The following is a 57,671-nucleotide window of genomic DNA, read 5'->3' as shown; positions in this document are numbered from 1 at the left end:
AACAACACCCGTGAGCGACAACGTGAATTTGAAACAGCACCTCAATACCCCGAGCGAAGAAGGTCAGACCCTTCGCGGGAGTGTCGAGAAGGCGCTGCACAATTATTTCGCCCACCTTGAGGGCGCTGCCGTCACGGATGTGTACAACCTGGTGCTCTCCGAAGTCGAGGCCCCCCTGCTCGAATGCGTGATGAACTACGTCAAGGGCAACCAGACCAAGGCCAGTGAGCTGCTCGGACTGAACCGGGGCACCCTGCGCAAGAAACTCAAGCAGTACGATTTGCTGTAAGCATTCAATCAAACCAGAAAGGCGCCCACGTAAAACCGGTCGCCTTTTTTGCTGACTCCTTTGCTTTTGATGGAAATTGAGATGACCGACCAGACTACCCGCCTGCCGATCCGCCGCGCCTTGATCAGCGTTTCCGACAAGACCGGGATCCTTGAATTCGCCAAAGAGCTCGAAGCCCTGGGCGTAGAGATCCTCTCCACCGGCGGGACGTTCAAGCTGCTGCGCGACAATGGTGTTGCCGCAGTGGAAGTCGCGGATTACACCGGTTTCGCAGAAATGATGGACGGCCGGGTGAAAACCCTGCACCCGAAAATCCACGGCGGGATCCTTGGTCGTCGCGGTATCGACGACGCCATCATGAGCGAGCACGGCATCAAGCCGATCGATCTGGTAGCGGTCAACCTGTACCCGTTCGAAGCCACCATCAACAAGCCAGGCTGCGACCTGCCGACTGCCATCGAGAACATCGACATCGGCGGCCCGACCATGGTCCGTTCGGCGGCAAAAAACCACAAAGACGTGGCCATCGTGGTGAATGCCAGCGATTACGCCAACGTTCTGGAAAGCCTCAAGGCCGGCGGCCTGACCTACGCTCAGCGTTTCGACCTGATGCTCAAGGCCTTCGAACACACCGCCGCCTACGACGGCATGATCGCCAACTACATGGGCACCGTGAACCAGGCGGCTGAAACCCTCTCGACCTCCGGCCGCAGCGAATTCCCGCGCACCTTCAACAGCCAGTTCATCAAGGCTCAGGAAATGCGCTACGGCGAGAACCCGCACCAGAGCGCGGCGTTCTACGTTGAAGCCAAGCCTGCCGAAGTCGGCATCGCCACCGCGACCCAACTGCAAGGCAAAGAGCTGTCGTACAACAACGTGGCCGACACCGACGCCGCGCTGGAATGCGTGAAGAGCTTCGTCAAGCCGGCCTGCGTGATCGTCAAGCACGCCAACCCGTGCGGCGTGGCCGTGAGCCCGGACGCCGAAGGCGGCATCCGTCAAGCCTACGAACTGGCCTACGCCACCGACACCGAGTCGGCGTTCGGCGGCATCATCGCGTTCAACCGCGAGCTGGATGCTGAAACCGCCAAGGCCATCGTCGAGCGTCAGTTCGTCGAAGTGATCATCGCCCCATCCGTCAGCGCAGAAGCCCGCGCCATCGTGGCCGCCAAAGCCAACGTACGCCTGCTGGCCTGCGGCGAGTGGTCGGCTGACCGCGTTCCAGCCTGGGACTACAAACGCGTCAACGGCGGTTTGCTGGTACAGAGCCGCGACATCGGCATGATCGGCAGCGAAGACCTGAAAGTGGTGACCAAGCGCGCGCCAACCGAGCAGGAAATCAACGACCTGATCTTCGCCTGGAAAGTCGCCAAGTACGTCAAGTCCAACGCCATCGTCTACGCCAAGAACCGTCAGACCATCGGTGTCGGCGCCGGCCAGATGAGCCGCGTGAACTCCGCGCGTATCGCCGCGATCAAGGCTGAACATGCCGGCTTGCAAGTGCAGGGCGCGGTCATGGCGTCGGATGCGTTCTTCCCGTTCCGCGACGGCATCGACAACGCAGCCAAGGTCGGTATCACTGCGGTGATCCAGCCAGGTGGCTCGATGCGTGATAACGAAGTGATTGCGGCAGCTGATGAAGCCGGCATCGCCATGGTCTTCACCGGCATGCGCCACTTCCGTCACTAATAAGACAACGGCCGCACTGAACCCGGTATCTGCTGCGTTGGAACCGACCTCGATGATGCTCATTGCCAAAAGGCAACTCCGCTCATCGAGGTCGACTCCGCCTTGCATCTACCGGCCTCGTTGCGACCTCCTACGGCGTGAAGCGCTTTAGGTTCCAAAACAGAATTAGCGTCATCCGAGGTTTTTGAAATGAATGTTTTGATCATTGGCAGCGGTGGCCGTGAACACGCCCTGGCCTGGAAAGTAGCTCAGGATCCGCGCGTGCAGAAAGTGTTCGTTGCCCCGGGCAACGCAGGCACCGCCATTGAAGCCAAGTGCGAGAACGTCGCCATCGACGTGCTCGCCCTCGAGCAGCTTGCAGATTTCGCGGAGAAAAACGTTTCCCTCACCATCGTCGGCCCGGAAGTGCCGCTGGTTGCAGGCGTTGTCGACCTGTTCCGCTCCCGTGGCCTGGATTGCTTCGGCCCGACCGCAGGTGCCGCGCAACTGGAAGGTTCGAAAGCCTTTACCAAGGATTTCCTGGCGCGTCACAAGATCCCGACCGCCGACTACCAGAACTTCACCGAGATCGAGCCGGCCCTGGCTTATCTGCGTGAAAAAGGCGCACCGATCGTGATCAAGGCCGATGGCCTGGCCGCCGGCAAAGGCGTGATCGTGGCCATGACATTGGCTGAAGCTGAAGACGCGGTGCGCGACATGCTCGCTGGCAACGCGTTTGGCGATGCCGGCTCCCGCGTGGTCATCGAGGAGTTCCTGGACGGCGAAGAAGCCAGCTTCATCGTCATGGTCGACGGCAAGAACGTGCTGCCGATGGCCACCAGCCAGGACCACAAACGCGTCGGCGACGGCGACACCGGTCCGAACACCGGCGGCATGGGCGCCTACTCCCCGGCACCGGTCGTCACCGCCGAAGTCCATCAGCGGGTCATGGACCTGGTGATCTGGCCAACCGTGCGCGGCATGGCCGAGGAAGGCAATGTTTACACCGGTTTCCTCTATGCCGGCTTGATGATCGACAAGGCTGGTAACCCAAAAGTTATCGAGTTCAACTGCCGTTTCGGCGATCCTGAGACCCAACCGGTGATGCTGCGTTTGCAGTCGAGCCTGGTGTTGCTGGTCGAAGCGGCCCTGGCGCAAGCGCTGGACAAGGTCGAAGCACAGTGGGATCCACGTCCGAGCGTCGGTATCGTATTGGCCGCTGGCGGTTACCCGGGTGACTACGCCAAAGGCGTTGCCATCAACGGTCTGGATGCAGCCGCGGCACTGGAAGGCAAAGTCTTCCACGCTGGCACTGCACTCAAGGACGGTCAGGTGGTGACGGCCGGTGGTCGGGTACTGTGCGCAACCGCCATGGGCACCAGCGTCGACACAGCCCAGCAGCAGGCTTACAAACTGGCGGCTAAAATCGACTGGGAAGGCTGCTTCTATCGTAAGGACATTGGCTACCGTGCCATTGCCCGCGAGCGTGGCGAAAATCAGGAATAAGCCATCCATTCGGCCAGGCAAGGGCTTGCAGCCCTTGCCGGACTATTCCGGCGCCGCGCATAGTTATATTCTGGCATCAACCTACGAAGGGATTTCGCCGTGCGCTGGCTCAGGATTGCCATAGGCTTCACCGTCACTCTGCTGACCTTGCTCTGCATGCTCCCGGCCCAGGCCTCGCAAGGCAGTGGCTGGGCGGTATTGCTCGACGAACAGGGCGATCTGCAGCTGAGCGACATCCGCTCCGGCCGCTACACCAATCAATTCAGCCCCGTTGAACTCGACCGCCTCACCGCAGCCGGGCCTGACGGTGCGCTGTGGCTGCGTTTCAGGCTGGCACCCGGCAAACACGAACAGTTGCTGAGGGTGTTCGCTCCCGACCTGTCGCACCTCAATCTGTATGTGCTCGATGGCGACCAGCTGATCGATCAATTGAATACCGGCACCGGGCAGCCTCAGGCTGAGCGCCCCCTGCCCGGCAACGACTTCATGTTGCCGCTGCCGCAAAGCGACAAAACCCTCGACGTCTATATGCGACTGGTCTCCGAACACCAGTTTCGGCCTTACATCACCCTGCAATCGGCGGTCATGAGCGCAGCCACTCAGAACCAGACGTTGATCTACGGTCTGCTCTTTGGCTGTCTCGGGATGCTGATCCTGCATAACCTGACCCGCTACACCTACACCCGCTCGCGCAGCAGCCTCTGGCTGGCAGCGTGCGAAGGGTTGTTGCTGCTCAGCCTGGTGCTGCTGCTGAACCTGGCCCGACCATGGTTGCCGAACTGGTCCGTCGTACAAACACCCGGTGCCTATCTTGCCTTGCTGCTGACCGCACCTTGCGGCCTGATGTTCGCCTACCGTTTTTTCGCCCCGCTCGGCCCGCACCCGCTGAACAAGCTGCTGCTGGGGGACATCCTGTTCATCGTGGCCTGCGGCCTGCTGCTGTTGTTCGTCAACACCCTGCCGCTGAACCTGATCACGTACGCACTGGTTGCCCTGGCCGGCCTGAGCATGTTGTTCGTCAGCGCCCATCACTGGCAAAAAGGTTATCGCCCGGCTCGCCTGTTCGTGGCGGCCATGGTGGTATTCAACCTTGGCACGTTGATTATCCTGCCGGCGCTGCAGGGGCTGACCCTTGTCGCCCCGCAAGGCCTGATCATCACCCTGCTGGTGTTTATCTGTATCAGTGGCCTGTTGATGAGTGTGGCCCTGGGCGAGCGACAGCGTAGCATCACCGAAGACCGTTTCAGCGTCAGTCGCGACCTGGCTGCCAGCAATGCCGAAATAAACGCCAAAGCTGAATTCCTGGCGAAAATCAGCCACGAAATCCGCACCCCGATGAATGGTGTGCTGGGCATGACCGAACTGCTGCTGGGCACACCGCTGTCGGTCAAGCAGCGCGACTATGTGCAAACCATCCATAGCGCCGGCAACGAACTGCTGACACTGATCAACGAAATTCTCGACATCTCCAAGCTCGAGTCCGGACAGATCGAGCTGGACGATGTGCAGTTCGACCTCAATGCCCTGATCGAAGACTGCCTGAGCATCTTCCGCGCCAAGGCCGAACAACAGAACATCGAGCTGATCAGCTTTATCCAGCCACAGGTACCGCGCGTCATCAGCGGCGATCCGACGCGCCTGCGCCAGACCCTGCTGAGCCTGCTGGAAAACGCCCTGAAGAAAACCGACGAAGGCGAGATTCTGATCGTTGTCGCCCTGGATGAACGCAGCGCCAAACCGCGGCTGCGCATCGCCGTGCAGGACAGCGGCCAGCCGATGGAGGCTGAAGAGCGCGACGCACTGATGCACGCCGAGCTGCACAGCAAGCATTTCCTCTCGGCCACCAGCCTGGGGGGCAATCTGGGGCTGGTGATTGCCCGTCAGCTGATCCGTTTGATGCAGGGCGAATTCGGCATCAAGAGCGGCGCCAACCAAGGCAGCACATTGTGGCTGACCCTGCCACTGGACCCGGACCGTCTCGAGCATCCGACCTCGGACCTGGACAGTCCGTTGCAAGGCGCACGCGTACTGGTCGTGGACGACAACGACACCTGTCGCAAGGTGCTGGTGCAGCAGTGCAGCGCCTGGGGCCTGAACGTCAGCGCCGTACCGTCCGGCAAGGAGGCCCTGGCGCTGCTGCGCACCAAGGCCCACCTGCGCGATTATTTCGACGTGGTCCTGCTGGACCAGAACATGCCCGGTATGACCGGCATGCAACTGGCCGCCAAGATCAAGGAAGACCCGAGCCTGAACCACGACATTCTGCTGATCATGCTCACCGGCATCAGCAACGCGCCGAGCAAGATCATCGCGCGCAACTCCGGGATCAAGCGCATCCTCGCCAAGCCAGTGGCCGGCTACACCCTCAAGACCACCCTGGCGGACGAACTGAACCAGCGCAACAACGGCCCGGCGACCTCGCAGCACCTGCCCACCGGCCCTACCCTTCCGGTCAAGGTGCCCAGCGACTTCCGCATCCTGGTGGCCGAAGACAACAGCATCTCGACCAAGGTCATCCGCGGCATGCTGGGCAAGCTCAACCTGCAACCGGATACCGCCAGCAATGGCGAAGAAGCCTTGGTGGCAATGAAGGCCCAGCGTTACGACCTGGTGCTGATGGACTGCGAAATGCCAATCCTTGACGGCTTCTCCGCCACCCAGCAATTGCGTGCCTGGGAAGTCGGCAACCAGCGGATTCGCACCCCCGTGGTGGCGTTGACCGCGCACATCCTTGCCGAGCACAAAGAGCGCGCGCGTCAGGCCGGCATGGACGGGCACATGGCCAAACCGGTCGAGCTGTCGCAGTTGCGCGACCTGATCGAGCATTGGGTTGCCCAGCGCGATCATCAGAATCGTACGGCTTCGACGTTCTGAGCAATCTCCCGTCGCGCGCCGACAACTTTCTAAACCGGCTGATAGACTCCGCTCCAACAATCTCCTGCCGCGAGCCGACATTATGCTCCACGTGTTATTCAGCGTTTATCTGAAGATGCTGGTGCTCTACAGCCCGTTCTTCGTGTTGTCCTGTTTTATCAGTCTGAGCCGCGGTTATTCGCGCAAGGAACAACGTCGCCTGGCCTGGAAAGTGGCAATTGCCACACTGGTTTCCAGCGTCTTGCTGTACCTGTTCGGGAGGGTGATATTTGACGTGTTCGGCATTACCGTGGATGCATTTCGCATCGGCGCCGGCAGCGTGCTATTCATCTCGGCGCTGGGCATGGCCCAGGGTAAGTCGGTGGTGCAAACCGACAACGTGCAGCAAGACGTGACCATCGTCCCGCTGACCATCCCCCTGACCGTCGGCCCGGGCACCATCGGTGCGCTGTTGGTAATGGGTGTCAGCCAACCGCACTGGGACGACAAACTCACCGCGATCCTCAGCATTGCCCTGGCCAGTTTCACGGTGGGGGTGGTGCTTTACTTGTCGAACCGTATCGAGCGGATTCTTGGCGATCAGGGCCTGCAAATCGTCAGTCGCTTGATGGGACTTTTTGTCTGTGCGCTGGCAGCACAGATCATCTTTACCGGCGTAAAAGGCTATCTGGTGCCCTGATAAGCGAACAACTCCGTCATCCCGTGAACGTGGTGATCGCCACACCGCCCCCATCATGTCAAAGGCCGCGAACGGAATCGTTCGCGGCCTTTTTTCATGAACCCGGCGCCAGTCGCTGCTTATCCTGCGACTGCCGGCTCCGCCAACAACTCCTGCAGCGTTGCACTGCCGTTTTTTTCTTTCCTGTCGCGCAACCGCGCCACGAACATCGATACCGGATGGGATTGCAGCTTTTCAAACGCTAGGAACACATCACCGCGCAATGCCGGGTCGACGGAACACACATCACGGAAGATCAAACTGTGCTCACTGTCCGGGTCAACGATGACCAGATGCTCCTGAACAATCTCGAACAGCAATCTTTGCGGATCATCGAAGGCCCAGATCAATTTGCCTGGAATGGCCGGCACTTCACCCAGTGCGTGCCGGCAGTCGACGATGACTGAGTCGAGCCTCAGCCAGACAGCCTTCGTCAGGTGATAAGTCACGGCACCCTGCCCCAATCGCAGAATCAACGTATTGACGTCATCGGGAATCAGCGGCAGGAGATCACCCAGGGTCTTTTCTCCTTCGACAACCAGCACTTCGGCGTTGCGCTGGACATAATCGAACGGCCCGATGCTTCGCCTGTCCGGATACACACGCACCCGTCCTTCCCGGGCCTCATGCAGCAACACATTGACCTGGCCTTGAGTGCCCAGCAGCGAATAATCTGCGGGCAGATCCTTACCGGTAATCCGGATCAACCGGGCGCTTTGGACGGCATACCACTGCAAGCTGCCGGGTTCGGACTCCACAGATACAAATTCGGCATGTTCCGCCGTTTCCAGTAACGCCTGGAGACTTTCGATCAAGTGTTCGCCATGGGCGTTCACCCAGTCGTGGCTGACGCCAGTGATGATCTCCACCTCTTGATGGCGGAGTTCGAGCAGTACGCCGTCAACGGTTGTCCCACGCAAGCCGGCGCCCTCGATGGTCACGTCGGCAAAACGCCAATCCGCCCACTCTGGTTGATGAGCCGGCAACCTGTCGCCCAGTAACAATCGCGAGCCCGTGCCGAATGCCTGATCAAGTTGCTGCGGATCGATGAACGTCTGATTCCAGATTTCACCGCTGGACAGATCGAACAGCCAGACCGCCTGATTGTCCGGGGTAACGCCAAGCAGGCGAATTTCCTTGTCGAGTCCCGGATCGCACAGCACCAGGCGGTTACTCACATACCAGGCACCCACGTTGCCGTTATCGGCGAAATTGCGCAGGCCGACAATGGCAATATTTTTGCCTGGGTAACGCTCGGCAATCGGCTCCAGCGCCTGCCACCACTGGGCGCGGCCGTTGAGCCACTGCTCGCTCAGGCCGCCCAGCTGCACCTCGCCTTGCGCGGTCAGGTTGAAAAACAGCCCCTCCTCATCGAGTGCCACATAGCCGCTCTCGACGGCCACGACCTGCTTGAGACCGGCGGGCTGCACCCATTGGTGGCCCCACTGTCCTTTGCCCTCCGTCACGGTCCGTTGCAGTCGGCAAAGGGTCTGGGCGAGCCGGTCGTAAATGAAGAATATGTCGCTGTCGTCGGCCATCGGCAACAGCATCAGATCGTTCAGGTGCTTGATCGAATCGGCCCAGCCACGCGTGTGTTGAGGTCGGGGCAGCGGATGAATGAGCAACTGATCGCGACTGCGAACCCACGCCATGTCTCGCCGATCCGGGTCAAACTTCCAACAGATCGAAACGTAAGGCGCCGGCTGCCAGTCGACCGTTGTGAAGCCGTCCCGCTCAGGAACAGGATTGAAAGACACATACTTGCCGAACACCGATGACCAGTCGGCCAGCGTTTCGCTGGCAAACACCAACGCCTGCAGTTCCCGCGCCATATCGTGAGTCACGGAACTCAACAGCAATCGACCTTCATGAATCAGGTAACGGTACTGCCTGGCGGCCTGATTGCCCGTGACGTACTCCTGCACGACATGAATCACACCATGAGCATCCGCTTCGATACTGCGAATGGAGCCTTTGCTGTCCTCTAGCAGTAAGCGATAGCGATTCTTGAGCAAGCCTGTGGCGGCATCGACTTGCCAGATCTGGTGGCCCTCCGGTTGGTAGAAATAAGCAGAACCCTCGACCACCATCGACAGCTGCGCCTCGTCGGCCTCAAGGACGGTCTCGTTGCGGATATACAGGAAACGATCTTCAGCGCAGTCATACCAGGCATTGGTGTAACGGGGCTCGTCCGGCGCCTCGTACGGAATCAGGTAACGATGGATCTGCGTGTACGGCAATACCAGTCGATGCTCCTGCGCGAGGCCTTTGTAGTGCGCCAGCAATGCCTGTTCATCGAGTCCTTCAGGCGCTGTCTGCTGGAGAATGTCCAATTGGCGTTTGCCAGGGTCAACGCTGAACAACTGTTTATCCGCCACCTGGATCAGCACCTCATGACGACCTTTGCCGGCAATTTTCACATGGACAGTACCGATATACAGTTCGCCGTAAGGCTCGACGCGGATATCACTTTCACTCGCCCAGCTTGCCTGCAACACCCAGTGGCATTGCTTCAGGCTGGGAGAGACAAGACGGATACTTGCACCGGGATTGAGCATCAATGAACAGCTCCCCCCAGCGCCTGTCAGCTCATACGACAACTTGCCGTGCCAGACATCCGGCAAAACGGGGACCACCAGTGAACGATCCACCCCATCCAGTTGCACCTCGATGACCGTTTCGCGATACACCGGATTCAGGCGATGAAGGATGTAATGCGACGGAAAGGAATAGAACGTAAACAGAAATAGCCGCTGACCATCCGCTTGCTTTTTTTCAAGGCGCCGGGCCGTGTCAAAACCGGGGTCGTGAAATGCGGAGGCGAACGGCAGCGCCTTGTACTCATAGCCGTAAAAGGTTTGCGGTGTGCATGGCAGCACAATGGCTTGCCCTGTGGGCGGTGCAAATTCTTTTTGACCGGGCAGGTTCAATTCCTGGCGGATATTGATCGCCCGCGTGTAATCAACATCGAAACCCGGCACTCCAAAGTGGTCGTGCAGTGGAAACAGCTTCGGGCTGTCGAGCAGCAACTTGCCAGCACCCAGATCTATGCGCTGGACGATCAGCGAAGGCCGCACGACCCAGGCGCCAACGGTGTGATCGAACCGGTAGCCATGCGAGCGATACCCCCGATCCATGTCGTCGAAGAACTTGCCGACCTCCTCGGCGTCTCGCAAGATGCTGGCAAACCCTTGGGCCAGTGCAGCAACACCAATGGCCAAGCCACCAAGAATCACCCCGGCGCCACCGAGCACCGCAGCGGCGGTCGATGCGCCGGCCAGTCCTGCACCGATACCGCCTGCCGTGAGCGCCAGGCTGGCGGTATCGAATGTCAATTGAGTACCGAACTGGGCCTTCTCGACTTCGTTTTGCGCCGTCGACAACTGATAAATATCAAAGCCGACATTGGCCAGCCCCAATACAGCGCCGACGCCTTCACCGGCTGCATGCCCCAAAGCTTCGCCGACGACCGGAGCGCAAGTACGAGCGATGATTTTCTCTTCTCTCAACGCGGTGCGAACCAACTGCACCAGGCCAACCACATCCACGACGGTGCCATGCACCAACTGGGCATAGTTGACGTAAGCGTGCAGGCGCACGGCGGTGGTCAATGTCCGGCCCTCCCCTTCCCGGCCACGCAACGCGTTCATCAACGCCTGAATGGCGAACCCTGCGTTGAGGGTGTGAACACTGCCGATCTCGGTCGGATCCACGACACCGCCCGTCCCGGCCGGTTTACGCGCCAGGGTCGAAAACTGTTCCGACAGCCAATTCTTGATCCGCAACAGACGGTGATCGCCGCTGATCACCTGAACCTCGTGTTCCGGGTCTGACGGATTGATCAGACTCACCCGATATTTACCCTCGGGCGTAATTTCCAGCGTTTCGAACAACGGCACCAGCGGCGTTACCGACGCATGCAACTCCTGCAAACCGACGCTGGCGTGTGCGATCTGCTGTCCCCACCAGTGGCTATCGAGCTCCAGCAAACTGCTGCCCAGATGCCAATTGTTGACCAGCGATTGCCCACGGGCACTGTTCAGGCGCTGGCGAATCGGACGCAGCGGTGCTCCCGGCAACGGTTCGGACTTCAGTAGCTGCTCCACGGCAAATCCGGCAGACAGCTTCAAGTCAGACACCTTTCCCCCATGCAGGTCAATCAGGTCAAACTCCGGCCGGGCTTGCGAACCATAGGCCGCGTAATGCCGTGCCATGCCTTGCTTCAGAAAAAAGTATTCCAGCGCCCGCTTGAACATGGCCGGTTGTTCGAATTCGAACAACGCGAAGTTGGGGTCGTAAAAATGATAAGTGGTGTGATCGCCCTCTACGGTCTTGGCCACCAGCATCGAATGATTGTCGGAGTTAAGCATCAGTGCGCGGCTGCCTTCATGTTGCTCGAGAGCGGCAGTGACCTGATCCAGGTCCGCGCGGTCAAGCGGTGCCCCTACATCGTTCAATTGCACATCCCGCAGCTCTTCCAGCGCTTGAAGGAAGGTTGCCGAATCAGCTTGCTCGGGATCGATGGCGGACAGATAGAAACGTTCACGCAACTGCCGAGAGGCCACGTCGTCCTGCAGCAGTGCCGCGCTCATCACCAGGGCCAACGGGTAGCACCGGCCGCCAACCGCCTCGCCACCGCTGCGCAGTAGCAGATCCTGGGGAACCAGTTTGATGCTGCTGGCTTCGATCTCGTCGAGTATCTGCCCCACCTTCTCGACGATCTGCATGCGATGTTCAAGGGTCGCCACCTGCTGGATTTGCGCCACATGGCGCCCCCACTGGCCCGCCGTCCGCGCCTGTGTCAATGCAGCCTTTTTCAGTTCAAGTGCGCTGCCGGCCGCCCTCGGCGCCGGTTCTGAATCACTGTTCAGACTGGCGATGAATCCCGGTGCCTCGCGCTTGTACAGTTGCCGCTCAATGACGGCGTAACGGCCTGAAGCGCCCTGCCCGACCATGCTGTTGGCCAGATTGTCCAGCTCACCGGTGAACTCCACAAAGCGTTGGTTATGCAGTGAGTCCATCCCCAACAACACCCCCAGCGACAGCCTCTGCAAGGGGGTCGTCTCGACGAAGTGACGGGTGCCATTGGCGATGTCGCTCAGCACTTCATCGACACCCGGGTTGTGGCTTTTCCCATCGTTCAGGAAAGCAGGGGCTTGCGATTCGAGGGGCTGATTACGAATGGCCTGGCGATCATCAAAACTCAGCGGCAGTGGATCTTCGAAGCGGATAGCGCCAGTGTGCCCCCGACTCATCGCCGCCATGAACGGCTCGCCCAGCCCTTCGACCAAACGCTCCAGCACGTGGGTCAGCAGCACCGGCCGCTCTTCGATCACCGGCCAGCCCTGCTCGAACTCAATCGTCGGGCCTTTGAGCAATTGCGCGATATCGCCGCTGTAACGGGTCTTGTATTGGCCTTCCTGCCAGCGTTTCTGCTCATTACTGACCCATTTATCAGGGTCGGTTTCATTGTCCTTCCAGGAATGGTCCAGTTCTTCTTCGGTCGCGCGGTTGACCGACGTGTAGCGCGCAATGGCGGCCTCCTTGCGCACGGCCTCAGCCACCGAGGGGGTAAAGTGGGCTCTTGCGTAATCGGCCATGCCATCACGCACGGCTCCAGGGCCGGTCAGGTAGATAGTCCCTTCGCTCTGAAGCCGAATGCCGTCGCGAAAGTAGGTCGCAATGGCATCGATCAGAAACCCTGCAAATATTTCCTCTTCCATCGACAGCTCAATCAGCGGCCCATACGTTCCTTCCACCACTTCCTGCACCAGCGGTGCCATGGCATCAACATCGCTCAAAGCAACGCCTCGTCGGGCGGCCAACCGGTTCGAAGCCTCAATCACCTCATAGTTGAACCGGAAACGCTCGAGCACGGTTTGCAGAATCGTCGAGCGGGGATGCGCCATCAGAAATGCATTCGTTATCGAACTGCCTTCCGACGCCGCTCGCAGCATAAAGGGTCGGGCCAACCGATCTGCCGGTGGCTGAAATACCTCACTCAGGCCCGGCCGGCTTTTTACAAAAGCCTCCAGTGCCGGCAAATGCTCAGGGGGAATCGTCTCGATGTAACTGGAGGATGCGCGACGCCCAGGCATCCATTCAGGATTGTCATTGAGCAATAACTGCAAAATCCCCAAATGCGCATCGGAACCCAAACCGTGGATATCGACTTCGCCCAGCGTTCTCGATAACGGCGGCAGGTTATCCACATCGGCATAGATGCCACCTTCGCCAAACAGAACTTCAACACGCACCACATCGGACGCCGCCGCCAGATTGCCGCGTAATCGCATTTCCTGTTCGTAGATGCCCTGTAATTGCAACGGCACCTCGGCCGCATCAAGATCGCGCAATTGGAAACCGTTCATGTCCTGCACACTGCGGTGATTGCTTTCCTTCAACGCTTGCAGTTGCGCCGCATCCTGGCCGTAGGCCCGAGTCAGCAGATCCATCCGTGCCTCATCGGCTGATTCACCGTTAGCCACTGCCGCATTGATGTGTGCGTACATCTGTTGCTTCAGAACAATGGCGCGCTCCTCGTACAGGGTTGCCAGTTCATCTTCGGAGATACTTTTGTCTGCGACCTGCGTCAGGGCATGCGCCTTGGCGGCGTCAACAATCAGTTTGTTGGTTTGATATGCCAGCAGCGCATCACTGTCATACCAGAGATTGAGGGTGTAGCCATGCTCGGCCAACACCTGTTTCCATAGGTTGAGGTAATCGCGCTGAATGGCGCCGAGACCGCCACCGAGCCAGACAAAATGAAACACCTTGGGAACTTCCGTCGCCACTGTGTTCATCTGCTCCACACTGAACCGAAGACGCGACTCATACCGTTCGACTTCGTCATGTATCTGCGATAGTTGCATCGCGGTGTCGTCAGCATTGCCCGGCGTCTGCGAATCAAGATTGCGTTTGACTCGCTTGTTGCCCAGCAACAGTGTCAGCGTGTGTTTAAATAACCCTAACGGTTCGAGCAGTCTTGGCGACTCCAGCAGCCCCACACAGGCAAAGTAATAACGCAATAGTTCCTCGTAGTGTGGACTGTCTTTATGCGACGACAATCCGCGCTCAAGATCCGCCAGTTTGAAAAGACTGACAAAATCAACATAACCATCCTTGTTTCGGCGCTCAATATCGTGCATGCGTATCCCGTTTACTGTTTCGGTTTAATTATCAACGAATAGGTCAGCCAATAAGCACAGACACTCAAACAACAGGGCATCTAAAGTCTTGGCCTGGAAGTTGAAAACTACGCCTTGAAACAGGCAAGCTCAAACAGGAAGAAATTCAATTAATTTCAATAAAGCAGAAACAAAAAAACTTAACAACACACTCTAACGACACCAAAAGTTACTTAACACATCACCAGCAAACATCAAACTACTGCCATCTCAAATAAACCTGTCACACACTCAACGATGCAAAATATTTAATATTTCCGAATAAATAAAACAAGACATTAGTGACAGAAAAAAGACCACAGGCAACCGCGCCAAATCCCATGACAGCCGCTGAAAAGGACGACACGTTCGAACGTGGAAAAAACCAACCCGACCACTGGGATTCCAGTGCTGGGAAGTGACGGAAAAGACTGCGGCCCCGAAGGGCCGCTGGATATCAGGACGCCGGTTTTTCACCGTACCAGCGTGGCGTATACACCCAATCGCCGCCCTCCGCGCGAGGGAATGCGCAGGTAGTGGAAGAGCCGACGAGCACCATGGTGCGCATGTCCACTTGATCCGGGGTCAACGCCCCCAGAGTGGTCGTGCGCAAGGTCTGTCCCGGTCGGCCGATATCCCGCCCCAGCACCACCGGCGTTTCAGGTTTGCGATGCTGCGCGACGATCTCCAGCGCACGCCCCAACTGCCATGGCCGTGAACGTGAGATCGGGTTATAGAACGCCAGGGCCAGGTCCGCTTCGGCGGCCAGGTCCAGACGCTTTTCGATGATCGACCACGGCTTGAGATTGTCCGACAGGGACATCACGCAGAAGTCATGCCCCAGCGGCGCACCGGCCTGGGCAGCGGTGGCGAGCGACGCGGAGACGCCCGGCAGGATCTCCAGCTCGACAGTGTGCCAGGCCGGGTCACTCGACTCGTGCAAGGCTTCAAGCACCGCCGCCGCCATCGCGAACACGCCCGGGTCGCCTGAGGACACCACGATCACCGAACGGCCCCGGGCCGCCAGTTCGAAGGCGTGACGGGCACGCTGCATTTCTTCGCGGTTGTCGGTGCAATGCAGCACCTGATCCGCGCGGAAGGGACCGGCCATGCGCACGTAGGTTTCGTAGCCGAGCACATCGGTGGCCCGGGCCAATTCGGCCTTGACGGCGGGCACCATCAGTTCGGCGGCGCCCGGGCCGAGGCCGATCACGGCCAGACGCCCGCGTGGGCGGCCGACTTGCGTGAGGTCCAGCGGCTGTTCGGTCACGGCCACAGCCACATTGTTTGTCGTTGCGATGATCGTCGCCTCGGGCACCGCGCTACGGGCCAACGCGCCGATATCGCTCGCCGGCGCGACAAAACGCAGCGGCACACCCAGCGCAACGGCCGCTTCATGCAACACCGGGCTGGCCATTTCAGTGTCAGGCGCCACCAGACAGGCCAGCGCCTGCACCGCGACGTTCGCCTGCTGTAACGCCGCGCAAACAGTGCTCGGTAAATCCGCCGCGGCGGCACCAATCGCCACCGCAACACTGCGCGGATAAATCACCAGCTCATTGGCACTCGCCTCACGGGCGTTGCTGCCGACATGGATCGAACGCTGCGCCAGCGGATCTTCCACCAACTGCGCCTGCTCCAGCCACGGCGCCGCGCCTTCGATGCGCACGCTGTGCCCGGCGAGCAAATCAGAGACAAAACGCTTGCCCAGTTCCAGATCGCCAAGGGCGTAACCGCTTGGCGGATTGAGCAGGCAGGTGCCAAAGCGCAGTTCGCCGCTGGTGGTGATCGCCGCGGCGACCTGCAAACCGGCAGCGATCTTGCGCGCCATGACGTTCACTCCACCGAGGCCACCGAGCAAGGGCACCACCGCGCTGCCGTCTTCGGCCACGGCCAGCACCGGCGGTTCGGCGCCCTTTTCCAGCAACAGCGCAGCCAGGGTGCGAATAACGATCCCCGCCGCGCACAGGGCAATGATCGGCGTGTCCTGCTGATACAGCTCGCGCAGGGTCGCGCCGAATTCGGGATAAGTGCGGTCGGCGCCCTCGACCCGTCCGGCCAGGCCGTGGATCAACGCAGCCGGATACACCTGTTGAATACGGCGGGCAGTGGCCAGACTGCCTTGACCGAGAATGACGATTGCGGGCGTGGAATGAGTCATCAGCCTTGCCACCGCTCGCCGGGAACGATGATCAGCGAGAAATACGGCGAGGACATCGGCTCGACCTGATCCAGCGGCACGATTTTCTGGTTGGCCATGGTCGCGCGCTCCACATACAGAGCACGCTCTGCCAGACCGAGTTCTTCGAGCACCTGACGGACCTTGGGAAAGTTACGCCCCAGTTTCATGATCACTGCCGCATCGGCATCGGCCAGGCGACGCTTGAGGTCTTCGTGGGGCAGCACGCCGGACAACACCGACAGGCTCTGATTGCGATACACCAGCGGCGCGCCCAGTACCGAGGCACCGCCGAGCATCGAGCAGACACCCGGCACGACTTCGGCTTCGTAACGCTCGGCCAGTCGATCGTGCAGGTACATGTAGGAGCCGTAGAAGAACGGATCGCCTTCGCAGATCACCGCCACATCACGGCCGGCGTCCAGATGCGCGGCGAGTTGTTCAGCGGCCGTATCGTAGAAATCGCTGATCACTTGTTCGTACGACAACGGCGCCGGCAGCGCTTCGGTGGTCACCGGATAAACCAGCGGCAGCAGGGTTTGCGGATCTTGCAGATGCGCTTCGATGATGCCGAACGCATTGCCCTTCTTGCCCTTGGCAACGAAGTACGCCACTACCGGCGATTCGCGCAGCAGGCGCAAGGCTTTGACGGTAATCAGTTCCGGATCACCGGGGCCGACGCCCAGGCCAATCAAACGTCCAGGTTGCTGCATCATTCGATCTCCGTGGCGAGGGCATTGACGGCGGCGGCGGCCATGGCGCTACCGCCCAGCCGGCCTTGCATGATGACGAAAGGCACGCCACGGCTGTCCGCCGCGAGCATCGCCTTGGATTCGGCGGCGCCGACGAAGCCCACCGGGAAGCCGAGGATCAGCGCCGGCTTCGGCGCGCCGGCATCGAGCATTTCCAACAGATAAAACAGTGCGGTCGGTGCGTTGCCGATCACCACCACGCTGCCTTCCAGATGCGGGCGCCACAGCTCCAGCGCGGCGGCGGAACGGGTATTGCCCAACTCACGGGCAAGCTCCGGCACGCTGTCGTCGCGCAGGGTGCAAATCACCGGGTTGTTGGCCGGCAAACGCGCGCGGGTCACGCCCTCGCTGACCATCCGCGCGTCGCACAGAATCGGCGCACCGGCCGCCAGCGCGTCGCGCCCGGCCTTGCCGGCGCCTTCGGAAAACTGCAGACCGTCGATGGCCTCGACCATGCCGCAGGCGTGGATCACCCGCACGGCGAGTTTCTCCAGATCGGCCGGAATACGCGCAAGGTTGGCCTCGGCGCGAATGATCGCGAAGGAGTTGCGATAGATCTCCTGACCGTCGCGGATGTAATCAAGCATCAAGGGGGCTCCGTGAGCGGGCGTCGAGCAAGGCTGCGACCGCTTCAATAGTGAGGTTGTGTGCGTGCAGGGCGCCGAAACCCGGATGCCCTGCATCGCGAAAATAGAGGTCGTAGTGACCGGGGGCGACAGCCAGCAGCGTGACCGGTGCCACATGGGCCGCGGCGCAGGAACGCTGGCAGCCGGACAAATGCACTGCTTGATCGTGACGTTGCAACAGCGCGGCCAACTGCATGGCGTCGCTCTTGGTATCGGCCAGGCCCTTGCCACAGCCAGCGGAACCGGTGCAGGCGATCAACCGTGACACAGGCTGATCAGCGTCACATAGCAGGCCCAGTTGCTCCAGACGCCTAATCACTTCAGGCGCCCGCTCTTTTCGAACGTTGGGCAGCAACAGACTTTGCCATGGAGTGAAACGCAGACTCGCGTCGCCGAATTCGCACGCCAGTTGCGCCACGCCCCTGAGCATGACGGGATCGAGCCGCCCCAAAGGGGGGACGGCGCCGATATAGACGTGTTCGGCTTCACGTTGCGGATGAGCGCCGATGTGCAGAGTGTCCGGGTTCAGTGAACGCTGCCAATCGGCAATCGACTTCAAGGGCACACGCTCGGCCAGGCGAGCGAGAAACTCTGCGAGTGGATACTCGGCCAGCAAATGACGCATTCGTGTTTGATCCGGACGCGCCAGGTCGAGAAACAACTCCAGCACCGCTACCACCAGTGCGTGCCCCTGCTCGAGTGACACCGCGCCTGCGGGCCTGTCCGTAGGGCAACCCGCCAGACCGAACGCCAGCAGCAGCTCGCCGTTTCGCTCAGCAGCAGACAACCACAGATCATGCGGGTGCTCGAGCATCGCCAACGCCTCGCCGCCATCGAGTTGCACGGCAAACTTGGCGCTGAGTTCGTGGAAACGTTCGTGGCTTTGCAGCGTCGTGAGGATCTGCTCCGCCAGCGCATGCGTGTCGAAGAGCATGCGCCGGTCAACCCCGGCAGACGGGCTGAGCATCAGATTGCGCACATCGTCGCCCGCCGCGGTACGCGGCCCCAACCCTGCGGCGAGCAGGCTGTCGATCAAAGCCGTCTGCTCACTGCCAATCCCGCGAATCTGCAGGTTGGCCCGGTTGGTCGCCTCGATCACGCCCCCGGCAAACCGTTCGGCCGCGCTGGCCACCGCTTCAGCCTGGGCCGCGCTGATCGAGCCGCCGTTCAATTTGATCCGGCAGATGCCGCCATCCAGCGCCGGGACGATACGCAGCAACCCCGGGCAGGCCGAGGGGCGTAAGGCGGTAGACATCGGGCGTTCGTTCAAAGGGGCGACCGGCTGTGTGGGAAAGGCGCTTCGCGGGCGAAGGCGCGGTATTATGCCTGCTTTGTCCGACGGCATGAAAAGCCTGCCCGTCGGAACACCCCGTTTGAGGCATTTTTTGAGGACTGCAGATGTCGCCCTGGCTGACAGTAGTAGGTATCGGTGAAGACGGCTTCAAGGGGCTGGGCAAGAACGCCCGTCGCGCCCTGCTGGGCGCTTCGCGGATATTCGGCGGCCAACGGCAACTGGATTTGTTGCCCGTGTGCATTCGCGGCGAGCGCCAGCTCTGGCCTAGTCCGTTCTCCCTTGAACCCCTATTGGCGCTGCGGGGCGAGCCGGTTTGCGTGCTGGCCAGCGGCGACCCGATGTTCTTTGGCGTCGGTGCCAGCCTGGCGCGGCAACTACCCGGCGCAGAAATGCTGATCCTGCCCGCCCCATCCTCCGTGTCACTGGCGGCCGCTCGCCTGGGCTGGCCGTTGCAGGATGTGGTGACGCTGTCGGTGGTCGCCCGTCCCGTCGCCGCGCTCAACGCTCATTTGTTCAGTGGTGTGCGTTTGCTGGTGCTGAGCAACGACGGCCAGAGTCCAGCGGCTATTGCGGCGCTGCTGCGTGAGCGCGGTTTCGGGCCGAGTCGCCTGACCGTGCTGGAACATCTGGGCGGCGAAGCCGAACGGCGCATCGAGGGCGCTGCCAACGACTGGAGCGACCCGGCGATCGCCGATCTGAACCTGATCGCCATCGAATGCATCGCTGAACCCAACACACCGCGCCTGTCGCGCCTGGCCGGCCTGCCGGATTCGGCCTTCCAGCACGACGGCCAACTGACTAAACGCGACGTGCGCGCCATCACCCTTGCGCGCCTAGCCCCGATCCCCGGCGAACTGCTGTGGGACGTCGGCGCCGGCAGCGGCTCGATCGGCATCGAATGGATGCGCGCTCACCCGAGTTGCCGGGCGCTGGCCATCGAAGCGGATGAGGGACGGCAAGCGTTGATTGAACACAACCGCGATGCCCTGGGCGTTCCCGGCCTGCAATTGATTCGCGGCAGTGCGCCGCAAGCCCTGAGCGGACTCGAACGCCCGGACGCGATTTTCATCGGCGGTGGCGTCACTCGTGAGGGCGTGCTCGATACTTGCTGGGCGCAACTCAAACCCGGCGGCCGGTTGATCGCCAACGCTGTGACACTGCAAAGCGAAGTGACCTTGATGGCCTGGCGTGAACGGCATGGCGGTGAGCTGACCCGCATTCACGTCGCCCAGGCGCAACCGTTGGGCGAGTTCGATACCTGGCGTCAGGCGCTGCCGATTACCTTGCTGGACGTGACGAAACCCCTCGATGCGTGACGAAACCGCCGAACAACCCGCCCCGCTGCGCAGCGGCCTGACCACCGGCAGCTGCGCCACCGCCACCAGCCTCGCGGCCGCCCGCCTGCTGCTCGGCGGCGTGGAAGCGGACGCCGTCGAGATCATTCTGCCCAAAGGCAAACGGGTGCAAATGCGCCTGGAGTTCTGTCGGCTAACGGACGACGGCGCCGAAGCCGGAACGATCAAGGACGCCGGCGACGACCCCGACGTGACCCATGGCGCCCTGCTGTTTTCCCAGGTGCGCCTGCACAGCGAACCGGGTATCCGCTTCAGCGCCGGCCGTGGCGTCGGCACCGTCACCCGGCCCGGGCTGGTGCTGAACGTCGGCGAACCGGCGATCAACCCGGTGCCGCGCAAGATGATCACTGATCACCTGACGTTGCTGGCCGAGGAACTGAATTACCAGGGCGGCTTCGAGGTTACGGTAAACGTCGAGGACGGCGAAGCCCTGGCGCTGAAGACCATGAACCCGCGGCTGGGCATTCTCGGCGGCTTGTCGATCCTCGGCACCAGCGGCATCGTCCGGCCATTCTCCTGCGCCGCCTACATTGCCTCGATCCACCAGGGCATCGACGTCGCCAAAACCAACGGTTACCTGCACATCGCCGCGTGCACTGGCAACGCCAGCGAAGACACCATGCGCCGGGTCTACGACTTGCCGGAAATCGCCCTGATCGAAATGGGCGACTTCGTCGGCGCGGTGCTCAAGCACTTGCGTAAAGTACCTGTGGAAAAACTCAGCCTGTGCGGCGGCTTCGGCAAGATCAGTAAACTGGCGGCCGGGCACATGGATTTGCACAGTCGGCATTCAAGTATCGACCTGCCGCAACTGGCCGAATGGGCCGCGGCGGTCGGTGCCGATGCGGCGTTGCAACAGGCGATCCGCGATGCCAATACCAGTCAACAAGCCTTGGCCATGGCCAGCGCCGCCGGAATCGCCCTCGGCGACGCGGTGTGCCAGCACGCCCTCGACTTTGCCCGCAGCGTGGTGCCGGCACAGGTTCAGGTCGAAGTGTTCGCCATCGATCGCCAGGGCGGGATTGTCGGCCATGCGGGAGTTTTTCAATGAAACGTGTGTTGTTGCTCGGCGGCGTCACTGAGGCCCTGGCCATCGCCCGAACCCTGGGGCCGGAGCACATCTACAGCCTGGCCGGTGTCGGTCGGGTGCCGACCGATCTGAACTGCCAGGTCCGCGTTGGCGGCTATGGTGGCGCTGAAGGTCTGGCGCAGTTCATTCGTGACGAAGGCATTGACCTGCTGCTGGATGCGACCCACCCCTACGCGGCCCGCATCAGCCACAACGCCGCCACCGCCGCGAAGTTGAGCGGCATTGCCTGCTGGGCCTTGCGCCGTCCGGCCTGGCAGCCACAAGCCGCAGATGACTGGCGCGAAGTCAGCGACTGGGGCGAGCTGATCGAAGCGCTGAAACCCTTTCGCCGACCGCTGTTCACCCTCGGTCGCGAGCCATTGCAGCACCTGCACGAAATCCCGCCGGAGCAATTCTGGACGTTGCGTGCACTGGACGTTTATCCGGGCAACGCGCGCTGCGAAGTGATCGGCGCCCGTGGGCCGTTTCTGATCGAGGATGAACGCGCGCTGTTCGAGCGGCGGCAGATCGATGTGCTGATCAGCAAGAACAGTGGCAGCACCGCCACCGAGCCGAAGCTGGAAGTGGCGCGGGAACGTGGAGTGCCGGTGCTGGTGTTGAAGCGGCCGGTGTTGCCGGGGGTTGAGCGGGAGTTTGGGGCGGTGACTGAGGTTTTAACGGCCCTCACACAAAACTGGTAGCAGCTGGCGAAGCCTGCGTTCGGCTGCGCAGCAGTCGTAAAATCAAACACCACGGTCTGCCAGGTTGACTGCGGCGCATGGATCACGACCGCTACGCAGCCGAACGCAGCCTTCGGCAGCTGCTACAGAAAATGCGCAATCCCCTACATATCCATCGGACCTAACGCACAACATCATCCAAATCGACTGACTTGTGGGCTCACAACCCAACCCCCATATTTCAAGCCCCACCCATGTAACGGGAGATGGCGGATGACTGAAAAATTCACTCGCTTCGATATCGCTGAGTTTCTCCTGACGTCTGCCGATATGTGGCACTACATCAAGGCCTGCGAAGAGGAAGACCCGGGCGATGGAAGCTTCAATCGTGTAGCGCTCAGAGATGTCAAACACACAATCCGGGCAAGAATCCAAAGTGACCCTCAATTCGCTCAGGCATTAAGAGTCGAAGTCGCTACACTCTTTCAAAACGGCGAGGCTGAGCTTGCACGCCGGCTGCTCGATATGCTGACTGACTCGCTGCGACACCACACCGCACGCGGTCTTTTTACTTATCGCCCCTGATCAGGCTAAATAGCCGCGCCTGATCGCCCACTCAAACGGATCTGCCCCATGTCCCGACAACGGCTCGCATTTGCCTGGATCGCCTGCTTTGCAGTGCTGTTCAACATGCTCGCCATGCCGATGTCCGGAGCGATGGCGCAAACGGCGAAATCTCCTGCCGAGCAGTTGTTGTGGGGCAGTTTCTGCTCTTCCAGCGGCACGAAGCTGGTGGCGATTTCCCTGGGTGACATCGAGCAGAAAGCCCCGCAGAACGACGATCATTCCAACATGCAGCATTGCTGGTGTTGCTCGGGCTCCGCGCCGTTGGTGGCGTTGCCGGGGCATGCGCCGCAGTTGTATTACGCGCGATTCGAGGCCAATCGAAGCGTGCCGCCGGCCACGCTCGACACACCGACACCGCGCCAGCAATGGCCGAGTCTTAACCCCCGCGCGTCCCCTCTGGTGTGATTCCTTCTCGCAATTGACCTGCGTTTTGAATCGTTCTGGAGAACTGCCATGTTGAACAAACTCATCGTCCTGGCTGCGTTGCTGCTGCCTGCCTGTTTTGCCAATGCCCACGAATACAAGGTTGGCGAACTTGAGATCGCCCATCCGTGGTCGCAGGAGTTGCCGCCCAACGCGCCCACCGTCGCGGCGTATTTCGTGATTCACAACAGCGGCAAAACCGCTGATCGGCTGCTCAGCGTCGGCTCGCCGATATCCGGCAAGGCCGAATTGCACGAACATGTGATGCAAAACGATCTGATGAAAATGCAGCAAGTGCCCGACGTCGAAATCCCGGCTGGCGGCGAAATCACCTTCGCCCCGATGGCGTACCACGTGATGCTGCTGGAGCTCAGAGACCGCAGCCTGTTGAGCGACGGCAAGCACTTTCCGCTGACCCTGCACTTTGAGAAGTCCGGTGATGTAACGGTCGAGGTCTCGGTGCAGAAAAAGGCACCGGACAGCATGCAAGCGCACATGCACGCCCAGTAATCGCCCCCGTTGAAAACGTCTATGCGCCCGCATAGCGCCAGGCCATCCGTGCGCCGCCGTCAGCCAATGAGCCTGACCCGCGGCAGCTGGATCAGCCTGTTCGCCATGCTGATGATCTTTATCGGCCCGCTGATTTCTCAGTCGATGCCGATGGATTCGCGCGCGGCTGCTTCGAGCATGGCGATAGGCATGTCCATGAACATGTCGATGGACATGGGCTCGGACATGTCGGCGATGGAGCACGCCGACCACGACGCACAACCGGTTGCCGAACACTGCCGGCCGACAGCCGAGCATCACGCGCTGTGGGAAAAATGCGGCTATTGCAGCCTGCTGTTCAATTGCCCGGCACTCACCGGTGGCACTTCATTCACCGCGTTCGACACCCCGTCCGCCACCACCTTCACCACACCCGCCACCCGCCTGGGCCACGCCCGGCAAACCTTCTTCCCTGGCGCCCGCACCCGCGCCCCGCCCATCGTCGCGTAAACACCCCCACCTCTGATCTCACACGGTTTAGAAGACAGCCGCAGGCTGCCGGCCGTGTCGTTTACGACTGTTCGATGGAAATTTTCATGTCCAGGTTTTCTGCTGACACACGTTTGGGCGCTGCCCAGGCTTTTTTTGCCCTGAATCCATCCCGCGTTCGCTTCAGGCACGCCACCGCCGTCCTTTGCGGCTTGTTGCTGACACCGCTGGTGCTGGCCGATGAACACGCCGGCCACACCGAAGAACTGAGCCCGACGGTGATCACCGCCATCGCGCCGAGCTCGCCGCTGACCGTCGTCACCAACCCCAAGGACCCGCGCCAACCGGTGCCGGCCAGCGACGGTGGTGATTATCTGAAGACCATCCCCGGCTTCGCCCTGGTGCGCAACGGCGGCACCAACGGCGACCCGGTGCTGCGCGGCATGTTCGGTTCGCGCCTGAATATCCTCACCAACGGCAGCATGATGCTCGGCGCCTGCCCCGGCCGGATGGACGCGCCGACCTCGTACATCTCACCGGAAACCTACGACAAACTCACCGTGATCAAAGGCCCGCAAACCGTGCTCTGGGGCCCCGGCGCATCGGCCGGCACCATCCTGTTCGACCGGGAGCCGGAAAGCTTCGGCGAACTCGGCACCCGGGTGAATGCCAGCGTATTGGCCGGCTCCAACGGCCGCTTCGACAAAGTGGTGGACGCCGCCGCTGGCGGGCCGCTGGGTTACGTGCGCGTGATCGGCAACACCGCGCACTCCGATGACTACAAGGACGGCAACAACGACACCGTGCCCTCGCGCTACGACAAGTGGAACGGCGATGTTGCTGTCGGCTGGACGCCGAACGCCGACACCCTGCTGGAATTGACTGCCGGCAAGGGCGACGGCGAAGCCCGTTACGCCGGGCGCGGCATGGACGGTTCGCAGTTCTTGCGCGAAAGCCTGGGCCTGCGCTTCGAGCAGTCGAACATCGGTGAGGTGCTGGATAAGGTCGAGGCGCAGGTCTACTACAACTACGCCGACCACGTGATGGACAACTACACCCTGCGCACGCCGTCCGGCACCGGGATGATGGCCGGCCCGATGGCTTCCAACGTCGACCGCCGGACTCTCGGCGCGCGGATCAAAGCCACCTGGCGCTGGGCCGATGTGCAATTGATCAGTGGCCTGGATGCGCAGACCAACGAGCACCGCCAACGCAGCGCCATGGGCGTCGACGCCTACAAGGATGTGCCCCGCAACAAGGACGCCGACTTCCACAACTACGGCGTGTTCAGCGAACTGACCTGGTACGCCGCCGACCGTGATCGGCTGATCACTGGCGCACGACTGGACCGTGCTTCGGCCAAGGATTATCGGCAGACCATCGGCTCCGGGATGATGGCCCGCCCCAACCCGACCGCCGACGACACCCGCGCCGACACCCTGCCCAGCGGTTTCGTGCGTTACGAGCATGATCTGGCCGACAGCCCGACCACGCTGTATGCGGGACTCGGCCATGCCCAGCGTTTCCCGGATTACTGGGAGCTGTTTTCACCCAAGTCCGGCCCTGCCGGTTCGGTGAATGCGTTCGACGCGATCAAGCCGGAGAAAACCACCCAGCTCGACTTCGGCCTGCAATACAAGACCGCCGACCTCGAAGCCTGGGCCTCGGGATATGTCGGGCAGGTGCGTGACTACATCCTGTTCAACTACACACCGGGGATGATGGGCATGACCTCGCAAGCCGAGAACATCGACGCGCGAATCATGGGCGGCGAACTCGGTGCGGCCTACAAACTGACGACCAACTGGAAAGCCGATGCGACCCTGGCCTACGCCTGGGGCAAGAACAGCAGGGACGGCAGCGCCCTGCCGCAGATGCCACCGCTGGATGCGCGCTTCGGCCTGACCTACAGCGAAGATAACTGGAGCGCCGGCGCCTTGTGGCGGGTGGTCGCGGCGCAAAACCGCATCGACCGGAACAAGGGCAACGTGGTCGGCAAAGACTTCGACAAAAGCTCGGGGTTCGGCGTGTTCTCGCTCAACGGCGCGTACCGGATCAACAAGAACTGGAAGGTCAGCAGCGGCGTCGACAACTTGTTCGGCAAGGCCTACGCCGAACACCTGAACCTGGCCGGTAACGCCGGTTTCGGCTTCCCGGCCAATGATCCGCAAGCCATCAACGAACCGGGGCGCACGCTCTGGACCAAGGTCGACATGAGCTTCTAAGAGCATCGCGGGCAAGCCCGCCCCCACAGCTTCAACACCGCCGTGGGAGCGGGTTTGCCCGCGAATGACTGCGCAGCAGTCACCAGACAATGACAAAAGATCCAAGCCTAGCGGAGCACTCGAAGTGAAACAGCCCAAACCGAATTTCTACAACCTGGCCTGGCGTTGGCATTTCTACGCCGGCCTGTTCGTCGCGCCGTTCATGGTGATGCTGGCCCTGACCGGCATCGTCTACCTGTTCAAACCGCAACTCGATCCATTGATGTACGGCAGCCTGATGAACATCCCGGCCGGTCATCACACCGTGGCCGCCGACGACCTGCTCAAACGGGTGAAAGAGGCGTATCCACAGGCCCGGATCAAACAATACCTGCCGCCGGTCAACGCTGAACGCAGCGCGCAATTCGTGGTGATCAATGAAGGTCATGAACTGAACGTGTTCATCGATCCGTACCACGGCGACATCCTCGGCGAGCAAGACGCGAAGAACAATCTGCAGGCGCTCGCACGCTCGATTCACGGCGAGTTGATGATCGGCACCGTTGGTGATCGGCTGGTGGAACTGGCCGCCGGATGGGGTGTGGTGTTGGTGGTCTCCGGGGTGTTTTTGTGGTGGCCACGCGGTCAGTACGCCGGCGTGCTGTGGCCGCGCCTCAGCCGTCGCGGACGTGTGCTGTGGCGTGACTTGCACGCAGTGACTGGCTTCTGGGGGGCGGCGTTTTTGCTGGTGATGCTGCTCAGCGGCATGACCTGGACCGGCTTCTGGGGTAAGCAATACGCCGACCTCTGGAACCGCTTTCCGGTCGCCATGTGGAATGACGTGCCCAAGTCCGACGTCGAGGCCCGCAGCCTCAACAGCGCCACACGCCAGACCGTGCCGTGGGCCATGGAGAACACGCCGATGCCAATGTCCGGCGACCACGCCGAACACATGGCTCACGCCAGCACGCAAGCCGGCCCGGCGGCGCCGACCATCAGCCTGCAAGACGTGCAAAACATTGCCGTGCAGCGCAAGGTCGAGCCCGGCTACAGCATCACCTTCCCGACCACCGCCACCGGTGTGTTCACCATCGCGGTGTTCGCCGATGACCCGCGCAACGATGCCACCCTGCACGTCGACCAGTACACCGGCGACGTCCTCGCCGACGTGCGCTGGCAGCATTACAGCAACGTCGCCCGCGCCACGGAAGTCGGCGTGATGCTGCACGAAGGCAAGATGTTCGGCCCGTTCAATCAGATCATCGTGCTGCTGATCTGCCTGATGATTTTGCTCAGCGCCGTCAGCGGCGTGGTGATCTGGTGGAAGCGTCGGCCACAGGGCAAGTTCGGTGTGCCACCGTTGCGTCACGACCTGCCGAAATGGAAAACCGCAATGGTCATCATGCTCGCCCTGGCGGTGATGTTTCCGTTGGTGGGGGCTTCGCTGGTTGTCGTGTGTCTATTGGATTGGGGGCTGCTGTCACGCCTGGGCCGGCAAATTGAATCCACCTCACCTTCATCATGAAACAGGCGAGATACGCGTACGCGTAAAGCCAATACAATGCGGGCCAGCATTGAATCCTTGGCAAACTGCCAAGTTTTTGTGGCGAGGGAGCTTGCTCCCTCGCCACAGGTTGTGTGCTGGCTTGAACGATCATCAGGAATGAAATGACTTCGCTGAACCTCACCAACCTCGCCTGGGCACCCCTGGGCCACGGCCACTGCCATCACCAGTTCCAGCTGCGTGACGCCTCCTTGCACGTGGCTGCCGGTGAGTTCGTCGGGTTGATCGGCCCCAACGGCAGCGGTAAAACCAGCCTGCTGCGGTGCGCTTATCGCTTCAGCAAACCGGAACATGGCGAGATAAAACTCGACCATCACAACGTCTGGAAGCAGTCCTCACGCTGGTGTGCGCAACGCATCGCCGTGGTGTTGCAGGAATTTCCCGACGCCTTCGGCCTGACCGTCGATGAAGTGGTCGCCATGGGCCGCACGCCGCACAAAGGACTGTTCGACGGCGACACCGTGCACGACCGCAACCTCGCGGCCCACGCCCTGGAATCAGTCGGCCTCAAGGGCTTCGAAGACCACGCCTTCGCCACCCTGTCCGGCGGCGAAAAGCAGCGCGTGATCCTCGCCCGCGCCCTGGCCCAGCAACCGCAATTGCTGATCCTCGATGAGCCGACCAACCACCTCGACCCGCGCTATCAACTGGAACTGCTGCAACTGGTCAAACGCCTGCAGATCGGCACATTGGCGAGCATCCACGACCTCAATCTGGCGGCAGCCTTCTGCGATCGGCTGTACGTGATCCATCACGGTCGCATCGTGGCCAGTGGCACCCCCAAAGAAGTCCTGACCACACACCTTTTGCACAACGTGTTCGGCGTCGACGCCCTGATCGATGACCATCCCTTGCACGGCTACCCACGAATCACCTGGATAACCCAACCATGACTTTGCGTTCCCTGCTTTGCGTCGCGTTGTTGCTGGGCAGTGCCCATGCCTTCGCCGAGGCCACGAAATACCCGCTGACTGTCCAGAGTTGCAACCGCGCAGTGACCTTCAAGCAAGCGCCGAAACACGCGGTCAGCCATGACATCAACATGACTCAGATGATGCTCGCCCTCGGTCTCAAACCCAGGATGGCCGGCTACAGCGGCGTGACCGGATGGAAATCGGTGACGCCCCAGATGCAGACCATCCTCGATGGCTTGCCGGAGCTGGCAGCCAAGTATCCGTCGGTGGAAACCCTGCTCAACGCCAACGTCGATTTCTTCTTCGCCGGTTGGGACTACGGCATGCGCGTCGGTGGTGACCTCACGCCGCAAACCCTGCAACCGCTGGGGATCAACGTCTACGAACTCACCGAGTCCTGCGCGTTCGTGATGAAGCGCCCACCCGCGAGCCTGGAAGACACCTACAACGACCTGCGCAACCTCGGCAAAATCTTCGACGTGCAGGATCGCGCCAATGCCGTGATCGCCCGGATGCAGGCGCAAGTCGCCGAGGTGCGCCAGGATCTGCCAACGGACAAGCCTCGGGTATTTCTCTACGACAGCGGTGAAGACCGGGCCATGACCTCCGGGCGCCTGGGCATGCCGCAGGCGCTGATCGACGCGGCCGGCGGGCGCAACATTCTCGATGACGTCGAGGCGAGCTGGACCCGGGTCAACTGGGAGAACGTGGTCGAGCGTAATCCGCAGGTGATCGTGATCGTCGATTACGGCGAAGTCACCGCTGAACAGAAGGAGCAGTTTTTGCTGAACAACCAGGCCCTGCAATCGGTGGACGCGATCAAGAACCAGCGCTTCATCGTCATTCCGTACGTGCAAGCCACGCCGGGGATCGACAACGTGCTGGCGGTCGAAACCCTGGCCAAGGGTTTCCACGGCGAATGATCGACCGTCGCTATGCCTTGTTGCTGATCGGCCTCGGCGTGCTGTTGCTGATGTCGTGTGTGGTGTCGCTGGGTTTTGGCCCGGCGCGGGTGCCGGTGGACGTGGTGTGGCGGATTCTGCTGCACAAGGCGTTCGGTGTTGGCGAGCAGAACTGGACGGCCGGCCAGGAACACATCGTCTGGCTGATCCGCGTGCCGCGCATGTTGCTCGGCGCGCTGGTGGGCGCCGGCCTGGCGCTGATCGGTGCGGTGCTGCAAGCGGTGACGCGCAATCCATTGGCCGATCCGCACTTGTTGGGCGTGACCTCCGGCGCGACCCTCGGCGCGGTGATCGTGGTGTTGCATGTCGGTGAAATCGTCGGCCTGCTGACCTTGCCCATCGCGGCGTTTATCGGCGCGCTGTTGAGCATGCTGGTCGTGCTGATGATCGCCAACCGTCATGGGCGGCTGGACAGTGATCGGTTGCTGCTGTGCGGTGTCGCGGTGTCATTCGTAATGATGGCGATTGCCAACCTGCTGCTGTTTCTGGGCGACCATCGCGCCAGTTCGGCGGTGATGTTCTGGATGCTCGGCGGCCTCGGGCTGGCGCGTTGGGAATTGCTTGCCGTGCCCGCCGCGAGTGTGTTGCTCGGGTTGGTGTTGTTGCTGGGCATGGCCCGGCCGTTGAATGCGTTGATGGCCGGTGAACAGACCGCCGTGACCCTGGGCCTCAATGCCCGCACTGTGCGGCTGCGGGTGTTTTTGATTGCCTCGCTGATGACGGGAGTGCTGGTGTCGATCAGCGGCTCGATTGGTTTTGTCGGGCTGATGGTGCCGCACATTGCACGACGGTTGGTGGGGGCCGAGCATCGTCGGTTGTTGCCGGTGTGCGTGTTGTTGGGCAGCCTGTTCCTGGTCTGGGTCGACGTGGCCGCACGAACCTTGATCGCCCCGGAAGACTTGCCCATCGGCGTCGCCACCGCCGCGATTGGCGGGCTGTTCTTCATCGGCCTGATGCGCCGGCGCTGACTCACCGCTCCCACAGGGTGATCATTCCCACGCTCCGCGTGGGAATGCCGCCAGGGACGCTCCGCGTTCCGCTTTTGAATGTTTAACGGATGTATCAGAACGCAGACCTTTCCCACGCATCTTTCAGGTTGTCCGTCGGAAGCGGGCTCTCTAGTCTTTGGCTGTCGCTGACAACTCAGCGATCGGGTGTGAGAAGCCCGGCAACTTATGGTCATCCAGTGTCTGTACACGCATAATCGCCGCCAGCTTATTAGCTGCCTGCAAATGCGTTATGGCGGCTGTGTGCGGGCGGACTTCGGTCCGGCCGGGTGTCCATAACCGGTCTTCTCACCTCGCACATAGCTGCCACCTCTTCCCGTGTGAGAAGCGGCAAGTGGAGGCTCCAACGCTGGAGAAATTTTTCAATGGACAAATTAATTCCTGACCCACCCTTCAATACCACCAACGCCGAAGCCTCGCGCAACGAAGAATTACTCAAGGATCGCGAAGCCATCAAACGCGCCCTCGACTACTACCTCGATCCCCCGGCCCCCTACACCGAAAAACCCCGCCGTCCCAGCACCATGTTCTTGGTCGCCCCGAATATGGACACCGAAAGCCTCCTGGCCCACGCCTACGAATCGTTAGCCACGGCGAGTGTCCTGGCCAGCGATTTCGCTAACTCCCTGACCGGCCCACAGCGCTACACGGTGCTGGCGATTCAACAGAGCATCATGCTGGCGGAGCTGGCGGTTAACCGGGCGCTGGATAACGTCGACCCGGCATAGCCCCCCCACTCTTTGGGAACGAGCCTTTGTGGCGAGGGGGCTTGCCCCCGTTCGGCTGCGAAGCAGTCGTAAAACCATTGCACGCGGTGCACCCGATACACCGCAGTTGCAGGTTTTGGGGCCGCTTCGCGACCCAACGGGGGCAAGCCCCCTCGCCACAGGTTTTGTATTCACAGCGCCTTTACCTTAACTGACCGGCATTGGGGCAATTCTTCGCCCCAATGTGGCGCATCTTCTCGCACCAACGCGCCAGCCCCGTCCCTTCATGGTGCGTCACGCAAACCCCGCAACCACTCTAATACGACATTTCCTTGCCCGTCCCCGACCGGGCACAGCCCTTGCAAAACAGCCTTCAGTCGTCCGCATCTGCCAACCATAAAAAACTTTAACGTTCATGGAGATCGCACAATGAAGCGTCGCAGTTTGATCAAGGCTTTCACACTCACGGCAAGCATTGCCGCGATGGGCATGACCTGGACTGTCCAGGCCGCCGAGACCATCAAGGTCGGTATTCTGCATTCGTTGTCCGGGACCATGGCGATCTCCGAAACCTCGCTCAAAGACATGGCGTTGATGACCATCGACGAAATCAACGCCAAGGGCGGCGTGAACGGCAAGATGCTGGAGCCTGTGGTCGTGGACCCGGCATCGAACTGGCCGCTGTTCGCCGAAAAGGGCCGGCAGTTGCTGACCCAGGACAAGGTGGCGGTGGTGTTCGGTTGCTGGACCTCGGTGTCGCGTAAATCGGTGCTGCCGGTGTTCGAAGAGCTCAACGGCCTGCTGTTCTACCCGGTGCAATACGAAGGCGAAGAGATGTCGCCGAACGTGTTCTACACCGGCGCGGCGCCCAACCAACAGGCGATCCCGGCAGTGGAATACCTGATGAGCGAAGAAGGCGGCAGCGCCAAGCGCTACTTCCTGCTCGGCACCGACTACGTCTACCCGCGCACCACCAACAAGATCCTGCGCTCGTTCCTGCACTCCAAAGGTGTGGCCGACAAGGACATCGAAGAGGTCTACACCCCGTTCGGCCACAGCGATTACCAGACCATCGTGGCCAGCATCAAAAAATTCTCTGCCGGTGGCAAGACGGCGGTCATCTCCACCGTCAACGGCGACTCCAACGTGCCGTTCTATAAAGAGCTGGCCAACCAGGGCCTGAAAGCCACCGACGTACCGGTCGTGGCGTTCTCCGTGGGTGAAGAGGAATTGCGCGGCATCGACACCAAACCGCTGGTGGGCAACCTCGCGGCGTGGAACTACTTTGAGTCGGTGGAAAACCCGGTGAACAAGAAGTTCGTCGATGACTGGAAAGCCTACGCCAAGAAACACAACCTGCCGGGCGCCGACAAAGCGGTGACCAACGACCCGATGGAAGCCACTTACGTCGGCATCCACATGTGGGCGCAAGCCGCCGAGAAGGCCAAATCCACCGACGTCGACAAAGTCCGCGAAGCCCTGGCCGGCCAGACCTTTGCCGCACCGTCCGGCTACACCCTGACCATGGACAAGACCAACCACCACCTGCACAAGCCAGTGATGATCGGCGAGATTCAGGCCGACGGTCAGTTCAACGTGGTGTGGCAGACCGAAGGGCCGATCCGCGCCCAACCGTGGAGCCCGTTCATTCCGGGCAACGACAAGAAGCCGGAGTATGCGGTGAAGAGCAACTGAGCCACTGGGGCCTGAGCATGGAGCTCGGGCCCGACACAACTCCTGTGTGAGCGGGCTTTGTGGTGAGGGGGCTTGCCCCCGTTGGGCTGCGAAGCGGCCCCAAAAAACGGGACTACTGCGTAGTCCAGCGGGAGCAAGCTCCCTCGCCACAAAGTTTGCTCCCACACTTAGTCCGCGCAAGGACACTGACATGCCCACTGCCTTTTACCGCTTGATCCTCGCCATCGCGCTGTTACTGCCGATGGCCGTCCACGCCGGCGACGCCGAAGACTTCGTCGCGGCCAATCCCGTGCAGCAAGCCAAGCTTCTGGAAACCTGGGCCGCGCAGCCCGATCCGGCCCGTATCGAACTGATCAACGCCCTGCAACAAGGCGAGCTGACCATCGATGGCCAACCGAAAACCCTGCGCCTGAACAATCGCCTGCGGGGTCTGATCGACACCGCTTTGGCCAGCCACCAATTGCTCGCCGCCGACGCCAAAATCCGTCTGGCCGCCGCGCAGCAATTGCAGAAAAGCGCCAAACCGGCGCAGCTGAAATTCCTCGACCAACAGTTGACCCGCGAACAAGACGAAACCGTTCACGCCGCCCTGAGCCTGGCCTTGGCCAATCTGCAACTGGTCGACAGTGACCCTGCCGTGCGCCTCGCCGCCGTGCGTTTGCTCGGCGAAACCGGCGACCCGCTGGCCCGCACCCGCCTCGAAGGCTTGCTCGAACCCGGCGTCGAAGCCGACGCCAGTGTGCACACCGCCGCCGAAACCAGCCTGGCCCAGGTCAAACGCAAATTGCTGATCGGTGAGATGCTCGGCCAGGCCTTCAGTGGCATGTCCCTGGGTTCGATTCTGCTGCTCGCGGCATTGGGCTTGGCGATCACCTTCGGCCTGCTCGGGGTGATCAACATGGCCCACGGCGAGATGTTGATGCTCGGCGCGTACTCGACGTACGTGGTGCAGCTGATGTTCCAGCGCTTCGCCCCACAAGCCGTCGAGTTCTATCCGCTGATTGCGCTGCCGGTGGCGTTTTTCGTTACCGCCGCCATCGGCATGGCGCTGGAGCGCACGGTGATTCGCCACCTCTACGGTCGCCCGCTGGAAACCCTGCTCGCGACGTGGGGCATCAGCCTGATGCTGATCCAGTTGGTGCGGTTGGTGTTCGGTGCGCAGAACGTCGAAGTGGCCAACCCGGCGTGGTTGTCGGGCGGGATCCAGGTACTGCCCAACCTAGTGCTGCCATACAACCGCATCGTGATCATCGCGTTTGCCTTGTTTGTGGTGGTGCTGACCTGGCTGCTGTTGAACAAGACGCGCCTTGGCTTGAACGTGCGCGCCGTCACCCAGAACCGCAACATGGCGGCGTGCTGCGGGGTGCCGACCGGGCGCGTGGACATGCTCGCCTTCGGCTTAGGCTCGGGCATCGCCGGCCTCGGTGGCGTGGCGCTCAGCCAGATCGGCAACGTCGGCCCTGACCTCGGCCAGAGCTACATCATCGATTCGTTCCTGGTGGTGGTGCTCGGCGGTGTCGGCCAATTGGCCGGCAGCGTGCTGGCCGCGTTCGGCCTGGGCATCGCCAACAAGATTCTCGAACCGCAGATCGGTGCGGTGCTGGGCAAAATCCTGATCCTCGCGTTGATCATTCTGTTCATCCAGAAACGTCCGCAAGGCCTCTTCGCACTGAAAGGACGGGTGATCGACTGATGAACCAGCCTCTGCTCGTTACCGCGACAAAAAAAGCCGGCCCCAAAGTCACCATCACTGTTGGCGCGGTGATTCTCGTTTTGCTACTGGCGTTGCCATTGCTGTCGTTGTTATCGCCCGACAGCGCGCTGCACGTCTCGGCCTACACGCTGACACTGGTGGGCAAGATTCTTTGCTACGCCATCGTCGCCCTCGCCCTCGATCTGGTCTGGGGTTACGCCGGCCTCCTGTCCCTCGGTCACGGTCTGTTCTTCGCCCTCGGCGGTTATGCGATGGGCATGTACCTGATGCGCCAAGCCTCGGGTGACGGCTTGCCGGCGTTCATGACGTTCCTGTCCTGGACCGAATTGCCGTGGTACTGGACCGGCACCAGCAGCTTCCTCTGGGCCATGTGCCTGGTGGTATTGGCGCCGGGTTTGCTGGCATTGGTATTCGGTTTCTTCGCCTTCCGCTCGCGGATCAAGGGCGTGTATTTCTCGATCATGACCCAGGCCCTGACCTTCGCCGGGATGCTGCTGTTTTTCCGCAACGAAACCGGGTTTGGCGGCAACAACGGCTTCACCAACTTCCGCAGCATTCTCGGGTTTGGCATCACGGAACCGGGGACTCGCGCGGTGTTGTTTTTCGCCACGGTACTGTTGCTGGTGGCGAGCCTGTTCATCGGCTGGCGGCTGGCGCAAAGCAAGTTCGGCCGGGTGCTGACCGCGTTGCGCGATGCCGAGAACCGCCTGATGTTCTGCGGCTACGACCCGCGCGGCTTCAAGCTGTTTGTCTGGGTGTTGAGTGCGGTGTTGTGTGGCCTGGCGGGGGCGTTGTATGTGCCGCAAGTCGGGATCATCAACCCGAGCGAAATGTCGCCGACCAACTCGATCGAAGCGGCGGTCTGGGTTGCCTTGGGGGGGCGCGGCACGCTGATCGGCCCGCTGCTGGGTGCCGGTGTGGTCAACGGGATGAAGAGCTGGTTCACCGTGGCGTTTCCGGAATACTGGCTGTTCTTCCTCGGCGCGCTGTTCATCGTCGTGACGCTGTACCTGCCTAAGGGTGTGATCGGGCTGCTGAAGAAAAGGGGTGAACAATGAGGATCACTGCAACGGCTGAATTCATGCTCGAACCGGCCTTTTTCCCACCGCAGCCCAACAAGGATGCCGGCAGCAGCCGCGATGCCATTGGCCTCGGCCAACGCGTCGGCCCCGGCCTGAATACGCGCCACGGCACCATCCTGACCCTGGAAGACATCAGCGTCAGCTTCGATGGTTTCAAGGCGCTCAACAATCTGAACCTGTACATCGGCGTTGGCGAATTGCGCTGCATCATCGGCCCCAACGGCGCGGGCAAGACCACGCTGATGGACGTGATCACCGGCAAGACCCGCCCCAGTCACGGCAAGGCCTGGTTCGGTGAAACCCTGGACCTGACGCAGATGAGCGAAGTGCAGATCGCCCAGGCCGGTATCGGTCGCAAGTTCCAGAAGCCAACCGTGTTCGAAGCCTTGAGCGTGTTTGAAAACCTGGAGCTGGCGCAGAAAACCGACAAGTCGGTGTGGGCCAGCTTGCGGGCTCGCCTGAGCGGCGAACAAAGGGATCGCATCAGCGAAGTGCTGGAGACCATTCGCCTGACTGCCTCGGTCAATCGCCCGGCGGGTTTGTTGTCCCACGGTCAGAAGCAGTTTCTGGAAATCGGCATGCTGCTGATGCAAGACCCGCAACTGCTGCTACTCGACGAGCCGGTGGCGGGCATGACCGACGCCGAAACCGAATTCACCGCCGAACTGTTCAAGCGCCTGGCCGGCAAGCATTCGCTGATGGTGGTGGAACACGACATGGGCTTCGTCGGCTCGATCGCCGACCACGTCACCGTGTTGCACCAGGGCAGCGTGCTGGCCGAAGGGTCACTGGAGCAGGTGCAGGACAATGAGCGGGTGATCGAGGTCTACCTCGGCCGCTGATGAGCAATTGATCGATTCCGCGCTCTGCGTGGGAACGATCACAGGGGGAATTTGAAGATGCTGCAAGTCGACAAGCTGCACCAGTACTACGGCGGTAGCCACATCCTGCGGGGCCTGACGTTTGAGGTGAAGGTCGGCGAAGTCACCTGCCTGCTGGGGCGCAACGGCGTGGGTAAGACCACCTTGCTCAAATGCCTGATGGGTTTGCTGCCGGCCAAGGAGGGCGCGGTGAACTGGGAAGGTAAACCGATCACCACGTTCAAGCCGCACCAACGGGTTCACGCCGGGATCGCCTACGTGCCTCAGGGCCGGGAAATCTTCGGCCGGCTGACCGTGGAAGAAAACCTGCTGATGGGCCTGTCGCGGTTTCCTGGCTCCGAGGCCAAGGAAGTCCCGGCGTTCATCTACGAGCTTTTCCCGGTGCTGCTGCAAATGAAGCAACGGCGTGGCGGTGACTTGTCCGGCGGTCAGCAGCAACAGCTGGCGATCGGCAGGGCACTGGCCAGTCGTCCACGGCTGCTGATTCTCGACGAACCCACCGAAGGCATCCAGCCGTCAGTGATCAAGGAAATCGGCGCGGTGATCAAAAAGCTCGCGGCCCGTGGCGACATGGCAATTTTGCTGGTGGAGCAGTTCTACGATTTCGCCGCCGAGCTGGCCGATCAGTACCTGGTGATGTCCCGGGGCGAGATCGTGCAGCAGGGTCGTGGCGAAAATATGGAAGCCGAAGGTGTGCGCGGGCTGGTTACGATCTAACCTGCAGCCTTCTGACGATAAATTAGACGATATGAATTTACCTCTCCCCACTGCGCTGTTTACCCCGAGCTGGCATGCCGAGCTGGAGCTGGGCTACGCCCGTTTCGGCGCCAGCACCCGCCCGGTACAGCGCCGTCATCAAGGCCCGCTGCGGGTGCAGAAGCACTTGTATGCCGAAGGCCCCGAGGTGTGTCAGCACATCATCGTCCACCCGCCGGGCGGGATTGCCGGGGGTGATCGGCTGGACATCTCGGCCAGCGTCGGCACCCACGCCTGGGCACAAATCACCAGCCCTGGCGCCGCCAAGTGGTATCGCGCGGCCGGGCCGGCTTATCAGAAACTCGACTTGCGCGTTGCCGCCGGTGCTACGTTGGAGTGGCTGCCGCAAGAGACGATTATCTTCAGCGCCGCTCAGGCTGAACTCAGCACGAGCATTGATCTTGAGGGCGATGCCCGGTTGTTCTACTGGGACGTGGTCGCGCTGGGGCGTCCGGCCAGTGGCGAGCGCTTCGACCTCGGACACTTCCAGGCCCACCTGGATATCCGCCGCGACGGCCAGTTGCTCTGGCACGAACGCCAGCGCATTACCGGGGATGACGGTTTGCTGGACTCGCCGATCGGGCTGGATGGGCAACCGGTGTTTGCGACGTTGCTGGTGACCGGAGAGATTGATAGTGAATTGCTGGAGAAGTGCCGCTCGCTGCCCAATGAGGTGCGCGGGGATCTGACGCAGCTGCCGGGGCTGTTGGTCGCCCGGTGCCTGGCCAGCGAGGCGCTGTTGGCACGGGGTTGGCTAATTGATTTGTGGCGATTGCTCCGGCCTGCGTTGCTCGGCCGCGAAGCCGTCCCACCCAGAATATGGGCCACCTGAATACGCTCCTACAGAAGACTTTTTAACTGCCGATTATGGATTTCTACGATGGACCTGACCCCACGCGAAAAAGACAAGCTGCTGATCTTCACCGCCGGCCTCGTGGCCGAGCGGCGTTTGGCTCGCGGCGTGAAACTCAATTACCCGGAGGCCATGGCCTACATTTCCGCGGCGCTGCTCGAAGGCGCGCGTGACGGCCAGACCGTGGCCGAGCTGATGCACTACGGCACCACCCTGCTCAGCCGCGAGCAAGTGATGGAAGGCATCCCGGAAATGATCCCGGAGATCCAGGTCGAAGCGACGTTTCCCGACGGCACCAAACTGGTCACCGTTCACCAACCGATCGCCTGAGGCTGCGCCATGACTTACCACATCCGCGATGCGCTGCACGCCGATCTGCCGGCGATCCGCGACATCTACAACGACGCGGTGCTCAACACCACGGCGATCTGGAACGAACAGGCCGTGGACCTGGGCAACCGCCAGGCCTGGTTCAGCGCGCGGCAAGCCCAGGGCTATCCGATTCTGGTAATCGTCGACGGCGACGACAACGTACTCGGCTACGCTTCATTCGGTGACTGGCGCCCCTTCGACGGGTTCCGCCACACGGTCGAGCACTCGGTGTACGTGCGCAACGACCAGCGTGGCAATGGCCTCGGCCCGCAACTGATGGCAGCGCTGATCGAGCGCGCCAAAGGCTGTAACAAACACGTGATGGTCGCCGCCATCGAAAGCGGTAATAGCGCCTCGATCCGGCTGCACGATCGGGCCGGTTTTGTCGTCACCGGCCAAATGCCGCAGGTGGGTACCAAGTTCGGCCGCTGGCTGGACCTGACCTTCATGCAACTGATCCTCGATCCGGGCGCAATGCCACCCGATCCCCACAAGGAGTGATGCCCCATGAACGCCGCCCAACTGCGACGCGTCAATGTTGAAAGCTTTGCGCACTATCGTCAGGGATTGATTGATCTGCTGCTCGACGCCGTCGGCTATGGCGCCAGCGTCGGGTTCATGGCGGATCTGGACGCCACCCAGGCCCGAGCCCATTTCGATGAAGTCCAGGACAACCTGAACAAAGGCAACGTGCTGCTGTGGGTGGTGGTCAAGGACGAACAGGTGCAGGCCAGTGTGCAACTGAACCTGTGCCAGAAAGCCAATGGGCTGAATCGCGCCGAAGTGCAGAAACTGCTGGTGCGTGAACACGCCCGTCGTCGCGGCCTGGGCCAGCAGTTGATGCATGCCCTGGAGCTCGCCGCCCGCCAGCACAAGCGCGGCATGCTCTACCTCGACACCGAGGCCGGCTCCCCCGCCGAAGACTTCTACAAGGCCCTGGGTTACACCCGTGCCGGCGAAATTCCGGACTACGCCTGCGACCCGAACGGGCGCTACAAACCGACCGCCCTCTACTACAAGATTCTCCAAGGAGCCCAGTGATGATTCCCGGTGAGTACCAGATCCAGCCCGGCGACATCGAGCTTAACGTGGGCCGACGCACTGTCAGCCTGAAGGTGGCCAACAGCGGCGACCGGCCGATCCAGGTCGGCTCGCATTACCACTTTTTCGAAACCAACGACGCGCTGACCTTCGACCGCGTCGCCAGCCGCGGCATGCGCCTGAACATCCCCGCCGGCACCGCAGTGCGCTTCGAACCGGGGCAGAGCCGCGAGGTCGAGCTGGTGGACCTGGCCGGGCATCGCCGGGTGTTCGGGTTTGCCGGCAGGATCATGGGCGACCTCGACTGACACGCAAACCCTGTGGCGAGGGAGCTTGCTCCCGCTCGAGTGCGAAGCGCTCGCAACACAGCTGGTGCGATCTATCTGAATAATCGGAGCGGCAGATTTTACGACTGCTGCGCAGCCGAACGGGAGCAAGCTCCCTCGCCACAATGGACCGCGGACTACCGCACTTCACTTTCAAGGCAAGCGCATGAAAATCTCAAGACAAGCCTACGCCGACATGTTCGGCCCCACCGTCGGTGACAAGGTCCGTCTGGCCGACACTGAGCTGTGGATCGAAGTGGAACAGGACTTCACCACCTACGGCGAAGAAGTGAAATTCGGCGGCGGCAAAGTCATTCGCGACGGCCAGGGCCAAAGCCAACGGCTGGCCGCCGAGGTGGTCGATACCCTGATCACCAACGCGCTGATCATCGACCACTGGGGCATCGTCAAGGCCGACGTCGGCCTCAAGGACGGACGCATCGCGGCCATCGGCAAGGCCGGCAACCCGGACATCCAGCCCAACGTCACCATCGCGGTCGGCGCCAGCACCGAAGTGATCGCCGGTGAAGGCATGATCCTCACCGCCGGCGGCATCGACACCCACATCCACTTCATCTGTCCGCAGCAGATCGAAGAAGCGCTGATGAGCGGCGTCACCACCATGATCGGCGGCGGCACGGGACCGGCCACCGGCACCAACGCCACCACCTGCACCTCCGGCCCGTGGCACCTGGCGCGCATGCTCCAGGCCGCCGATGCGTTCCCGATGAACATCGGCCTCACCGGCAAGGGCAACGCCAGCCTGCCGGAGCCGTTGATCGAACAGGTCAAGGCCGGCGCCATCGGCCTGAAGTTGCACGAAGACTGGGGAACCACGCCCGCGAGCATCGACAACTGCCTGACAGTGGCCGACCAATACGACGTCCAGGTCGCCATCCACACCGACACCCTCAACGAGTCCGGCTTCGTCGAAACCACCCTCGCCGCCTTCAAGGGCCGCACCATCCACACCTATCACACCGAAGGTGCCGGTGGCGGTCATGCCCCGGACATCATCAAGGCCTGCGGTTTCGCCAACGTGTTGCCGAGCTCGACCAACCCGACCCGGCCGTTCACCCGCAACACCATCGACGAGCACCTCGACATGCTGATGGTCTGCCACCACCTGGACCCGAGCATTGCCGAAGACGTGGCCTTCGCCGAAAGCCGCATCCGCCGCGAGACGATTGCCGCCGAAGACATCCTGCATGACCTTGGCGCGTTCTCGATGATCAGCTCCGACAGCCAGGCCATGGGCCGCGTCGGCGAAGTCATCACGCGCACCTGGCAGACCGCCGACAAAATGAAGAAGCAGCGCGGTCCGCTGCCACAAGATGGCGAAGGCAATGACAACTTCCGCGCCAAACGCTACATCGCCAAGTACACCATCAACCCGGCGATCACCCACGGGATCAGCCATGAAGTGGGCTCGGTCGAAGTGGGCAAGTGGGCGGATCTGGTGCTCTGGCGTCCAGCGTTTTTCGGGGTAAAGCCAACGCTGATCCTCAAGGGCGGTGCCATTGCGGCCAGCCTGATGGGTGACGCCAACGCGTCTATTCCAACGCCGCAACCAGTGCACTACCGCCCGATGTTCGCCAGTTACGGCGGCTCGTTGCATGCCACCAGCCTGACCTTTATCAGCCAGGCCGCGCAGGAGGCGGGTTTGCCCGAGGCCCTGGGCCTGAAGAAGAAAATCGCCGTGGTCAAAGGCTGTCGCGAGGTGCAGAAAACCGACCTGATTCACAACGACTACCTGCCGGACATCGACGTCGATCCGCAGACTTATCAGGTTAAGGCCGACGGTGTCTTGCTCTGGTGCGAGCCAGCGGATGTGTTGCCGATGGCTCAGCGTTACTTCCTGTTTTGAGATTCGCTCAGGTATAAAAAAACCGGCACGAATGGCGTCAGTCTTCGTGCCGGTAGGGTTGTTTGTCAGGTCAATCAGTTATTCGGTTCGACCGTGAAGGGAATCTCTACCCTTTGCAGCTTCGCCCGATCCATCGCCTGCTGGGTCAGGGTCTTCATCAGCGTTTTCATCTCGGTGTTGATCGCCTCCAGCTCGGCGGCATAAGCCTCGTCTGTCATGACCTCTCCCGGAGCAATCGCGCTTTCCGGTTTACCCAACTCTGCGGCGAGGACCCGCAGCTCTTCTTTGAGAGCTGCCTTGGCCTCGACCGATAGATTCGGTTCGGTCGCGCGCTTATCAAGCGCCATGTAAAACTCCGTCGTCGCATCGATTCGTCGCCTGAAGACTTTGAAAGCGCTTCGATTCAAACGCTGGATGAAAGTCTCCCAGAACGGCTGTTCGATGATCGAATCACGCAACAAGTCGCCGGCTTCCAGAGCCAGTACCCGCTGATAGGCACTTTCGATCATCTCGGGGGTGACACCTGTGTGCGTGCGAAATTGCAAGTCACGGGATTGCCAGGGCAGATCCAGTCGTTCGGCCAGGTCCGTCATGTAGGCCAGGTGCACCTCGACTTCATCGATGCTCCCCGAGACTGAGCCTTCGGCATCGACAACCCTGAATTGCTCACCGTTCTGCAGTCGCTCGGCGACCTCCTTGTGGGCAATCCGGCTCAACTCATCCAGTCGGGATTTGCCTCTGGCCAACTGCACCAGTTCCGCCTCCACCAGAGCCGGATTGCCCAGTGCATAGGCCTCGTGGATCAGCACCTCCACCCCCATCGCGTTGAACAGCTGTGCCCCGGCATCGACACAAAGGGTGACCTCATCCCTGCCCATGACAAAAAGATTGCGCCGCAGCTCGCTGTCCCTGGACATCGCTTCCAGCATTCTCCAGACCTTGCTCGTCATGTCCTTCCTGAACGCGAGGTCATGCTTGAAATGGCTGGACTGGGTCAGTTGCCTGATCTTGTTGAAAAAAGGTACTGAGCCGAACTCATCCTCAACGCTGTTCCAAACATCCTGTTTGGCCACCCACTCAGGTCGCGTCAAGCCTTCCTCCCACTCGAGACTGTCGCGCACGCCGCGAGGCGGATACGGACGATCGGGGTCCAGGCCGACGGACCGGATATAACCTCTGAGCGTTTCCAGGTTCTCGGCCGACAACCACGGCGGATCGCGATTCAATACCGTGCGCGCCAACAGCTCCGCGGAGGCTGAGCCGGGCGTAACCTGCGGGATAACGGTCAGTTCGTTGCGCTGCAGGTTCAGGTAAAAATGCCGGAACCTGGGTTGAGCGAACAGCCCGTCCGGCCAGGTATCAATCCCGGTGTCACCCAGCATCAGGGTATGCAGCATGCGCATCCCACCGATATCGGGCACTCTCCCCAACGGGTTTCCTTGCAGATCCAGACTTTTCAGCCGGGAGAGCCATCTCAAATAGGTAGCTCCCTGGGCATCCAGCACTATCCGGTTATCGCCGAGGTTCAGTTCGGTCAGCCCACGCATTCGCCCCACCGCACGAGGAAATTGCGTGAGCTGGTTACCGGTGAGATTCAGCGAACGGAGTTTCGGGAAATGAACCAGAAACGTGACGTGGGCATCGCTCATTTCAGTGCCCAGCAAGTTCAGGCTGGTGACGTGCTGAAAATCGGCTTCCAACAGAGGCATGCTTCCCAAGTGTCGCCCCAGGGGAACGTTTCTGAAATCAAGCGCTGTCCCGTACATATTTCCCAAAGGGTCCACATCCCTGGGCCCGGTGTGCTGCCAGCACTGGCGAATGGTTGTGTAGATCGAGTTTCGGGTCTGCCATTCGGCAATGCCGGCAGGGCTGTACCTGAACGCTTCGGTGGGTAAATTGAGCCAGTGCCGGAAATTGGCATTGAGACGATCGAACTCCGCCTCCAATGCGCTTGCCCGCTGTTCCGGAGTAACGTCGTCGCCCCCGCCGTCCAGGTAAGCCTGGGCCTCGGTTTCCGTCCACCCGGGGCGCACACTCCTGACCCGCTCCTGCGGCGTCACTCGGCCGGTCAGTTGTCGAATGCCCTGGGGGGCAAACATGCCACCGCGCAACTTCATCGTTTCGGGATCGTAGGCGGGCTTGCGCAGAGGGTTGTCCGCCAGCATCGGACGCAGCTTGTCACGCGCCAACGGGGCATTTTGAACACTGCGTTTGAGGTTCGCGCCTTGATAGATCTCGTACCCCAGCGCTTTGCGTTCGGCGTCGGGCAGAGCGTGCAAGACGGATGAAAAAAGATCGTCGGCACCCCGCAGATGGTTATCCTCGGCATCCCGCGCTTCATAGCCCTCGTCCGTGCTGACCAGCACTTTGCGCGTACGTGCGTTCTCCGGGCCAATGCTGTCGCGCAGGTGCCCGGTGAACGAATGTTCGCGAACTTCAATGCGCACGTCGCCCGGCCAGTTCGGCAAGGTTTCCAGGGTGTGCAGCGCCAGCCGTTCCGTATCCGGAGCGTGCATCGAGTCAAGGAACAGCCCTTCATAGGCGCGCGCCAAACGTACTTCCAGCAAGGCCGCCCGCACCTGTTGCCGCAGATGCAAGGCAATGCGCTTTTGTTCGGCCAGTGCTCGCAAATCCGCCGGAGCAGCGGCGGCCAGCAGTTCCTCGGCCACGCCGTCGGGCAATTGTGCAAAAGCATCCTGAAGCACCCGCACATTGGCATTGTCTGATGGCGACAGACCGCTCTGTGGCAGCTTCCCCGTGTCCGACCACGTCTTGAACCGTTCGATCGTGTCGACCAGCAACGCCGGCGGTGCTTCGTTTTCGACATGCAGCCGACGCAGCACATCTGCTTCGACGCCACTGGCGATCCGGATCTGCTCAAGCGTTGCATCGTCGAACGTTTCTACCCTCGCCCCCAACCGCCGCATGAGCTCGGTCGAGGTCCATTCGACAGGGCGGTCGAGCTCGGTATGCCAGGTGCCTGCGCCATTGTGTTCAAGCTTCGGTTGGTAGGCCATCGCTCGATCCGGATGGAGAATCCGCGGTTGCCCCGTGAGTGGATCGTCTTGCACCGCAAAGTATTTACCGCCGATCGACAGGAATTCCTGATCGTTGTGCAGATACAGGCCTCGCTCGTTTGGCTTCGTACCCGGACTCAGACTGACTTGATGTTCATACGGACTCAGGTCCGGATTCCAGAGACGGGTCTTGCCGTCAGCGAGCACCACCGGCTTCAGCTGATCGACAAAAGATGAAGGCCGGACCGCTGGCGCTGCGCCCGTGGGTAAAACATGCCCTGCCGCCATGATTGCCAACTGGGCAGCATTGATCAGGACACCGCACAGAAGCGCCGACGCTTCTTCCTTGTCTCCCTTGCTCCAGTCCTCAATGCCCTCCATGGTTTCGAGCAGCATTTGCCCGACCATCACGCCCAACATGGCCTCCCCCAGGCCAGGCACCAGCATTGCGCCGAAGTTGAACACATTCCAGCCGATGTTCGCGTAACTCCTCAGCCGCGCCCAGCGGGCATTGGCATCTTCATCGCCAGTGGGCACGGCGATATGTCGCGCATCGGCGATGGCCTTGTCGCGCCGCCATCGACTGAACTGAGGCCAGAGCGCGCCTTCGATCACATGGGTGATCGGTTCTGCGTCGGGGTTTTCCACTGCGGTTTCCCGCCACCATGGCCCCATGTTCAACGGCTCCCGCTGCTGCCAGGTGAAGGTGCTGAAGCGCTCCCTGACGCGAGCGAAAAACCTGCCCTGGTCTTTTTGCGGTACGAACCGACTGAAGAACTGCTGATAGTCCGACGAGCGCAACTGGCTCGTCAGCGCCTTCATGAAGTCGGTGAAGGACGAATATTCCTTCAAGGGATGTTCAGGGTCGTCAGGGACGTAGGCGATCAAGGTGCCATCGAGCCGGCTCTGCGTGAAAATATCGTTCCTGCCCAGCACCTCGTCGACCACACCACTTGGCCCGTTGGCAAAAAAGGCCTTGAGCAGTTTGAATTGATCAAACTCCTGCCCGGGTAAAATGGCCAGTTTGCGCGACCACTCCATCATTGTTCGTTGGTCCGCCGGAACCAGGCTGTTGTAGATTCGCTTTACTCGTGTCGGATCAGCCACTGCACTGAACAACACGATACCCGACAGCTTCACGCCCAAAAGAGTCAGCCGATGAGACTGTAACGGGCGATTGCCCATCGTGACGTTTGTCTGGTTGTCTCGCAGTTGCTGCAACTTGCCATATGCATAAGAAGTGATATCACTCTTCAAATAGGCAATCAGCGCTGACTCATTGAACGCGGCCTTTTCGGTCCCGATGAAGTGCTGCTCAAGCGAGGCCTTGGCATCAACCGCCGAAGGGGCCAGCAACCCTTTGATGTGCCGCTGATATTGCGCACCGAGATCCAGATCCCTGCAAAGGCTCGCAAAACTTTCGATGGTCAATGAATGGCGCGTCAGGGCTCCTTCGGCGTCGGTAATGAAAATGCCGGAGCCATCACGAAAGGCGCCAGCACGGGTTTCAGAGTCCTCGAAGTTATGGAGGGCGGCCTCCAGCAGAGTTGACTGCCTGAGCCGACTGGCATTGGTGTCGACGCCAAAACCCAAAAGGGCCGGAATATAAAGCCGTACCGATGTCGCATGAACATCCAGATCCAGGTTCAGTTTTTCTTTCAGGGCCTGAACAAGCAAGGGTTCGGCGAACTTATTGATGTCCTTTTGCAAATCGCCCAGTGTGTCATCCAGGCTGTCTTGCAACCGCCAGCGCTCACTGATGAGTTCGTTGAGATACTGACGGTTGATAGCGCTCGCCTTGATGTACCACTCGGGAACGTCCGGTTTCATATCAGTCGTTGATACAAAACTTGATACAGATGGTTTCTTTATGAATGCGGGAACTTTGGTTGCAAGATAATTCAAATAAACATTGGCGCCAGCTGTCATCTCTTGAGAAATGTTGGAAACGCCCCCTTCTGACAATTCATTCATTGCGCATGTATCCCTATGCATTTGAGAAGAACGCCAAGCTTATTCAATACCTGCAAAAACAAAAGATTAAATAACTGTTGGAAAATAGCGATAAAACAAACAACACCTTCCAACTTAAGAATCTAAAAAACAAATAAGTACCACCTGCACGACCTGCAAGCATGATCCGGCGTGTCAGCGGTAGTTTTTACCGATCTACAAAGAGGCTAAGATGCCCAGACTCTCCAGGCAGGTAACGGCCATGCGCTTATCCGAATTCATCAGGCAACACGTGGACCGTATCGTCGATGAATGGGAACAGTTCGCCAGAACGATCACCCCGGCGGCCGAGTGCATGGATCGAGCAGCCTTGCGCGATCACGCCAAGGCCATTCTGCTGGCGGCAGCGCGGGACATGAGCACCGCGCAAACCGCCAGCGAACAGCTCGCCAAGGCCAAGGGCGAAGGCCCGGAGAAAACCCCAAGCCTGGATGAAGCGGGTGCCAGCCATGGCGAACTGCGGCATACCGTGGGCTTCGACCTGGTGCAAATGACCAGCGAGTTCCGCCATTTGCGGGCCTGTGTGATTCGGTTGTGGGTCGACAGCCTGGAGTCACCGGACCTGACCTATTTCCAGGACATGATCCGTTTCAACGAAGCCATCGATGAAGCCCTCGCCGAATCCACCGCCGCCTATGCCGAACAGGTCAACCATTCGCGGGATCTGTTTCTGGCGATACTCGGGCATGACCTGCGAGCGCCATTGCAGGCAGTAAGCATGTCCACCGAGTTACTGCTGCGTAAAGCAACGCTTGAAGGCGATGCGCTGACCTGTGCAAACAATATCAAGGATGGCGCGCGGCACATGGCGGTGATGGTCAGCGATTTGCTGGAACTGGTGCGCAGTCGCCTGGGCAAGCGCCTGCCGATCGAACCGGCGCCCATGGACCTGGCCGAGGCGGCGCGCGAAGCGATTGCCCAAGCCTGCGCTGCTCATCCGCAATGCGATCCGACACTGAGCGTCGAAGGCGATACCCGGGGTGTATGGGATGGCCGAAGGCTCGCTCAAATGCTGCAGAACCTGATCGGCAATGCCTTGCAGCACGGTTCGAACCACAGCGTGATCAAACTGACCCTCAGGGGCGAAGCGGACAGCGTTCGGCTCACCGTGCACAACGACGGCATCCCGATTCCGCCCGAGGTCATCGGCACAATCTTCGATCCACTGGTACGCAGTGCCGACGAAGAACTCGGCGGGCCGAGCACCAGTCTCGGTCTGGGACTGTTCATCGTCAAGGAAGTGGTTGATGCCCATCAAGGGACGATCGAGGTCAGTTCCAGCGCCGAACAGGGCACACTGTTTAGCGTGGTGTTGCCCAGGAAGGTGTAACTCCTTGGGACCGCTGTGGCGAGGGGGCTTGCCCCCGTTCGGCTGCGCAGCAGTCGTAAAATCGACGCATGCGGTCAGTCTGAAAAACCGCGATGACCGGATTTGGGGTCGCTACGCAACCCAACGGGGGCAAGCCCCCTCGCCACAGGTTTAGTGTTTACAGCTATTCGATCACCAAGCGCCCCAACCGCTGCTTGAGCATGCGGTTCTCGGCCCGCAGTTGCTGGACCTCGTCAAGCAGGTCCAGCGCCAGGGCGACACCTTCCCATTCCAGCTCCAGGTCGCGCCGCAGCTTGGCGGCGCGCTTGGCCAAAACCAGTTCGTAGTCGGTGAAACGCCAATCCTTGGGCTCTGTACCCTGTGGTTCGAGGATGCCGTGTTCGACGATCTCGATCACATGCACGTCCGACAACTCGGTCGCCTCACAGAATTCTGCCAGGTCCAATAGAACGATCACGGGGTCGCTCATGATTGGGCTCCTCCTTATCTCGGAATCAAAAATTCTCTCGCGGATCGAAAGCGGCTTTTTTCGCCAACTCCTCCCACAACGCCTTGACGTCATGGTCGAGTTTTTTCGGCATCACCGCCTTGAGCTGCACGAACAGGTAACCACGGTGCCCGGCCTTGTGCATCAGGCCGTGACCCTTGGCGCGCATGCGCTGGCCATTCTGGCTGCCGGCCGGAACCTTGAGGTTGATCTTGCCTGTCAGGGTCGGCACCGCGACTTCGGTCCCCAGTGCCAGTTCCCACGGCGCCAGTGGCAAGGTGATGATCAGGTTCTCGCCTTCGACATCGAATTTGGGGTGTGGCGCAAAACGAATGGTCAGGTACAGGTCGCCATTGGCCCCGCCACCGATGCCCGGAGCACCCTGCCCCTTGAGGCGGATGCGCTCGCCGTCGGTCACGCCGGCGGGGATCTTCACGTTCAAGCTTTTGCTGGTGTTGCTGACATGCTGGCCGGCAGCGTTGTACTGCGGCACCTGGAAGCTGACCTTCTTCGATTCGGTCGAGAGGGTTTCTTCCAGAAAAACCGGTAATTCCATTTCCACGTCTTGCCCTCGACGACCGGCGCTATGGCCCGACCGTCCACCACCACCGAAACCCGAACCACGGTTGCCGAAGATCGAACTGAAGAAGTCCGAGAAATCGCCCGTGTCCTGACCACCGCCACCGAAACCACCACGACTCTGCCAACCCGGCGGGCCCTGGAACGGCTGGCCATGGTGACCGTATTTGCGCAAGTCGTCGTATTCGGCGCGCTTGTCGGCGCTTTTCAGCGCTTCATAGGCTTCCGACGCATCCTTGAACTTGGCCTCGGCGTCCTTTTCCTTGCTGACATCGGGGTGGTATTTGCGCGCCAGCTTCCGATAGGCGGCCTTGATCGCCTTATCGTCCGCGGTCGGCTCCACGCCGAGAATCTTGTAATAGTCTTTGAAGTCCATCGAGGGAATCACCATCCATTATCGAAATCGCGCCACTCGGTACAGCATGCTCTGGTTTACAGCGTCTTGATTGATCAATCTCAATTTTGTGACCGGGCAGCGCATCAGTAGTTTATCGGCAGCCAGGCGCAGTTCTTGCTGTCGCCCAAGGATTGCCAAACCTATGCAGGGAAGTTTGGGGGTGATGGCGCATCTTTCAAGCGTAGATCAATGTGATTTAACAGATAGTCGGCCTTCGAATCTGCGCCGCACTGACATACACTGCGCGGCCGTTTTTTAACCGGAACTTGAAAGACATGAAAAACGCATCTCCAGCCCGTGCCTGCGGTATCGACTTCGGCACGTCCAACTCCACCGTCGGCTGGCTGCGCCCCGGCATGGAAACGCTGATCGCGCTGGAGGACGACAAGATAACCCTGCCCTCGGTGGTCTTCTTCAATATGGAAGAACGCCGCCCGGTGTACGGCCGGCTGGCGCTGCACGAGTACCTGGAAGGTTACGAGGGCCGCTTGATGCGCTCGCTCAAGAGCCTGCTGGGCTCCAAGCTGATCAAGCACGACACCAGCGTCCTCGGCACGGCGATGCCGTTCAAGGACCTGCTCGGGCTGTTCATCGGCCAGTTGAAAAAGCGCGCCGAAGCCGCTGCCGGTCGGGAGTTCGAGGAAGTGGTGCTGGGCCGTCCGGTGTTTTTCGTCGATGACGATGAACTGGCCGACCAGGAAGCCGAGAACACCCTGGTGGACGTAGCCCGCGCCATTGGTTTCAAGGACGTCTCGTTCCAGTACGAGCCGATTGCAGCGGCGTTCGACTATGAATCCACCATCGAAAAGGAAGAGCTGGTACTGATTGTCGACATCGGCGGTGGTACGTCGGACTTCTCGCTGGTGCGCCTGTCCCCTGAGCGACGCGGGCACGACAACCGTCACGACGACATCCTCGCCACCGGCGGCGTGCACATCGGCGGGACCGATTTCGACAAACAGCTGAGCCTGCAAGGCCTGATGCCGCTGTTCGGCTACGGCAGCCGTATGAAGAGCGGCGCCTACATGCCCACCAGCCATCACATGAACCTGGCGACCTGGCACACCATCAACTCGGTGTACTCGCAGAAATCGACCCTGGCCCTGGGCAGCATGCGCTACGACATCGAAGACACCGGCGGCATCGATCGCCTGTTCAAGCTGATCGACCAGCGCGCCGGGCACTGGCTGGCGATGGAAGTGGAAGAGACCAAGATCCAGCTGACCCACGCCGACAGCCGTCATGTGCCGCTGGACCGCATCGAGCCCGGTTTGAGTGTGGAACTGACTCGTGCGCTGTTCGAATCAGCCATCGACAACTTGCTGGAGCGGGTGCGCAACAGCGTGACCCAATTGCTGAACGACGCGAATGTGCGGGTCGATCAGGTAGATACGGTGTTCTTCACTGGCGGTTCGAGCGGGATTCCGGCGCTGCGCAACAGCGTCTCGGCAATGTTGCCGAAGGCGCAGCATGTGGAAGGCAACATCTTCGGCAGCATCGGCAGCGGGTTGGCGATCGAGGCGGCCAAGCGTTACGGCCCGATGGATTGACCTGAAACCCTGTGGCGAGGGAGCTTGCTCCCGTTGGACTGCGCAGCAGTCCCTTCTTTTGGAGATAAGGGGGGCCGCTTCGCGCCCCAACGGGAGCAAGCTCCCTCGCCACAATTAGATCAACACGGGATCAAACCATCCCCACCTGCTTCAACTCACTCTTCAGGTACGCGTAATAAATCGGCCCCGCCACCACCCCCGGCAGGCCGAACGCGGCTTCGAACACCAGCATCGCCAGCAGCAACTCCCACGACTTGGCGCTGATCTGCCCGCCTACAATGCGCGCGTTGAGAAAGTATTCGAGCTTGTGGATAAAAATCAGATACCCCAATGCCGCCACCGCCACCCAGATCGACAGTGACAGGCCGACGATGGTGATCAAGGTGTTCGACATCAGGTTGCCGATCACCGGCAACAAGCCGAGCAGGAAGGTCAGCACGATCAGGGTTTTGGTCAGCGGCAGCTTGATCCCGAACATCGGCAGGACCACCGCGAGGAAAATCCCGGTGAAGAAGGTGTTGAGCAGGGAAATCTTGATCTGCGCGAAGACGATATTGCGAAACGCCTGGACCAACAGGTGCAAGCGGTCGAACAGCGCCGCGGCCAAGGGCTTGCGCTTGGTCAGGTCCGGCACGCGCTGCAAGGCGATGATCGCCCCCAGTACCATGCCGATCAGCAGCGTCACGAACATGTGCGCCGCGTCCTTGCCCACCAGTTGCAAGTCGCTGAGGTGCTTGCTCATCCACTCGCCGATGGCCACTCGGAATTCGGCGGCACTGGCCGGCAAATAAGCGTCGATGAACGGCGGCAGCTGCCCGCGTGCGCGGTCGACCACGCCCATGAATTTATCGAGGGAAGCACCGGGGTTTTCCGCCTCGTGCAGCAGAAAACTGATCGCACCGGCAAAGATCAGCGCCAGCACACTGACCACCAAAGTCCCCAGTAACGCCACCGCCAGCCAGCGCGCACGGCGGCCCTCGATCAGCCGTTGCAATTGCGGCGTAAGCATGTTGACCAGTTCGAACACCAACAACCCGGCCAGCAGGCTGGGCAGCAATCGCAGAGGGATCACCAGCAGCAAACCGCCAAAAATAATGACCCAACTGATGAGCAACAAGACCTGACGCTGAGAAAACGCTGACATACAGCCTCAAAACGAACGACGTGAAAGGATTGGCAGTCTGCCAGCGTTCCGGCGCCGAAGCGAGCAAACACGAACCTTGGGAGCAAGCCTGCTCGCGATAGCATCAACGCGCTTCTGCGTGATACCGAGTCGCCTGCATCATCGGATCGCCGTCCGGAGCAGGCTCGCCCCCACACTGCTTATTTTTTCTTCAGGCACTCACTCATGAACGCTTTGCGCGCATCGCCCTTGAGGCCCTTGGTAGTGGCATCGGCGTTACAGGTTTTCATCTTTTCTTGTTGAGGTGTCATGGGCTTGGCGGCATCGGCGGCCGGCGCGGCTTTGAGGCAGGTACTCATGAAGGCTTTGCGCTCATCGCCCTTGAGGCTCTTGGCGGTAGCTTCGGCATTGCAGGTAGTCATTTTGTTCTGTTGGGCAGTGGCAGCAAAACCCTGGGAGCAGAGCAGCAGACCGATCATCAACAACGGGGCACGCAACATCTTCATGGAGTTTTCTCCTTGTTACCGCACCGATGGGTACGGCCTCGCTCTGGAGTGTAGACAAAGCCTGTTACACGTTCACCTGCTATCAAGGTGGCTGCGTCGATACTGTTCCGGCGTGCACCCGGCCTGGCGCTGAAACATCGCGATAAACGCCGAGCCGGTGCTGTAACCCATGTCGAAGGCGATTTCCTGAATGCTGCGGTGGCTGTCCAGCGCTTCGATCGCCGCCAGAAACCGCAACCGTTGCCGCCATTCACCGAAACTCATGCCCAACTCGCGCACAAACTGCCGGGCCAACGTGCGTTCGCTGACGTGAACCTGCCCGGCCCAATACGCCAACGGCCGGTTATCCCCAGGTTCGGCCTGCAAGGCTTCCAGAATGCCAAGTAACCCGGGACTGCTGGCGTAGGGCAAATAGCACTCATGCATGGGCGCCTGTTGCAGTTGGTCTACCAGCACTTGAGCCAGACGCTGGTCCGCGTCGTGCTCGGGAATTTTCACATCGCGGGCGGCGAAGTCTTTCAGGATCGCCTTGAGGATGTCGCTGATCGCCAGGGTGCAGGCCTGTTGCGGCAGATCGCGGCACAGCGTCGGCGCGAGGCAGACCGCGCGATAGTTGATCGGCTGATGGCTATAGAAACTGTGTTCGGTCCCGGGCGGCACCCACACCGCGTACTGCGGTGGCGACATGAAACGGCTGCCATCGACTTCCATGTGCAACACGCCATGGGCCGCGTACTCCAGCGTGCCCCACGGATGCCGGTGAGGTGCGGCGTATTCGTGGGCGTTGAAGTCGGCATAGCGGAAATACACCGCCGACGGCAGTTCGCTGAAATCCAGCAGGTCGATGTGTTTACTGTTCATGCTGTCCGGAATCAGGGGCAGATTGTCTGGATCGCAGTATAGGCTTGCATCCAGACAGACGGATAATTGCCCCTCATTAACGTTCTGGCTTTTTCCCGATGCAATACGCTTATCCCCTGCTGGCCATCTTCATTTGGGCTGGCAACACCGTGATCAACAAACTCGCGGTGGGCGCAATCTTCCCCGCCGAAATCGGCTTCTACCGCTGGCTGCTGGCCGGGATTCTGTTCACGCCTTTCATGCTTAAGCCGGTGATCGCCCATTGGCCGGTCATACGCCCAAACCTGGGGAGGATCTTCATCCTCGGCGTACTCGGCATGGCGGTTTATCAGAGCCTGGCCTATTTCGCTGCAACACTGACGTCGGCCACCAACATGGGGATCATTCTGTCGCTGATGCCGTTGATGTCGCTGGCCATGGCGATAGTCAGCCTCGGCCAACGCCTGACCGCCGGAGCCCTGGCCGGTGCGGTATTGTCGTTTGCCGGTGTTCTGGTGGTGGTGTCGTCCGGCAGCCTTGGCGCGTTGCTGGAGCACGGGGTGAACCTGGGCGACGCGATGATGCTGATCGCCACGCTGGCTTATGCGGTTTACAGCACCTTGCTGAAAAAATGGCAGCTGCGCTTGCCGCCGCTGGTGTTGCTGTATTTACAGGTGCTGGTGGCGGTGGTGGTGCTGTTTCCGCTGTTCCTCGCCTCACCGAAAATCGGCCCGACCCTGCATAACATTCCGCTGGTGCTTTACGCCTGTCTGCTGGCCTCGATGCTTGCGCCGCTGGCGTGGATGCAGGCCGTGGTACGCCTGGGCCCGAGCCGGACCACGCTGTTTTTCAACCTGCTGCCGTTGATCACCGCGCTGATTGCGGCGGCGGTGCTGCATGAGCAGTTGGCGCTGTATCACCTGGTGGGTGGGGTGTTGACGTTGGGTGGGGTGATTCTTTCCGAGCGCTGGACTACCACATTGGGCCGCACATAACCCTTTGTGGCGAGGGAGCTTGCTCCCGCTCGAGCGCAAAGCATCGCATTCTGGGGGCTGCTTCGCAGCCCAACGGGAGCAAGCTCCCTCGCCACAGGGCTTAAACGCCTGCCGCCTTCAACCGCGCGGCATGCTCGACAAACAACCGCACCGGCTCTGCCCCCTTGCCCACCAGCCCCAGGGATTGGTTGACGATATCGAAGTGATCCATCGGGTATTGATCGCCAATCACCGTCCCGAGATGCGAACTGTAGCGCCCGACCATCCCGTCGCAATGCCCCGCTTCACGCACGAAGGTTCTGGCAAACAACCGGCAACTGCGGTTAGTGCCGTCGAACAGGTTGCACCCGCGATCGGTCTTGCCCGGCTGCAAAGTCCCGGACCAGGAGTAATAGCGCACGCCATTGACCACTTCCGGGCCATGCCCACCCCAGGTGTCAGGCAGCCCCTGTGGATAACGCTGATTGAACAGCGCCACGCCGGCCGTGGTCAGCGATTGATGCGAAGCCGGGATATCCACCGGCAGTCGCGGCCCGCGATAACCGGTTTCCAGCAGGCACATCAACGCGCTGATCAACCACAAAAAAAAGGTGAGCAATCGGCCCCTGGCGCTGTCTGCCGGGTAGTGATCGTGCAGGTAATCCGCCAGCTCCGAACCGTGATTGGGCCCGGCCACCGAGGTCACTGACGCCACCCGGTCCGGGCGTTTTGCCGCAGCATACCGAGCGGTCAGCGAGCCCTGGCTGTGGCCGATCAGGTTGACCTTCTCGGCCCCGGTGTCGCGCAGGATTTCCTCGATTCGTGCCAGCAATTGCTCACCGCGCACCTCGGTTGAGTTGAGCGGCGAGACCTGCACCGCGATCACGGTCGCCCCATCCCGGCGCAACGCCGAAATGATCCCGAACCAATACGGATAGAGCAGCAGACGAATAAACCCGAGCATCCCCGGGACCAGCACCAACGGGTAACGCGTGGCGGAGCCTTGCGACATGGATGAACATCCTTGTGGTCGGTGAGATGAAGCAAGGCTGGATGCAAGGCCTCAGCCAAGCATCGCCACCCAAGATGACAACCCGGTGACCAATCTATGACATCCACCCTACTTCAACCCCACCACGCCCGCCACAATCAGCCCGACCGACACCAGTTTGAGCGCGGTCAGGCTTTCGCCCAGCAGCGCAAAGCCGAGGAACACCGTGCCCAATGAACCGATGGCGGTCCAGATCGGGTAGGCGATGCTCACCGGCAATTCGCGCATGGCCAAGGTCAGGAAATAGATCCCACCCACGGCCGCCACCACGGTGATCACCGAAGGCCAGAGCCGGGTGAAGCCATCGGCGTACTTCATGCCCATGGCGAAGGTGACCTCGAACCCGGCGGCAATCAGCAGGAACAGCCAGGCCATCTAGAACTCCCTGGCCAGCGCCAGCAAACGCTGTTCGGCCTCGGCTACGGAAACCTGGAAGGTGCGCTCGGCGGACTCTTCGCCCTCGGCGGCGACAACCGTGACGTCAGTGATGCCGATGAACCCCAGTGCCGTGCGCAGCAACGGGTCGGCATGGTTCATCGCTTCAAGCTCGCCACCGGGGCCGAAACCAAACCCGCCGCGACTGGTGACGATCAACGCCTTCTTGCCCCGCACCAGCGGTTCGTACTGCGCGATGCCGTTGTCCAGGGTGTGATTGAACGTCAGCCCGAGCCGCACAATCTGGTCGATCCAGGCCTTGAGGCCACTGGGCACGCTGAAGTTGTACATCGGGGTGGAAATCACCAGCAGATCATGGCCGAGCAACTCCCCCACCAACTCATCGCTGAGTGCCAGGTCAGCCTGCATCGACAGCGGTCGCGCTTGAGGCTCCGGATGAAAAGCAGCCGCTACGAAGGCTTCGTTGACGGCCGGGATCAACGCCCGGCCGACTTCACGGCGGGTCAATTGCGACTGCGGGTTACGGACCTGCCAGGCTGAAAGAAACACCTCGGCCAACCGCCGCGAATGAGAGCGTTCGCCACGGGGGCTGGCGTGAATGGCAAGAATTGTGCTCATCTGAATCTCCTTGAGGGCTAAACTGAAACGGCTTGTGGTTGCAGCTTGAAGCGCACAGCCGCCTGCCTTCAAATGAGCAAAAATCAGTCTGGATGAATCTATTTCACCCATGGAGTTTTAAATGTTTGCCTCGTTGCCGTTGACCGCCCTGCGGGCCTTCGAATCCGCCTCGCGCCTGCTGAGTTTCAAGGCTGCCGCCGAAGAGCTGTCCGTGACGCCGACGGCGGTTTCCCACCAGATCCGCTCCCTGGAAAACTGGCTCGGCGTGCCGCTGTTCGAACGACTGCCACGCCAGGTACGCCTGACCGAGTGCGGCGAACGGCTGTTCCGTAGCCTGCATGGCGCCCTGCTGGAGGTGGCGCAAAGCGTCGATACCTTGCGCCCGCAACGCAGCGGCACGAGCCTGACGATCTCCACCACCGCCGCTTTCGCCGCCCTTTGGCTGGTGCCACGGCTGGGACGGTTTTATGCCCGGCATCCGCACATCAGCGTGCGGCTGGACACTCACTGCGAAGTCATCGATTTGCATCAGGACGCCAGCGTCGATCTGGTGCTGCGCTACAGCCAAGACGACTACCCGAACCTGTATGGGTTGTGCCTGTTCGACGAGTCCTTCGGGGTTTATGGCTCGCCTGAACAAG

Annotated in this window: 47 protein-coding genes (2 of these 47 cut by a window edge); 33 read left to right on the top strand and 14 right to left on the bottom strand. The window is 60.8% G+C overall.

Translation table 11 applies throughout. The annotated features are described in order from the left end of the window. The 5 genes from fis to FFH90_RS04110 form a co-directional block, all read left to right on the top strand. Positions 1 to 289: the 3' portion of a DNA-binding transcriptional regulator Fis gene (gene fis, locus FFH90_RS04130; protein ID WP_007907419.1), read on the top strand. The gene continues 32 nt to the left of window position 1, outside the view; the window shows 289 of its 321 coding nt (coding positions 33-321); its start codon lies off the left edge, out of view; the stop codon is at positions 287 to 289. Positions 290 to 370: 81 nt separating this feature from the next. Next, positions 371 to 1,978: a bifunctional phosphoribosylaminoimidazolecarboxamide formyltransferase/IMP cyclohydrolase gene (gene purH / locus FFH90_RS04125; protein WP_018928426.1), complete on the top strand. Its 1,608-nt coding sequence runs from the start codon at positions 371 to 373 to the stop codon at positions 1,976 to 1,978. A gap of 189 nt (positions 1,979 to 2,167) precedes the next feature. After that, entirely contained in the window at positions 2,168 to 3,463 is a 1,296-nt protein-coding gene (purD, locus tag FFH90_RS04120) for a phosphoribosylamine--glycine ligase (protein ID WP_064616059.1), read from the top strand. Positions 3,464 to 3,562: 99 nt separating this feature from the next. Then, positions 3,563 to 6,337 (top strand): hybrid sensor histidine kinase/response regulator, encoded by a 2,775-nt coding sequence (locus tag FFH90_RS04115; RefSeq protein ID WP_018928427.1) that lies wholly within the window; start codon positions 3,563 to 3,565, stop codon positions 6,335 to 6,337. Between the two features lie 82 nt (positions 6,338 to 6,419). Next, a complete protein-coding gene (locus tag FFH90_RS04110; RefSeq protein WP_018928428.1) occupies positions 6,420 to 7,016 on the top strand; it encodes a MarC family protein in 597 nt (198 codons plus the stop codon). A gap of 119 nt (positions 7,017 to 7,135) precedes the next feature. On the opposite strand, the gene FFH90_RS04105 is transcribed toward FFH90_RS04110, so the two are convergent. The 5 genes from FFH90_RS04105 to cobG all read right to left on the bottom strand — a co-directional run bounded on the left by FFH90_RS04105 (position 7,136) and on the right by cobG (position 19,033). Continuing rightward, a complete protein-coding gene (locus FFH90_RS04105) occupies positions 7,136 to 14,203 on the bottom strand; it encodes a TcdA/TcdB pore-forming domain-containing protein (protein ID WP_138866714.1) in 7,068 nt (2,355 codons plus the stop codon). A 475-nt stretch (positions 14,204 to 14,678) separates the two neighbouring features. Next, positions 14,679 to 16,382 carry a precorrin-3B C(17)-methyltransferase gene (gene cobJ / locus FFH90_RS04100; RefSeq protein ID WP_138866713.1) on the bottom strand — a complete coding sequence of 568 codons (1,704 nt, stop codon included), beginning with the start codon at positions 16,380 to 16,382 and terminating at the stop codon, positions 14,679 to 14,681. Next, entirely contained in the window at positions 16,382 to 17,113 is a 732-nt protein-coding gene (locus FFH90_RS04095; RefSeq protein ID WP_018928431.1) for a precorrin-2 C(20)-methyltransferase, read from the bottom strand. The genes cobJ and FFH90_RS04095 overlap by 1 nt, the downstream gene beginning before the upstream one ends. Continuing rightward, positions 17,113 to 17,739, bottom strand: a complete 627-nt coding sequence (locus FFH90_RS04090) for a precorrin-8X methylmutase (RefSeq protein ID WP_007937188.1) — start codon at positions 17,737 to 17,739, stop codon at positions 17,113 to 17,115. Before FFH90_RS04090 ends, FFH90_RS04095 begins: the two co-directional genes overlap by 1 nt. Beyond that, entirely contained in the window at positions 17,732 to 19,033 is a 1,302-nt protein-coding gene (gene cobG, locus FFH90_RS04085; RefSeq protein WP_290371239.1) for a precorrin-3B synthase, read from the bottom strand. Before cobG ends, FFH90_RS04090 begins: the two co-directional genes overlap by 8 nt. 143 nt (positions 19,034 to 19,176) lie before the next feature. Between cobG and FFH90_RS04080 the strand changes: the two genes are divergently transcribed. The 24 genes from FFH90_RS04080 (at position 19,177) to ureC (ending at position 42,149) form a co-directional block, all read left to right on the top strand. Continuing rightward, complete coding sequence (locus FFH90_RS04080) at positions 19,177 to 20,388, top strand: bifunctional cobalt-precorrin-7 (C(5))-methyltransferase/cobalt-precorrin-6B (C(15))-methyltransferase (RefSeq protein WP_028940134.1); 1,212 nt, start codon at positions 19,177 to 19,179, stop codon at positions 20,386 to 20,388. After that, a complete protein-coding gene (locus FFH90_RS04075; RefSeq protein WP_111455273.1) occupies positions 20,381 to 21,478 on the top strand; it encodes a cobalt-precorrin-5B (C(1))-methyltransferase in 1,098 nt (365 codons plus the stop codon). The genes FFH90_RS04080 and FFH90_RS04075 overlap by 8 nt, the downstream gene beginning before the upstream one ends. Further along, positions 21,475 to 22,197: a cobalt-precorrin-6A reductase gene (locus FFH90_RS04070; protein WP_111455274.1), complete on the top strand. Its 723-nt coding sequence runs from the start codon at positions 21,475 to 21,477 to the stop codon at positions 22,195 to 22,197. The genes FFH90_RS04075 and FFH90_RS04070 overlap by 4 nt, the downstream gene beginning before the upstream one ends. Before the next feature lie 252 nt (positions 22,198 to 22,449). Further along, entirely contained in the window at positions 22,450 to 22,761 is a 312-nt protein-coding gene (locus FFH90_RS04065) for a hypothetical protein (RefSeq protein WP_138866711.1), read from the top strand. A 48-nt stretch (positions 22,762 to 22,809) separates the two neighbouring features. Continuing rightward, a complete protein-coding gene (locus FFH90_RS04060; RefSeq protein ID WP_018928437.1) occupies positions 22,810 to 23,208 on the top strand; it encodes a DUF2946 domain-containing protein in 399 nt (132 codons plus the stop codon). 48 nt (positions 23,209 to 23,256) lie between these two features. Further along, positions 23,257 to 23,736 (top strand): copper chaperone PCu(A)C, encoded by a 480-nt coding sequence (locus tag FFH90_RS04055; protein ID WP_138866710.1) that lies wholly within the window; start codon positions 23,257 to 23,259, stop codon positions 23,734 to 23,736. Positions 23,737 to 23,757: 21 nt separating this feature from the next. Then, positions 23,758 to 24,225 (top strand): DUF2946 domain-containing protein, encoded by a 468-nt coding sequence (locus tag FFH90_RS04050; protein WP_138866709.1) that lies wholly within the window; start codon positions 23,758 to 23,760, stop codon positions 24,223 to 24,225. 86 nt (positions 24,226 to 24,311) lie between these two features. Then, the gene (locus FFH90_RS04045; RefSeq protein ID WP_138866708.1) at positions 24,312 to 26,429 is read left to right on the top strand and encodes a TonB-dependent copper receptor; all 2,118 of its coding nucleotides are present in this window, start codon (positions 24,312 to 24,314) and stop codon (positions 26,427 to 26,429) included. A 124-nt stretch (positions 26,430 to 26,553) separates the two neighbouring features. Next, positions 26,554 to 27,933, top strand: coding sequence for a PepSY domain-containing protein (locus FFH90_RS04040; protein WP_138866707.1), 1,380 nt, complete (start codon positions 26,554 to 26,556; stop codon positions 27,931 to 27,933). Between the two features lie 143 nt (positions 27,934 to 28,076). Beyond that, positions 28,077 to 28,865 carry an ABC transporter ATP-binding protein gene (locus FFH90_RS04035; RefSeq protein ID WP_138866706.1) on the top strand — a complete coding sequence of 263 codons (789 nt, stop codon included), beginning with the start codon at positions 28,077 to 28,079 and terminating at the stop codon, positions 28,863 to 28,865. Next, positions 28,862 to 29,809, top strand: coding sequence for an ABC transporter substrate-binding protein (locus tag FFH90_RS04030; protein WP_138866705.1), 948 nt, complete (start codon positions 28,862 to 28,864; stop codon positions 29,807 to 29,809). The genes FFH90_RS04035 and FFH90_RS04030 overlap by 4 nt, the downstream gene beginning before the upstream one ends. Beyond that, complete coding sequence (locus FFH90_RS04025) at positions 29,806 to 30,816, top strand: iron ABC transporter permease (RefSeq protein ID WP_086944057.1); 1,011 nt, start codon at positions 29,806 to 29,808, stop codon at positions 30,814 to 30,816. Before FFH90_RS04030 ends, FFH90_RS04025 begins: the two co-directional genes overlap by 4 nt. Before the next feature lie 404 nt (positions 30,817 to 31,220). Next, positions 31,221 to 31,583, top strand: a complete 363-nt coding sequence (locus FFH90_RS04020; protein ID WP_138866704.1) for a DUF6124 family protein — start codon at positions 31,221 to 31,223, stop codon at positions 31,581 to 31,583. Between the two features lie 408 nt (positions 31,584 to 31,991). Continuing rightward, on the top strand, positions 31,992 to 33,257 hold the full coding sequence (urtA, locus tag FFH90_RS04015; protein ID WP_007937152.1) for an urea ABC transporter substrate-binding protein: 1,266 nt from the start codon (positions 31,992 to 31,994) through the stop codon (positions 33,255 to 33,257). Between the two features lie 190 nt (positions 33,258 to 33,447). Beyond that, on the top strand, positions 33,448 to 34,950 hold the full coding sequence (urtB, locus tag FFH90_RS04010) for an urea ABC transporter permease subunit UrtB (RefSeq protein ID WP_138866703.1): 1,503 nt from the start codon (positions 33,448 to 33,450) through the stop codon (positions 34,948 to 34,950). Then, on the top strand, positions 34,950 to 36,029 hold the full coding sequence (gene urtC / locus FFH90_RS04005; protein WP_018928447.1) for an urea ABC transporter permease subunit UrtC: 1,080 nt from the start codon (positions 34,950 to 34,952) through the stop codon (positions 36,027 to 36,029). Before urtB ends, urtC begins: the two co-directional genes overlap by 1 nt. Continuing rightward, positions 36,026 to 36,895 (top strand): urea ABC transporter ATP-binding protein UrtD, encoded by an 870-nt coding sequence (urtD, locus tag FFH90_RS04000; RefSeq protein WP_019582244.1) that lies wholly within the window; start codon positions 36,026 to 36,028, stop codon positions 36,893 to 36,895. Before urtC ends, urtD begins: the two co-directional genes overlap by 4 nt. Before the next feature lie 57 nt (positions 36,896 to 36,952). Next, complete coding sequence (gene urtE / locus FFH90_RS03995) at positions 36,953 to 37,651, top strand: urea ABC transporter ATP-binding subunit UrtE (protein WP_019582243.1); 699 nt, start codon at positions 36,953 to 36,955, stop codon at positions 37,649 to 37,651. 31 nt (positions 37,652 to 37,682) lie between these two features. Next, complete coding sequence (locus FFH90_RS03990) at positions 37,683 to 38,522, top strand: urease accessory protein UreD (RefSeq protein ID WP_086944060.1); 840 nt, start codon at positions 37,683 to 37,685, stop codon at positions 38,520 to 38,522. Positions 38,523 to 38,570: 48 nt separating this feature from the next. Then, entirely contained in the window at positions 38,571 to 38,873 is a 303-nt protein-coding gene (ureA, locus tag FFH90_RS03985; RefSeq protein WP_007937143.1) for an urease subunit gamma, read from the top strand. A 9-nt stretch (positions 38,874 to 38,882) separates the two neighbouring features. Next, entirely contained in the window at positions 38,883 to 39,416 is a 534-nt protein-coding gene (locus tag FFH90_RS03980; protein WP_018928451.1) for a GNAT family N-acetyltransferase, read from the top strand. A 6-nt stretch (positions 39,417 to 39,422) separates the two neighbouring features. Next, positions 39,423 to 39,956, top strand: coding sequence for a GNAT family N-acetyltransferase (locus tag FFH90_RS03975; protein ID WP_018928452.1), 534 nt, complete (start codon positions 39,423 to 39,425; stop codon positions 39,954 to 39,956). Then, positions 39,956 to 40,264: an urease subunit beta gene (locus FFH90_RS03970; RefSeq protein WP_018928453.1), complete on the top strand. Its 309-nt coding sequence runs from the start codon at positions 39,956 to 39,958 to the stop codon at positions 40,262 to 40,264. The genes FFH90_RS03975 and FFH90_RS03970 overlap by 1 nt, the downstream gene beginning before the upstream one ends. Before the next feature lie 184 nt (positions 40,265 to 40,448). Further along, the gene (ureC, locus tag FFH90_RS03965) at positions 40,449 to 42,149 is read left to right on the top strand and encodes an urease subunit alpha (protein ID WP_086944061.1); all 1,701 of its coding nucleotides are present in this window, start codon (positions 40,449 to 40,451) and stop codon (positions 42,147 to 42,149) included. 74 nt (positions 42,150 to 42,223) lie between these two features. On the opposite strand, the gene FFH90_RS03960 is transcribed toward ureC, so the two are convergent. Further along, complete coding sequence (locus FFH90_RS03960) at positions 42,224 to 47,140, bottom strand: NEL-type E3 ubiquitin ligase domain-containing protein (protein ID WP_225602855.1); 4,917 nt, start codon at positions 47,138 to 47,140, stop codon at positions 42,224 to 42,226. Positions 47,141 to 47,381: 241 nt separating this feature from the next. Between FFH90_RS03960 and FFH90_RS03955 the strand changes: the two genes are divergently transcribed. After that, positions 47,382 to 48,509, top strand: a complete 1,128-nt coding sequence (locus FFH90_RS03955; protein ID WP_111455287.1) for a sensor histidine kinase KdpD — start codon at positions 47,382 to 47,384, stop codon at positions 48,507 to 48,509. Positions 48,510 to 48,672: 163 nt separating this feature from the next. Here FFH90_RS03955 and FFH90_RS03950 read toward each other — a convergent pair whose 3' ends face one another. Then, a complete protein-coding gene (locus tag FFH90_RS03950; protein WP_018928457.1) occupies positions 48,673 to 48,978 on the bottom strand; it encodes a chaperone modulator CbpM in 306 nt (101 codons plus the stop codon). 25 nt (positions 48,979 to 49,003) lie between these two features. Further along, positions 49,004 to 49,951 carry a DnaJ C-terminal domain-containing protein gene (locus tag FFH90_RS03945; protein WP_018928458.1) on the bottom strand — a complete coding sequence of 316 codons (948 nt, stop codon included), beginning with the start codon at positions 49,949 to 49,951 and terminating at the stop codon, positions 49,004 to 49,006. 296 nt (positions 49,952 to 50,247) lie between these two features. Here FFH90_RS03945 and FFH90_RS03940 point away from each other — a divergent pair, with 296 nt between their 5' ends. Further along, a complete protein-coding gene (locus FFH90_RS03940) occupies positions 50,248 to 51,522 on the top strand; it encodes an Hsp70 family protein (RefSeq protein WP_018928459.1) in 1,275 nt (424 codons plus the stop codon). A 130-nt stretch (positions 51,523 to 51,652) separates the two neighbouring features. Here the strand turns inward: FFH90_RS03940 and FFH90_RS03930 are convergent, their stop codons facing one another. From FFH90_RS03930 to FFH90_RS03920, 3 genes are all read right to left on the bottom strand, one after another. After that, complete coding sequence (locus FFH90_RS03930; protein ID WP_018928460.1) at positions 51,653 to 52,666, bottom strand: AI-2E family transporter; 1,014 nt, start codon at positions 52,664 to 52,666, stop codon at positions 51,653 to 51,655. A 179-nt stretch (positions 52,667 to 52,845) separates the two neighbouring features. Then, entirely contained in the window at positions 52,846 to 53,151 is a 306-nt protein-coding gene (locus tag FFH90_RS03925) for a PsiF family protein (RefSeq protein WP_064616040.1), read from the bottom strand. Between the two features lie 72 nt (positions 53,152 to 53,223). Beyond that, complete coding sequence (locus FFH90_RS03920; RefSeq protein ID WP_064616039.1) at positions 53,224 to 54,012, bottom strand: helix-turn-helix transcriptional regulator; 789 nt, start codon at positions 54,010 to 54,012, stop codon at positions 53,224 to 53,226. 98 nt (positions 54,013 to 54,110) lie between these two features. Here FFH90_RS03920 and FFH90_RS03915 point away from each other — a divergent pair, with 98 nt between their 5' ends. Further along, complete coding sequence (locus FFH90_RS03915; RefSeq protein WP_138866702.1) at positions 54,111 to 54,986, top strand: DMT family transporter; 876 nt, start codon at positions 54,111 to 54,113, stop codon at positions 54,984 to 54,986. Positions 54,987 to 55,086: 100 nt separating this feature from the next. Here the strand turns inward: FFH90_RS03915 and FFH90_RS03910 are convergent, their stop codons facing one another. The 3 genes from FFH90_RS03910 to FFH90_RS03900 all read right to left on the bottom strand — a co-directional run bounded on the left by FFH90_RS03910 (position 55,087) and on the right by FFH90_RS03900 (position 57,030). Next, positions 55,087 to 55,977 carry a triacylglycerol lipase gene (locus tag FFH90_RS03910; protein WP_111455289.1) on the bottom strand — a complete coding sequence of 297 codons (891 nt, stop codon included), beginning with the start codon at positions 55,975 to 55,977 and terminating at the stop codon, positions 55,087 to 55,089. Between the two features lie 108 nt (positions 55,978 to 56,085). Then, complete coding sequence (locus tag FFH90_RS03905; RefSeq protein ID WP_064616036.1) at positions 56,086 to 56,391, bottom strand: multidrug efflux SMR transporter; 306 nt, start codon at positions 56,389 to 56,391, stop codon at positions 56,086 to 56,088. Next, positions 56,392 to 57,030, bottom strand: coding sequence for an FMN-dependent NADH-azoreductase (locus tag FFH90_RS03900; protein WP_018928465.1), 639 nt, complete (start codon positions 57,028 to 57,030; stop codon positions 56,392 to 56,394). 121 nt (positions 57,031 to 57,151) lie between these two features. Between FFH90_RS03900 and FFH90_RS03895 the strand changes: the two genes are divergently transcribed. Continuing rightward, positions 57,152 to 57,671: the 5' portion of a LysR substrate-binding domain-containing protein gene (locus FFH90_RS03895; protein ID WP_111455290.1), read on the top strand. The gene runs 410 nt beyond the window's last position; the window shows 520 of its 930 coding nt (coding positions 1-520); it begins with the start codon at positions 57,152 to 57,154; its stop codon lies off the right edge, out of view.

The sequence above is a fragment of the Pseudomonas sp. ATCC 43928 genome, from assembly GCF_005938665.2.
In the GTDB taxonomy this organism is placed as follows: Bacteria; Pseudomonadota; Gammaproteobacteria; order Pseudomonadales; family Pseudomonadaceae; genus Aquipseudomonas.
This window is presented reverse-complemented; position numbering and strand designations above follow the sequence as displayed.

Excerpts from the sequence above, each read along its gene's own strand:
- purH (WP_018928426.1), top strand. The coding sequence starts at position 371 with ATGACCGACCAGACTACCCGCCTGCCGATCCGCCGCGCCTTGATCAGC.
- purD (WP_064616059.1), top strand. The coding sequence starts at position 2,168 with ATGAATGTTTTGATCATTGGCAGCGGTGGCCGTGAACACGCCCTGGCC.
- FFH90_RS04110 (WP_018928428.1), top strand. The coding sequence starts at position 6,420 with ATGCTCCACGTGTTATTCAGCGTTTATCTGAAGATGCTGGTGCTCTAC.
- FFH90_RS04105 (WP_138866714.1), bottom strand. The coding sequence starts at position 14,203 with ATGCACGATATTGAGCGCCGAAACAAGGATGGTTATGTTGATTTTGTC.
- cobJ (WP_138866713.1), bottom strand. The coding sequence starts at position 16,382 with ATGACTCATTCCACGCCCGCAATCGTCATTCTCGGTCAAGGCAGTCTG.
- FFH90_RS04095 (WP_018928431.1), bottom strand. The coding sequence starts at position 17,113 with ATGCAGCAACCTGGACGTTTGATTGGCCTGGGCGTCGGCCCCGGTGAT.
- FFH90_RS04090 (WP_007937188.1), bottom strand. The coding sequence starts at position 17,739 with ATGCTTGATTACATCCGCGACGGTCAGGAGATCTATCGCAACTCCTTC.
- cobG (WP_290371239.1), bottom strand. The coding sequence starts at position 19,033 with ATGTCTACCGCCTTACGCCCCTCGGCCTGCCCGGGGTTGCTGCGTATC.
- FFH90_RS04080 (WP_028940134.1), top strand. The coding sequence starts at position 19,177 with ATGTCGCCCTGGCTGACAGTAGTAGGTATCGGTGAAGACGGCTTCAAG.
- FFH90_RS04075 (WP_111455273.1), top strand. The coding sequence starts at position 20,381 with ATGCGTGACGAAACCGCCGAACAACCCGCCCCGCTGCGCAGCGGCCTG.
- FFH90_RS04070 (WP_111455274.1), top strand. The coding sequence starts at position 21,475 with ATGAAACGTGTGTTGTTGCTCGGCGGCGTCACTGAGGCCCTGGCCATC.
- FFH90_RS04065 (WP_138866711.1), top strand. The coding sequence starts at position 22,450 with ATGACTGAAAAATTCACTCGCTTCGATATCGCTGAGTTTCTCCTGACG.
- FFH90_RS04060 (WP_018928437.1), top strand. The coding sequence starts at position 22,810 with ATGTCCCGACAACGGCTCGCATTTGCCTGGATCGCCTGCTTTGCAGTG.
- FFH90_RS04055 (WP_138866710.1), top strand. The coding sequence starts at position 23,257 with ATGTTGAACAAACTCATCGTCCTGGCTGCGTTGCTGCTGCCTGCCTGT.
- FFH90_RS04050 (WP_138866709.1), top strand. The coding sequence starts at position 23,758 with ATGCGCCCGCATAGCGCCAGGCCATCCGTGCGCCGCCGTCAGCCAATG.
- FFH90_RS04045 (WP_138866708.1), top strand. The coding sequence starts at position 24,312 with ATGTCCAGGTTTTCTGCTGACACACGTTTGGGCGCTGCCCAGGCTTTT.
- FFH90_RS04035 (WP_138866706.1), top strand. The coding sequence starts at position 28,077 with ATGACTTCGCTGAACCTCACCAACCTCGCCTGGGCACCCCTGGGCCAC.
- FFH90_RS04030 (WP_138866705.1), top strand. The coding sequence starts at position 28,862 with ATGACTTTGCGTTCCCTGCTTTGCGTCGCGTTGTTGCTGGGCAGTGCC.
- FFH90_RS04025 (WP_086944057.1), top strand. The coding sequence starts at position 29,806 with ATGATCGACCGTCGCTATGCCTTGTTGCTGATCGGCCTCGGCGTGCTG.
- FFH90_RS04020 (WP_138866704.1), top strand. The coding sequence starts at position 31,221 with ATGGACAAATTAATTCCTGACCCACCCTTCAATACCACCAACGCCGAA.
- urtA (WP_007937152.1), top strand. The coding sequence starts at position 31,992 with ATGAAGCGTCGCAGTTTGATCAAGGCTTTCACACTCACGGCAAGCATT.
- urtB (WP_138866703.1), top strand. The coding sequence starts at position 33,448 with ATGCCCACTGCCTTTTACCGCTTGATCCTCGCCATCGCGCTGTTACTG.
- urtC (WP_018928447.1), top strand. The coding sequence starts at position 34,950 with ATGAACCAGCCTCTGCTCGTTACCGCGACAAAAAAAGCCGGCCCCAAA.
- urtD (WP_019582244.1), top strand. The coding sequence starts at position 36,026 with ATGAGGATCACTGCAACGGCTGAATTCATGCTCGAACCGGCCTTTTTC.
- urtE (WP_019582243.1), top strand. The coding sequence starts at position 36,953 with ATGCTGCAAGTCGACAAGCTGCACCAGTACTACGGCGGTAGCCACATC.
- FFH90_RS03990 (WP_086944060.1), top strand. The coding sequence starts at position 37,683 with ATGAATTTACCTCTCCCCACTGCGCTGTTTACCCCGAGCTGGCATGCC.
- ureA (WP_007937143.1), top strand. The coding sequence starts at position 38,571 with ATGGACCTGACCCCACGCGAAAAAGACAAGCTGCTGATCTTCACCGCC.
- FFH90_RS03980 (WP_018928451.1), top strand. The coding sequence starts at position 38,883 with ATGACTTACCACATCCGCGATGCGCTGCACGCCGATCTGCCGGCGATC.
- FFH90_RS03975 (WP_018928452.1), top strand. The coding sequence starts at position 39,423 with ATGAACGCCGCCCAACTGCGACGCGTCAATGTTGAAAGCTTTGCGCAC.
- FFH90_RS03970 (WP_018928453.1), top strand. The coding sequence starts at position 39,956 with ATGATTCCCGGTGAGTACCAGATCCAGCCCGGCGACATCGAGCTTAAC.
- ureC (WP_086944061.1), top strand. The coding sequence starts at position 40,449 with ATGAAAATCTCAAGACAAGCCTACGCCGACATGTTCGGCCCCACCGTC.
- FFH90_RS03960 (WP_225602855.1), bottom strand. The coding sequence starts at position 47,140 with ATGAATGAATTGTCAGAAGGGGGCGTTTCCAACATTTCTCAAGAGATG.
- FFH90_RS03955 (WP_111455287.1), top strand. The coding sequence starts at position 47,382 with ATGCGCTTATCCGAATTCATCAGGCAACACGTGGACCGTATCGTCGAT.
- FFH90_RS03950 (WP_018928457.1), bottom strand. The coding sequence starts at position 48,978 with ATGAGCGACCCCGTGATCGTTCTATTGGACCTGGCAGAATTCTGTGAG.
- FFH90_RS03945 (WP_018928458.1), bottom strand. The coding sequence starts at position 49,951 with ATGGACTTCAAAGACTATTACAAGATTCTCGGCGTGGAGCCGACCGCG.
- FFH90_RS03940 (WP_018928459.1), top strand. The coding sequence starts at position 50,248 with ATGAAAAACGCATCTCCAGCCCGTGCCTGCGGTATCGACTTCGGCACG.
- FFH90_RS03930 (WP_018928460.1), bottom strand. The coding sequence starts at position 52,666 with ATGTCAGCGTTTTCTCAGCGTCAGGTCTTGTTGCTCATCAGTTGGGTC.
- FFH90_RS03925 (WP_064616040.1), bottom strand. The coding sequence starts at position 53,151 with ATGAAGATGTTGCGTGCCCCGTTGTTGATGATCGGTCTGCTGCTCTGC.
- FFH90_RS03920 (WP_064616039.1), bottom strand. The coding sequence starts at position 54,012 with ATGAACAGTAAACACATCGACCTGCTGGATTTCAGCGAACTGCCGTCG.
- FFH90_RS03915 (WP_138866702.1), top strand. The coding sequence starts at position 54,111 with ATGCAATACGCTTATCCCCTGCTGGCCATCTTCATTTGGGCTGGCAAC.
- FFH90_RS03910 (WP_111455289.1), bottom strand. The coding sequence starts at position 55,977 with ATGTCGCAAGGCTCCGCCACGCGTTACCCGTTGGTGCTGGTCCCGGGG.
- FFH90_RS03905 (WP_064616036.1), bottom strand. The coding sequence starts at position 56,391 with ATGGCCTGGCTGTTCCTGCTGATTGCCGCCGGGTTCGAGGTCACCTTC.
- FFH90_RS03900 (WP_018928465.1), bottom strand. The coding sequence starts at position 57,030 with ATGAGCACAATTCTTGCCATTCACGCCAGCCCCCGTGGCGAACGCTCT.